Here is a 56130-nt window from a genome sequence, read left to right on the forward strand (position 1 = left end):
AGGGAGGCGATCACCAGCGTTGCCAGCCCGACGATCGCGAGCAGGAACAGCGCGCTGCCCTGGGCGGCGAGGAATTCGCTGGTGCGCAGCACGATGATCGCGCCGCTGTAGACGACACCCGCGTGCATCAGGGCCGAGACCGGCGTGGGCGCCTCCATGACCTGCAACAGCCAACCGTGGAACGGGAACTGCGCGCTCTTGAGGATCGCGGCGAGCACGATCAGGAAGGCCGCCACGTGCATCCCCATCGGCATGCCGTCCTGGGCATGGGCCCACTCGGCGATCGCGTCGAACTGCAGGCTGCCGACCTGGTGGCCGATCAGCAGGGTGGCGCCCACCAGGCAGGCGTCCGCGCTGCGGCTGAACAAGGATTTCTTGTGCGTTGCCATCACCGCGCGGGGGCGGTCGGGGTAGAACAGCAGCAGCTTGTGCAGCGAGAAGCCGGTCAGGATGATCGCCAGCGTGAACAGCGCAAGGTTGGCCGAGATGACGACCAGCAGGAAGAAGCCGGCGGTCAGGGCCAGCAGGCGGAAGAAGCGCGCCTGCTGCGGGTCGCCGTCGAGGTACTTCTCGCTGTAGCGGGCGATCAGGGTGACGACCAGCGCGACCAGTACGGCCAGCGCCATCGTGAGCTGGTCGACCTGGATCGAAAGTGCCAGTGCGCCGGTTTCGCCGGGCAGCGGCAGGGCGGCGAGCGTCAAGGAGGCACGGTCATCGGCCAGGAAGACGAGGGTCGCGGCGATGGCCAGCGCCAGCGCGCCGATCGAGGCCCAACGAACCCGCGTGCGGTAGCGACGGGCCGTCTCGACGCCCCCGGTGGTCCCTGGAAACGCGGCGACCAGCAGTAGCAGCGGCATCAGGGCGAGTAGGGCGCCGGCAAGCGGCCAGTTGGTCAATGCGTTCATGGTCTCCCTCCGGTCAGGCTGGTGGTTCGGGTCCGCTCGCGGAATCGGGGCGGTCCCGCCGGCAGGACGAAAGGTAGTGACGAGCCAAATCGATCACCAATACGAATTTCCGAAGCAACCTATTGGCTATAGTCTATGCCAAGATTTTCGCTGGGCCTTCGGGGCAATGAATGCTCGTTTTGAGGGTGAAAATTCGTTCCAATGACCGCCATGGCGGCGTTTCGTCATGGTATTTGTTCTAGTCAATGGGTTGCCGTCGATGCATCTATGGATAGACTTAGGTGAATGGAGTTGATCGAAAATTCCAATACAAGCGATCGATCTACCCGCGTCGGCAGCCGGGTGGGGCAACGGAAATCAACGAAGGGCACCGAAGGACGACCGGATCGACCTTGGGGCCCGGGTTGCATAGAATTCGATCTATGCGAGAGGTGAGAAACAGGAAGAGGAGTGATGATGGCTGACGAGAACCGGCAATCGGAGGCGCGTTATCTCCTGCGGCGGGCCACCCTGAGACAGATCGAGATCGTCGAGGCGGTCGCCCGGCTGGGGAGCTTTACCCGGGCGGCCGAGGAGCTGTTTCTGACCCAGCCCACGGTGTCGGCCCAGGTCAAGAGCCTCTCGGAAACGGTCGGCATGCCGCTGTTCGAGCAGATCGGTCGCAAGATCTATCTCACGGATGCCGGCAATCGGGTCGCCCGTGGCTGTCGCGACGTGATCGACACCTTGTCGAATCTCGAAATGTCGCTCAACGATCTCAAGGGCCTGAAGAAAGGTCGGCTGCGCCTGTCGGTCATCACCACGGCCAAGTACTTCGCGCCGTTGGCGATGGGGGATTTTGCCAAGCAGTTCCCGGACATCGAGATGGAACTCAAGGTGTCCAACCGCGACACGCTCCTCAAGCGCATCGAGGACAACCTTTCCGACCTCTACATCATCGGTCACGTGCCCGACAGCGGGCTGGATCTCGAACTGATTCCGTTCGCCCCCAACCCGCTGGTGGTGATCGCACACCGTGACCACCCGCTGGCACGCGAGCGCCGGATTCCGCTGGAGCGGATCGCCGAGGAACCGTTCATCATGCGCGAGCCGGGGTCGGGCATCCGCAACAAGATCGAGGAACACTTCGCCCAGCATGGCCTGAAGCTCAGGCAGCGACTGGTGTTGGAAGGGCCCGAGTCGATCAAGCACGCCGTCGTCGGGCAACTGGGTATCTCGGTCGTCTCCGAGCACGCACTCAATCTTGAAAGCGAGGCCGGTCCGCTGGTCAAGCTGGATGTGGAGGGCTTTCCGCTGCAACGCCAGTGGAACATCGTCTACCCGCGTGGCAAGGCCCTGTCGGTGATCGCCCGCGAGTTTCTGGCGTTTCTCAAGGAACACGGCGGTGACTATCTCAAGATTGGCTGATCGGCGCCGAAAAGGGAGTAGGCGGAGAGTGGCCGGCCGCCGGTCGGCCTGGCCGTCGTGGTACAGTCTTGCCGCCCCAGATAACCACTCGGCATGCACCGGGATCTCGCCCCAGACGTGAAACAAAGCTTCCGCCCCACCCTGATCAAACGGATTGCGCAGAATCCGGACTTCCCGGCGTTCGCGCGTACGGTGCAGGAAGCCTATCGCCTGACGGACGACGAGCTGGCTTCGGCCAACGATCTCTCCGCGTTGATCCTGCGTGACCCGGCGCTGACCCACCGCATCCTGCGTCTGGCCAATGCCGCGCATTACCGGCACCTGGGCGGGCAGATCAACACGGTCACCCGCGCGGTGACGGTGCTGGGCTTCGAGGAAGTGCGTCTTGCCGCGCTGGCCTTGTCGCTATTCGAGCAGATCGAGAGCAAGCGCCACAGTCGGTTGCTGCAGAGCCGTTTCATGCAGGCGATCTACCAGGCCTTCCTCGCGCAGGGGCTGGCGCGCGAGCTGGGCGGACTGTCCGCCGAGGAAATGTTCCTCTGCGCGCTGTTCCAGGATTTCGGCGCACTGCTGGTCTATCGACACGCCCCCGAGCACCTGGCCGAGATCGAGCGTGCCCGCCGCGAGGACGGGCTCGACGAGGACACCGCCATCCAGAAGGTGGTCGGCGTGTTGCCGGTGGCACTCGCGCGCGACGTCTGCCGCCAGTGGGGCCTGCCGGAATCGGCGCGGCGGTTTCTCACCACCGCACGGGCCTCGGGCAAGATCACTCGGCTGACACCGGAGGCGCGCGCGCTGCGACTGGCGCAACTGGCGCGCTCCTCGGCCGAGGTGATCGCGCGCGGCGAGTCGGTCGAGGCGATCCGCCGCGACACGCTGGACCTTGCCCACCGCTGCGAGGTGGAGACGTCGGTCTTCGAGGAGGCCAGTGCCGCGGCCCGCGACCACATGCTCGAGTACGAGGAGCTCCTGTCCTCGGCCGAACGCCCGGCGTTCCTGCAGCGCATGGAGGCCGACCACGACACCCCGATGCCGGTCGAGGAGAGCGTCTCGAGCACCCCGCAAGCCGAGGAGCGCTCGGAGCGCCTGATTGCCTGCATCGAGCAGACCACCCAGGCGTTGACCGAAGAAGAACCCCTCGGCCAGATTTTCGCGCGCATGCTCGAGGCCATGCACGAGGGCCTGGGCCTGGACCTGGCCGTGCTCTACATGCTGGAGCGAAAGGCCTGGAAGCTGGTGCCCCGCCTGGGCCAGGGCACCTCGTTCGTCGAGTTCAAGCCGCGCATGACCGTTCCGCTCGCGGAGACCAGCCGGCTGGCGCAGGTGTTCCAGTCGGGCGAGGATCGCAGCATCCACCGGCCGAAGATGCCCAGCGACGACATCTTCGACTGGCAGTTCCGTGGGTCGGGCGATCTCGCGATGGTCTACCCGTTGCACGTCAACCGCGCCCCGTTCGGCCTGTTCTACCTCGAAGGCCCGACTGCGGCGTTCACGGAAGGCAATCTCAATAGCCTGCGCACCCTGCGCAACCAGGCCGCCCTGGCCTTGAAGTCGCGCTCCAAGCGCTGATCGCCGTACCGGGCGATCAGCCGTCCCGTCGTCACCCCGTCTGCCGACTGGCAACCAGCCGGTACAGGGCGGGCAGTACCACCATGTTGAGCAGGGTCGAGGTGGCCAGCCCGCCGAGGATCACCACCGCCATCGGCGCCTGGATCTCGGTGCCGGCCTCGCCCAGCCCCATGGCCAGCGGGATCAGCGCCAGACCGGCGGTCAGGGCGGTCATCAGGATCGGCGCGAGTCGTTCCATCGAACCGGTCACCACGGCCTCATCCACGTCCATGCCATCCCGCGCCAGGGCTTGGAAGCGGCTGATCAGCAGGATGCCGTTGCGAATGGCGATGCCGAACAGGGTGATAAAGCCCACCAGGGCCGCCACCGTGATCACGCCGCCCATCGCCCAGACCGCAGCCACGCCACCGACCAGCGCCAGCGGGATATTGACCATCACCAGCAGCGCTAGGCGCAGCGAGCGGAAGGCCATCTGCAACAACAGCAGGATGCCGGCCAGCACGGCGAGCGAGACCCAACCGATCGTGCGGGTGGCATTGGCTTCCGCCTCGAACTGGCCGCCGTACTCGACCCGGTAGCCCTCCGGCAGCTCCATGTCGGCAGCGACGCGCGCCTGAATGGCCTCGACTGCGCCGCGTAGGTCGCGACCGGCGACATTGGCACTGACCACCAGCCGGCGCTCGGCATTCTCGCGCAGGATGGTGCCCGGTCCCTGCTCGAACGAGGGGTTGGCCAGTGCCCGCAACGGCACCATGTCGCCCGTGGGCGTCTCGATCAGGGTGTCGCCGACGGCGTGCCGATCCGCGCGTGCCGCGTCATTGAAGCGCACCACCAGATCGAAGCGCCGATTGCCCTCGAATACCTCGGAGACAACGCTGCCACGGTAGGCGGTTTCCACCAGCTGGGCGACCTCCTCGACCGTCATCCCGTACCGGGCGATGGCTTCGCGATCGGCGCGCAAGCGCAGTTGCGGTACTGACTGGAGTGGCTCCATGGCCACGTCCACCAGGCCGTCGACCTCCTTCATGGTGCCCTCGAGTTCGCCCCCGAGTCGGCGAAGCTCCGCGAGGGATGGGCCGTAGAGCTTCACCGCGATCGCCGCCCGGGTGCCTGAGAGCATGTGGTCGATGCGGTGGGAGAGCGGCTGGCCGATGTTGATATTGACCCCGCGCACGCCGTTCAACGCGTCGCGCAGCTCGGCCATGAATCCCTCCTTGCCTTGCGGGAGCTTGCCCAGCGTGACCTCGAATTCGGAGGCATTTGGCCCCTGGGTGTGTGCGTCCAGCGCGGCGCGACCGGTCTTGCGGGCGACTGTTTCGACCTCGTCGAACCCGAGCAGGACATCCTCGATCTGTCGCCCGATGTCGGACGAGGTTTCCAGCGAGGTACCCGGCGGGGCGGTCACCGCGATGGTGAGACTGCCCTCGTTGAATTCGGGCAGGAACGAGCGCCCGAACTGACTGATCACCAGCAGGGTGGCGACCACCGCGATGACCGAGAGCCCCAGCACGGCTGGAGCTAAGCGCAGGCTCGCGTTCAGGATGGGACGGTAAAGCCACTTGGCAAAACGAATTACCGGCGGGTCCTTCTCCTCGCCCAGTGCCTTGTCCTTCGCGAGTAGCCACAGGCTCATGACCGGCGTGAGGGTCAGGGCTACCAGCAAGGAGGCGGCGATAGCGAACAGGTAGGCCAGGCCCAGTGGCTCGAGCAGGCGGCCCTCGACCCCCTGAAGGAAGAACAGCGGCGCGAACACCAGCATGATAATGGCCGTTGAGAAGACCACCGACTGGCGTACCTCCGAGCAGGCGCGATACACCACGCGCGCGGCCGGGGCGGCGTGCTCGGCGTGACGGTTCTCTCGCAGGCGGCGGTAGATGTTCTCGACGAAGATGATCGCGTCGTCCACCAGCGCGCCGATGGCGATGGTCATGCCGCCGAGCGTCATGGTGTTGATGCCGATACCCATCCACTTGAGCCCGATCAGGGCCACCACCAGCGACAGCGGGATCGCGAGCACCGAGATCAGCGTGGTGCGGAAGCTGAACAGGAAGGCGAACAGCACCACCACGACGAAGATCGCCCCGTCGCGCAGGGCCACGGCCACGTTGTCGATCGCACGGGAGATGAAGTCCGCCTGGCGGAACAGGCCCGGTTCGATATGGATGCCGTCGGGCAGGTCGGCTTCAGCCTCCTGCAATACCGTCTCGATACGCCGGGTCAGTTCGAGGGTGTCGGCATTGGGTTGCTTGGATACCGCGACCACGACCCCCGGATCGCCGTTGATGCCGGCGTCCCCGATCGGGATACCCGGTCCTTCCCGGACCTCGGCGACGTGACGGATGCGGATCGGGGCATCGTCACGCACGGTGATCACCGCCTCGGCCAGATCCGAGGCGCGCTGGGTACGGCCGATGAAACGCAGCACGTAGTCCTGGCCACCCTCGCTGATCCAGCCGCCGCCGGCATTGCGGTTCGCCCGGGAGGCCGCCTCGTGCACCTGATCCAGCCCGACGTTCATTTCTTGCAGGCGATCGGGGGAAACCAGCACCTGGTACTCGCGGATATCGCCGCCCAGGGCGGTGATGTTGGCCACGCCGGGGATGGCGAGCAACTTGGGTTCGAGCTGCCAGTCGGCGACTTCGCGGGCCAGCATGAGGCTCGCCCCCTTTTCGGCGCGCACGCCGAAGAACTCGATCTCGCCCATGATCGAGGTGATCGGGCCGAGCTGCGGTACGCCCACGCTTTGGGGCAGGTCGTCGCGCGCCTGGTTGAGGCGCTCGGTGACGATCTGTCTCGATTCGAGGATGTCCGTGCCCCACTCGAATTCCACCCAGACGATGGAAAAGCCCGGCACGGACTGGGAGCGCAGGCGGCGGACGTCGGTCGCGCCGTTCATCGCCGTCTCGATGGGAAAGGTGACCTGTTGCTCCACCTCCTCAGTGGCAAGGCCCGGGGCCTCGGTCATCACGGTGACGGTTGGGGCGGTCAGGTCGGGGAACACGTCCACCGGGACCTCGCGCGCGGTGACGACACCGAGCACGAGCAACAGGGCGGAGGCGGCCACCACCAGCAGACGGTTCTGCAGTGACCAGTCAATCAGTCGGTCCAGCATGTTTGTTCTCCTTAGTGGGCGTGGCCGTGGCCGATGTCCTGTTCGCCACGCGAGGCAAGCAGAACGGTGTAAGCGCCTTCGGTGACCACGCGCTCGCCCGGTTGCAGTCCGGCCGTGATCGCCACGCGCTCGCCACTGCGGATGCCGGTCTTGACCTGGCGACGCTCGAAGCGCTCGCCGCCGTGCTGGACGATGACCACCTCGATGCCGTCGTCATCGAGAATGGCGGATTTCGGTACCACCACGGCCATCTGCCCGGCGCCGATCGAAAAGGCGGCCGACCAGGCCGTGCCCGGGATCAGCTCGCCGTCGGGATTGGGGACGTCGAAGACCACCGGCACGGTGCCGTTTTCCTCGGTCTGGGTGCCGACGTAGGCGAGTTCCGCACCGGCGAGCGTCTGCCACTGGCTGCCGGCCTGGCGTGCGAGAACGTTGTCGGGGCGTTCGATCCGCGCCATGTCGCCGGGGTAGGCCATGGCCTTGAGCCAGACGCGACCGTCGTCGAGCAGGGAGAACACAGTCTTGTTGGCCGCGACCATTTCGCCCGGCGCGTGTTGGCTGGCGGTGATTACCCCGCTGATCGGGGCGCGAAGTGTGATGGCACCACCCGCCTGGTCGCGCTCGCCATCGAGCTGCTCGAGGCGGGTAGAAGCCCGCACCAGCGCCTGCTGCGCGACGCGGTACTCGGACTGCGCCTGGTCGAGTCGTTTTTCCGACACCACGCCATCGTCAAAGAGGCCCTGTACGCGATCGCGCTCGGCGCGGGCCAGCGAGACGCGTTCGCGTGCCTCGGTCATGTCGAGGTCGAGCAGGCTGACGTCATCGGCGCCACTGAGCGGCAAGACGCGCGCCAGCACGTCACCGGCCTCGACGTGGTCACCGGGGCGCTTCCATTCGCCGCTTTCCGGCGGCACCAGCAGCCCGCCGGCCGGCGCGGCCGCGTTGGCACTCTGGCCCGGTCGTGGCTCGATGCGCGCGGGCACCGACAGGCGCTCGCTGATGAAGTCGCTGAAGGCCTGCTGGACGGCGAAGTCCATGCGCCACTGTTGTTCCTTGAGGAACGCGATATCGCCGGCCTCGTCGCCATGACTGTCTTCGTGAGCCTCGTCACCATGGTCGTGACCGTGATCGTCGTCACTGGCACGCGCCTCGCCCGGGGCCGTGACGGTGACGTGCCCGGCGCCGATTGTCAGTGCACCGTCGCCCGTGCCGAGGATCAGGTCGAGCTGGTAGTGCCCCGGTTTCTCGACACGGATTTCGGGCAGGAAGATGCCGTCGCGCGCGATCGTCTCGGCGACGTGTTCCTCGACGTGACCGTCCTCGCGCTCGAATCGATACCGGAGCGGGCCGGACATGACCGGCGAGAAGTCCTCGAGATGCGTGAGGTGCGTGATGTATTTGCCCGGCACGCCCGCGGTCGGCGCGGGAAACTCCATGAACAACTCGAGTTCACGCGACCAGGTGGTGACCGCGCGCATCGGCGGCTCGTCGTGGGTGGCGTCGGCGGCACTCGCCTCGACATGCTCGCCCTGCTCGTCGTGTTCGTGGCCGAGCTCGTCGAGACAGCCGGACAGCGGCACGCTCAAGGCAGCCGCCAGCGCGAGCCACAGGCGCCGGCGGGGTAGGGTAATCGGGTTCATCGGTCTTGCTCCGGGTAATCGGTCGTGAGCATCCGGCCGGTGGCCAGACGCAGATCGGATTCGAGTTCTCGCGCCTCGAGCAGCAGGTCGATATACCGCCGCGAGCCGCGAATGTTGGCCTGGGCGGCGTCGATCAGTTCGGTCAGGCTCAGCTCGCCCTGCTCGAACCCTCGGCGTGTCTGCGACAGCACGTCGTCAGCCGGGACCAGCACGGCTGTCCGGTGTTCGTCGATGTGCTCGAGCACTCCGGAGAGGCGCGCATGGGTGCGTTCCAGACGAATGCCGAGGTCACGCTTGGTCACGAGACTCTCGGCATCCTGTCGGATGGCCTGGCTTTGCTTGGCATCGACGCGGCCACGCCCCTGCGACCACAGGGGTAATTCGACCTGGAGGCCGATGTGGTTGGTGGTTTCGTCTCGGCCGTTGATGTAGGCACGTTCGCGAGCCACGCGGACGGCCAAGTCCGGCAGTCGTTCGGCCCGGGCCTGTTTCACCTCGGCTTGTGCGGCGGCCACTTCCTGAGCGGCCGACTGAAGCAGGGGATGACGATCGAGCTGCTGGCGGAGGGTGGCCAGTGTCGGCGGGATGGGCGGCCGTTCCAGCTCGGGTACGGACACGGAAGCCTGCGTATCGATGCCAAGCAACCCACGATAATTGGCCAGCGCCGCCTTGCGCTCCCGCTGCGCCTCGTCGAGTTCGGCCCGGGCCTCGGCATTGAGCAGGTTCAATCGCAGGCGTTCGCGCTCGGACAGGTCGCCGGCACGGGTGCGGCGGTCACCGATGTGCGCAAAGCGCTGGGTCCATTCCTGCTGTTCCCGGGCTTGCTCGATGCGAGCCTCGGCCCATTGCAGGCGATGAAAGGCCAGCGCGGCACGATGCTCCATGGTCAGTGCGCGCTGGCGCTGCTCGGCTTCTGCCGCCGCGATGCGCTTGTCGGCGGCGTCAGCGCGATGCCCGATGCGTCCGTCGATCGGCAGGGCTTGGCGAATTGCGTATTCCTTTACCGACCAGCCGCCCGAGCCGTCTTCGATGCCGAGCTCGTCGGAAAAGCCGAGCTCAAGGGTGGGGTTGGGCCAGCGGCTGGCTTCGTCGGCCAGGCCGGCACGGCGATTGCGCTCGGCGCGGGCAGCGTCGATCTCGGGTGCGACGCTCAGCGCGCGTTCGGCGCTGCGCTCGAGCGTCCAGTCGGCGGCCGGCACAGTCATCGGGGCGAGTAACAGCAGGCTGCCCACGAGCAGGGGGCGATGGGTACGGCGAACCCACCTCGGGTGAGGCGTCAACGGCATGACGAACTCCTCTGGATCAATGCCCGCTACGGGGCGGAAAACCACGCGCCGATTCACTCGACGGTTGGCGTGGTGCGATCAGGGTGCGGAGTTGTCAGGCGAGGGGAGGGGCGCGTTCCGGGGGGCGCAGCCTGAGTAGCGATGAGCCAGGCGCGTAGGTGGCCAGCGGTGGGCGGATGGCTTGGGTGCGCGGCAGGACGATCAGCAATGTCACCAGGACCAACAGGCCAAGACCACTGCCGAAGAACTTCAGCAGGGCGAACGACTCGATCTCCACCGCGTCGGCGTGGGTGGCCTGGTGGGCGGCGGCTTGGTCCATGTGCACCGGCGTGGCGAGATTGCCATGGTCACCGGAGGCGTGGATATGCCAGGCACCGAAGACAAGCCCTTGCAGCATGACGGCCACGCACAGCAGCCCGACGAGAAGCCGGGCTTGGGCAGTGCGTTGTCGCAGTCGATGGATCAAGGACTTTCCTGGCCGGTCATGGGGGGCGGCTACTTTGGCCGACTTGGGCCATAAATATCCGCGATGATTGTAGGGCAAGAGCCCACTGGTTGCAATGGCGCCGGAGACCATCTCTCCCGGGTGCACGCTCTCCACTTGGGCTGAGGCGGTTTGCATGCGTCCACTCGGTCGAGTGAAGTAGGACGGCCATAGATATGATATGGCACTATCCGCCCACGCAAATCCGTCAGTGGGGCGGGTGGGTTGCTGCAAGCATAGGAGGTCCCATGGCCTGGTTGATTTTCAAGTACCTGACGACAGCCGGGGTAGTGGTGCTGGTTTCCGAGGTGGCCAAGCGTAGTGACAAGCTCGGGGCACTGATCGCGGCCTTGCCCTTGGTCACGATCCTGGCGCTGATCTGGCTCCAGGTCGAGACCGGCTCGCAGGAGAAGGTGAGTAACCACGCCTGGTACACCTTCTGGTACGTCGTGCCGACCCTGCCGATGTTCCTGGCCTTTCCGTTTCTCCTCGGGCGGCTCGGCTTCTGGCCCACCATGTTGGCGAGCGCCGCGATCACGGTCGTGTCGTTCTGGCTGTTTACCTTCGTGGCTCGCTACTTCGGCGTGGAATTGATGCCGTGACGTTCGGCAGGGCATCCCGAGCTGGCGTGCGTGTCGGACCCACGTGGGGTGTTGGCAGGGTATCCTGTCTGTCCTTTGCGCGTTGGAGTCTGAAATGAGTGAGATGCCCCCTTGCCCCGAGTGCGGCTCGACCTTCACCTACCACGACGGCACGCTGTTCGTCTGCCCGGAGTGTGGCCACGAATGGTCGGGCGAGGCCGAGACGTCGACCGGTGCCGATGAGCCCGCCGCGCGGGATGCCAACGGCAACCCGCTGGCCGATGGCGACACGGTGACCGTGGTCAAGGATCTCAAGCTCAAGGGCGGTTCGGGGACGGTGAAGGTGGGCACCAAGGTCAAGAACATCCGCATCGTCGAGGGCGACCACGACATCGACTGCAAGGTCGAGGGGTTCGGTCCGATGAAGTTGAAGTCCGAGTTCGTCAAGAAGGCGTGATCGCCAGCCGGGTGGTTGGTCAGGCGCTCGCCCAAGGTTTCGTCTAGGCGAGTTTCGAGACAGGGGCAGTCAGGGAGGAACGGAATGACTCGACGCCAATCGTTACCCGTCCACGCCATCACGGTCGAGGAGGTCGTCGCCGCTGCCGACCGCCTGTCGCGGATGGTGCGCTCGAGCGGTTATCAACCCGATACCGTGATCGCCGTGGCCCGTGGCGGGTTCATGCCCGCGCGGTTTGTCTGCGATTTCCTGGGCGTCTCGCGTTTGGTGAGCGTCAAGGTGCAGCATTACGCGGCCGGCGCGCACGCCGGGATGCAGGCGCGGGTCACCGTGCCGCTCGGCGGTCCGATCAAGGGCGAGAATGTGCTGGTGGTCGATGATGTCAACGACAGTGGCAAGACCTTGCAGGCCTTGCGCCCGTACCTGGACGATCTCCACCCGGCCTCGGTTCGTACCGCGGTATTGCATGAAAAGCAGGTGACGGAATGCCCGGCGGACTTCGTGGCCGAGTCCATCGAGCAATGGCGCTGGATGCTCTACCCCTGGGCGGTGGTCGAGGATGTCGGCCAGTTCCTGCGCGACATGCAGCCCGTGCCGGCAACCCGCAAGGAGGCGGTGTCCCGGCTAAATGCCGAGCATGGCTTGCGACTGGACGATGCCGAGCTCGACCGTGTGCTGTTCTTTGGCGGCATCCGCCTCGACCAGGACTAGGCGGTGGGCGGCGAGGACTCAGCACGTCACTTCACGCACACGTCGGACCCGGTCGGGTGGCCCGATCAATTCGACCAGCCCCTCGTACGTGACCGGCAGTTGGTGGCAGACGGAACCGTCCGCCGTGCACAGGACCGGCGAATGCCGGCCGCCGTGGCAATGCGAGCACAGGGTGATGAAGGCCGGTCCCTGCGCCTCGAAATGCACGTAGATGCCTCCTCCCTGGAACGCGGTTTGCCGGCTTGCCTTTTCCTTCCACGTGTCGGGCCATTGCGGTGGCGGCACGAAGGCCGGCAGATAGCGCGCGGTGAGGCTAGGGGTGAGTGCATCGAGCGCGATGGGTCGGCCTGCGTCGGGCAAGCGCATGGCGAGCGGGGGAGGGCGTCCGGTGGTCGGCCCCGGTTGTCGATGCGCACCAGGTAGTACAGGTACTGCTCCGGCTGCTCGAGTGGCTCGCCGAACGCGGTCAGGTGGTCTGCATCGACACGCGAGACGTGGGAGCAGCCGCCGAGAAGGAAGGCCGAACCGAGCAGTGCGAGCACCAGAAGGGGTTTCACGTGGTGACGCCTCGTTGGATGGGGTAGCCGTTGCCGGGAGTTTAGCCTCCAGTTCAGCCGCCAGGGCCGCCGGTCGCCGCGAGCATCCCCTGGGTGATCAGGGCGCCGGTGGACAGCAGCATCCCCGCCCAGGGGATCCACCGAGCAACGTTCGGCACGTCCTCGGGCTGGCCGCGACGCTTGAGGACGATCAGCGAGGCGTTCACCATGACGAAGACGGCCAGCATGATCGCGCTGGTGAGGTTCGCCAGGGTCGCCAGTGGCAGGAAGAGTGCCAGTAGCAGGATGGTGATGGTCACCGCGAGGGTCGCGACGATCGGGGTATGGGTACGGGGATGCACGCGCCCCAGCGCCGACGGCGCCCCGGCCCGGTCGCGTCCCATGTCCATGAGCAGGCGCGTGGCCATGATGATCTGGCCCAGCGCGCCGTTGACGATGATGAACAGGCTGATCAGGCCCAGCGGCACGCCCGGGTGGCCCATGGCCTCGACCACGGCCACCAGCGGAGCGTGGGCGCCGGCCAGATCATCCGGGGCGAGTACGCTGGTTGCGGCGATGGCGACCAGCGCGTAGACCACGAGCGAGATCACCACGGCGCTGACGATCGCGCGTGGCATGGTGCGCGGGGCGTCGCGGACCTCCTCGGCGAGGTTGGCCATGTCCTCGAAGCCGATGAACGAGTAGAACGCGAGGAAGGCGCCCAGGAACAGACCGGTGACCATCCCGAACTCGAGCCCGCTTAGCGATTCGGCCAGCCGTACCGGCGCATCACCCATCGCCGGGGCGGCCACCCAGACCACGTACCCCAGCCCGGCCATGCCCAGTAGCGTGGTGGCGGCCATGAACCAGGCGCTCTCGCGCATACCCGCGATCGCGATACCACCCAGTGCGAGGGTGACGATGATCAATGTCCAGGCGCGGGGCAGATCGATGAACAGCGAGGCATAGCGCTCGAAGCCGGTCAGGATGGTGGCCCCCGAGACGGTGCCGGTGGCCACCAGCCCCCAGCCGATGGCGATGCACAGCCCCCGTCGGCCGAAGGCCTGCCGCGCGTAGTCGATCGGCCCGCCGGCCTCCGGGATGCGGGCGGTGAGTTCGCTGAATGACAGCGCCGTGAGCGAGGCGACCAGCGCGGCGAGGACGAAGGCAAACGGTGTGAGCAGGCCGGCCGCACCGGCGACCTCACCGATCACCACGTAGATGCCCGCGCCCAGGATGGTGCCCAGGCCATAGAGTGTCAGCAGCACCGGCCCGAGCTCGCGCCGAAGAACGGCCTGCCGTGGGGCCGGGAGGCCCTGAGGTGGGGGAGGGGTGTCGTGCCGGCCGTCGGGATCGCGCGTCATGTTCGGGAGTGTAGTCCCGTGGCCGGTCGGTGCCGAACCTCGGGGGATGGTGGGTTACTCTTGTTCTTGATCCGATTTACCAGATACACGCCCACGACGTGGAATCCATTGCATGCCGCTTTTTCTCTGGATGATGCCTGTCGCTGCGTTGCTGCTCCTTTCCGGGTGCAGCGACCGCTCGCCACAGGTCGTGCTGTCCTCGCCGTTCGACACGCAGCAGCTGGTCGTGGCGACGCGTAACGGCCCCACGACTCGCTACCTGGGACGTGACCAGTTGGCGACCGGCCCCGAGCACGACCTGGTCACCGCCTTTGCCGACGGCCGTGGCTGGACGGTGGAGTGGCGTGTCTATGAGTCGACCGCGGAGGTGGTCGAGGCACTGGAGACCGGTCGAGCGCATCTCGCCGCGGCCGGATTGACGCATCTGTCGGCGCGGAGCGAACGGTTCGAGCCGGGGTTGGTGCACGGCGAGGTGGTCCAGCAGGTGGTCTGCCATCGCGATGACCGGCCCTTGCCGGACACGATTGAAGGCCTGGCCGGGGTGGATCTGCAGGTGACGGGCGAGTCGAGTTATGTCGCGCGTCTTGAGGAGCTGGCGCGCACGGTGCCGGATCTGGCCTTCGTCGCCGATCCCTCGCGCAGCAGCGAGGTGCTGCTGACTCAGGTGGCAACCGGGGAGGTGGGTTGTACCGTCGCCGATTCGTCGATCGTGCGCATGGTGCGGCGATACTGGCCGCATCTCGAGGTGGCGATGAACCTCGGTCAGACCGAGTTGGTGGGCTGGTATGCCGCCGCCTTGCATCCGGATCTGGCCGAGTCCACGCGAGACTGGCGGGAGAGTGATCCCGGCGAACTGGCGATTGCCACGATGCGCGAGCGCTATTACGCGCACATCGGGGAATTCGATTTCGTCGACCTGCGGGCGCTCAATCGCCGGCTCGACGAGCGGCTGCCACGCTACCTGGACGAGTTCCGAGAAGCCGCGGAGGAAACCGGTCTGTCGGTGGAACTGCTCGCGGCGATGGCCTACCAGGAATCGCACTGGGATCCGCAGGCGACCTCGCCCACCGGGGTGCGCGGCATCATGATGCTCACCCGGCCGACCGCCGAATCGTTGGGCGTGGAGGACCGGCTCGATCCGCGCGAGGCCATTCTCGGAGGGGCGCGCTACCTTGCCGATCGTCGTGCCCGCTTGCCGGAAGATATTCCCGAGCCGGACCGCACCTACCTTGCCCTGGCCAGCTACAACCTGGGACGGGCACACGTGCTGGATGCACGCCGGCTGGCCCGTGAACTCGGCCGCAACCCGGACTCCTGGGCCGACATGCGCGAGGTACTGCCGTTGAAGGCCGACAAGCGCTATTACCCGCAGACCAAGTACGGCTATGCCCGGGGATACGAATCGGTGCATTACGTCCGCCGCATCCGCAATTACCGCGACGTGATCGATCAGGCCCTTCCCGATTGACTGCGAGTGCTTCGCCGACCGGGCAGGGCAATGTTCAGTCCTCTAGTGGTCGTTCCGGTTCCATCCTTTCTAGCGGGGGCAGTATTGGTCCTGGCGCCCACAAAAAAGCCCCGGCATTGCCGGGGCCTTTGACTCGGGGCGTGTAAACCGCTTAGTAGTCGGTTTCTTCCTCGATGGAGTCGCCGGCTTCCTCGGCGTCGCCACCCATCTCGTCGGTGGCCTCCTCGATCTCGTCGCCCGCTTCTTCCATGGTCTGGTCGATCTGCTCGCCGGCCTCTTCCGCCGGACCTTGCTCTTCGGCGCAGCCGGCAACGGTCAGACCCAGAGCCATCATCAGGGCAATCACTGCATTACGTGCGTTCATGTGTCGCTCTCCATGTCATGCCGGAACGTCCCGGCGAATGAGTGTCAGACTCGAAAAAGTGAAGGGCAGTTTCGCGCTGCCAGCCCTTGGAGGTCACTGTGACCGACAAGTTCAGAATCCATCGACATGGCGCACCTCGTCAAGCGAGAGCTGTCCAGGCCGGGCCCAGACGTCGGCGGCCTTCTTGCCGATCGCGACCATGAACGAGATCAGGTGATCATCGGGCAGGTTGATCAGCCGGCCGACGGCCTCGAAATCAAAGCCGTCCATTGGGCAGGAATCGAGCCCCATTTCCCGTGCCGCGAGCATCAGGCTCTGCCCGGCGATGCCGCAGCTGCGCATGACCTCGTCGCGTTCGACCTGCGGCTTGTCACGGTAATACGCATCGATCGCCCCGGCCATCATCTCGCGCACTTCGGACGGGGCATCGCGCCAGACGCGTTCGGCCTCGTCCTGCCAGACGTCACGACGGCCGGTGAGGATCACCAGCATCGAGGCGTCGGTCACCTGGGCCTGGTCCCATGCGACCTCGCGGATCGCCTGGCGGCGCGCAGGATCGCGCACCACCACGAACCGCCAGTGCTGCAGGTTGAAGGCGGTTGGCGACTGCATCGCCAGTTGGATCAGCCGGTCCTGATCGCCCTCGGATAATTGGTGTTCCGGGTCGAATTGCTTGATGGCGCGTCGGGTCGCAATCGCCTCGCTGACTCGCATGCAGTCTCCTCGTGTTACGGGTTTCGGTACGGGAGTATAGGCATCGAGTCGCTGGTTCGCCGGAGGGCTTGCGTGGGCACGATCGGTTCAGAATGACTTGCCGCGCAGGGCGCGCAGCAGGGCACGCGCCTGCTTGGCCGGCTTGTGGTGTGGGTTGAGCTCGCGCTCGGCACGCTGCTGCTCGGCGACCAGCCGGCGCTTCTCGATGCTCTCCGGAGTCTCCCGGTAGAGCAGCGCCGCCTCGCTGGCCGGTCCGCGTTTGGGATTGAGTGCCTCGACATCGACCACGAACCGCATGCCGGCCTTGCCGATGGTCAGCCGGTCGCCGGGACGTACCGACTTGCCGCGCTTGGTCACGGCCTGGCCGTTGAGCTCGATCTTGCCGCCGTCGATGGCCGTCGAGGCCAGCTGGCGGGTCTTGAAGAAACGCGCGGCCCATAGCCAGGTATCGAGCCGTTGGCTGTCCTGGGCATTCGAAGCGGAAGTGGAATGACGTTTCTTGTCGGTTTTTTTCACGTTAACTGCGGCAATAGCGGCGGCCGGTAGGCTACGATTCGGGTCTAATTCGGACGACGTACGCGTGTCGCCCGCGGTTTTTTCGATGTGGAGGCATCATGCAACTCGAACTCATCAGCTTCAAGCTCTGTCCCTTTGTCCAGCGCTCGGTGATCACCCTCAAGCACAAGGGCGTGCCGTTCGATACCACCTTCATCCAGCTCAACGACCCGCCGAGCTGGTTCGACGAGGTTTCGCCGCTGGGTAAGGTGCCGGTGCTCAAGGTCGATGGCGAAGTGCTGTTCGAGTCGGCCGTGATCAACGAATTCCTCGATGAATCCTTCGGCGAGCGCATGCTGTCGGACAATGCCCTGGAGCGCGCCCAGCAGCGGGCCTGGATCGAACTGGGTTCAGCGGGAATCATGGCGATGTTCGGCGCGATCACTGCCGCGGAGGAGTCCGCCAGTACCGCCAAGCGTGACGAACTGGCCAAGCTGTTCGGTCACCTGGAGAGGCAGCTGGCAAAGAAGCCACCCGCCCCGTTCTTTGTGGGAAAAGAGCTCTCGCTGGTGGACACCTCGTTCGCCCCGCTGTTCCAGCGCCTGTTCGCCCTGCCGGAATCACTGCTCGACTGGAATGCCATCCCGACGGTGATGCGCTGGGGCGAGCGACTGGTCGACGAGCCGGTGATCCGCGACTCGCTGCCTGAGGGCTTTGACGAGCTTTTCCCGATGATGCTGAAAAAGCAGAACGGCTGGTACGCGCAGCAGTACCTGGTGGCTTAGCCTCGTTCGAGGCGATGATTGATCCAGCTGCCGGCGCCGGAGCCGACCAGGATGCCGGCGCCCACCCACAGGGCGAACCACTTGCCCTCGCCGATCATCGCCAGTGCGGTGCCGGGGCACACCCCGGTGCCGGCCCAACCCAGACCGAACAATACCGCGCCGACGATCAGTCCACGCTTGAATGGCTTGTGCTGGATCGAGATCGGTTCGCCGGTGTTGAGCGCGCGCCAGCCAAAACGCCAGGCAAGCCAGGTGAGGGCGGCACCGAGGGCCACGGCCGTGGCGATCACCCACAGCAGGCGCAGGTCCTCGAACAGGAGTAGCTCACTGATGATCGCCGGGCTGGTCGCACCGGCCCGGCTGAGCAGGAAGCCAAAGGTGGTGCCGAAGGCGAGAAACAGCAGGTTGCGTCGGTTGATCATCGCTCAGACCCCCAGCATCCAAGCGGCGAGTTGGGCGGTGCCCACCGCAACGGCAAAGAAGACGGCCGAAGCCACCAGGCTCGCCGGTGCCCCCATCGCCACACCCGCGATGGTGTGGCCCGAGGTGCAGCCGCCGGCCAGACGCGCACCAAGGCCGATCAGCAGACCGCCGACCAGCCACCAGATCGCTGAGCCGAGCGTGGACTCGGGCACCAGGGCGGTATAGAAGCGGCCGAACTCCGCGGCGGTGCCTTGCCAGGCCGGCGCACCATCCGTGAGAGCAGCGATCAGGCCGCCGAGCACGATGCCCAGCAGGAACACGATCCGCCAGTCGCCCTGCGGATCGCGTGCCGTGCCGGGCCTGAGATAACCCGCCAGGTTGGCAAAGCCGGTCGAACAGGAGAGAGGCTGGTCGACTAGCCAGCGCTGAGTGAAGGCGAGCAGGGCGATCAGCGCCCCCACCAGCACGGGCGTCCAGAGCGGGGAAAACAGAGCGTCGATGAGCGTTGCGAACGTATCCATTGTCGACAAGAGCCAAGGTTCCTGAATTAGCAAAGTGGCACCTTAGCGGCCCAGCGGTATTGGCGCCAACAGATGTTTTTTACCGGCCCATAACGACAAACACCCCCGGCTGGCGGGGGTGAAAGGGTTGAGCTCATAGCGGCGTTGGGCGGTCAGTCGGACCGCTCGTTGCCTTCGCCCTTCTCGGGCAGGGTGATGTTGAGCTCGAACAACTCGAACTGCTCGTTGTGCTCGACCTCGAACTTCACCGCATCGTCTTCGACGTGGACGTACTTGCGGATGACCTCGAGGATCTCCTTCTGCATTTCGGGCAGGTAGTGCGGCGTGATGTGCTGACCCTGGGCGCGTTCGTGCGCGATCAGGATCTGCAGACGTTCCTTGGCCATCTTGGCCGACGGGTCCTGTGAACGGTTACGAAAGATATCCAGCAATCCCATGGCTTAACTCCGTCCGAACAGGCGACCGAAAAGCGACTTCTTTTCGGTCTCGATGAAACGCATTGGACGCTCTTCGCCCAGCAGGCGACCAACGGCATCGTGGTAGGCCTGACCGGCGTCGGTGTTCTCGTCGAGAATCACGGGCCGGCCCGCGTTGGAGGCCTGCAGCACCGCGTTGGATTCCGGGATCACGCCCAACAGAGGGACGGCCAGGATCTCGAGCATGTCCTCGACCGACAGCATCTCGCCGGTGCCGACGCGATCGGGGGCGTAGCGGGTGATCAGCAGGTGCTCCTTGATGGCGGTCTCGCCATCCTTCGCCCGGCGCGACTTGCTGGCGAGGATGCCCAGCATGCGGTCGGAGTCGCGCACCGAGGAGATCTCGGGGTTGGACACCACGATGGCCTCGTCGGCGTAGTACATCGCCAGTTGCGCGCCGCGCTCGATGCCGGCCGGGGAATCGCAGACGATGTAGTCGAAGCCTTCCTCGCGCAGGTCGTTGAGGACCTTGCCGACGCCTTCCTCGGTCAGCGCGTCCTTGTCCTTGGTCTGCGAGGCGGGCAGGACGTAGAGGTTGTCGACTTCCTTGTGGCGGATCAGGGCCTGGTTCAGGCCCGCCTCGCCCTGGATGACGTTGACGATGTCGTAGACCACGCGGCGCTCGACGCCCATGATCAGATCGAGGTTGCGCAGGCCGACGTCGAAGTCGATCACCACGGTCTTCTTGCCGGCCATGGCCAGGCCGCTCGAAATGGCGGCGCTGGTCGTCGTCTTGCCAACGCCGCCCTTGCCGGAGGTTACCACCAGGACTTTGGACACGGATTGTCTCCCTAATCGCGAAAGATTGTTGACGTCATGCCCCGCGGGGCGGGGTCGTCAGGTCGGGCGGACTGTGCCACAAAGGCGAGCCTTTCCCAACGACCGTGAAATTCTTCCATTCGCACCGTACGTGTGCGTTCAGTCGAACGGATGGACCATCAGCTGGCCATCGACCAGTTCCACCAACACGCGCTTGCCCCAGGCCGGATGGCGCGCCAGCTGCTCGCCATCGAGGAAGGTGCCGCAGATGGCGATGATCTCCGGCTCGAACGATTCACAGAAGATGCGCGCCTCGATCTGGTTGCCGGCGCCGGCTGCGGCGGTGCCCTTGAGCGCGCCGTGGATGTAGATCGATCCGTCCGCCACCACGCGTGCCCCGGCACCGACGGTGTTCATCACCACCATGTCCTGACCCTGGGCGTAGAGCTCGGTGCCGGAACGGACCGGGTGGCGCAGGATCATCGGGGCGATCGGGCCGGCCGGGGCGGGTGATGCCGGCTCGGCAGGTGGTGCCGGTTCCTCTGCCTTGACGGGTTCCGGTTCGGCGGCGGGTTCCGGTTCCGGCTTGCTCTGAGGCTGAGCCTGCGCTGGTGCGTCGGCAACCGCCTGGTCGTCGAAGACCGGCAGGTCGGCGCCGCGCGCCTGGGTCTTTTGTTGATCGTTGCCGTGGACCACGCCGACCGGTTCGAGGCGATAGTTGCGCAGCAGGCTTACCAGGGCCGGGAAATCGATCCATTTGCCGCTGTCCGCGATCGCCGCCAGATCGATCACGCAAGGCTGTCGCTCGTCACCGACCCCGGGGTTGCCGAAACGCTCGCTCAGGCTGCGGGTGAGCTTGAGCAGATGCGTCTCGTAGAGGTGAACATGGGTGAGCGCCAGCGAGCGCTGGTCGATGTCGAGGGCCGGGGCGCCTGTCCTGGCGGCCTTGCGGGTGGTTGCGGTCATTGATGAGCTCGGTTTTCGTCCTGACGATGGTAAAGCCATGCTCGCCCTCGCATGGGCCTGGCTCCCTTCCGGCCTATCGGCCGGCGAAGGGATGGCCTGGGTGTCACAAACGGCACAGGGCGAGGCGGAATTCGATGTCTTCGTGGACCTGGCGTGGATGGCCGTTCTCGCGGTCCAGTGTCATAAAACGCACGGTAAAGCGGTGCTTGCCGGCGCTGATCTCGGGATAGCAGACGGTGTCGTCGTCGATCATCACACGCAGCAGTTGATAGGGCGTCGCGCTCTCGATGCTCTGCTGCAGGAAGCCCTCGTCGGCGACCACCGACATCGTATCGACGCTGTTTCGTATCAGGCTGATGACCAGTTCGTTGGCTTGGCGGATGTCGGTAAACGGCTCCAGCCACGTGTCGATATCCTCGCGGCGCTCGGCGTCCGGCAGGCTCAGCCAGTAGTGCAGCCCGGGTATATCGAATTCGCACAGGGCGCCGGGAATCGAGGCACGCTGACGCACGGCGTTCAACAGCTCGTGCGTCTTCAGGTGAGCGCCGGGCTGGGCGTGGTAGGCGTGCAGCGCCTTGATCAGGTCGTTTTGCTGATCGAGCAGGGCATTGAGCTTGTCGCGATCGACGCCGGGCGAGTCCGGCACGTTCATCAGGCGGGCCTGCTGGCGTTCGAGTTCCTTGATCAGTTCGCGCTTGATGTCGATACGCGAAAGGACGTCGGCGGCTTCGAGCAGCAGCAACACCGTGCAAAGCGCGTCGTCCCGCGAGGTGCTCTGCAGGTGATGGTCGATGCGGGTGAACAAGTGGTCGAGCCTGAGGCAGGCCCGGATCCGTTCGTTCAGTGGTTGCTCGTAGATTTTCAGAGGTGCGTTCCGATCCATTGGATGCCGATGCGGGTCGAGGGTGTGTCGGCGCGTCTCGCGCCTGCCATTCTCAGCCTGCTCGCGGGATAACTCAACTCCCGCGATCATTTGCAGGCGGGTGACGGTCAATCCGGCTCGTACCCCAGGATTGGCGCGAGCCACTTCTCGGTCTCGGCGCGGCTCCAGCCCTTGCGATGGGCGTAGTCGTCGACCTGATCCGGGCCGATGCGGCCCACACCGAAGTAGCGCGCTTCCGGATGGGCGAGATACCAGCCCGATACGGCAGCGCCCGGGTGCATGGCGTACGAGTCGGTCAATTCCATTCCGATTCGTTCAGGCGCCAAGAGTTCCCACAACAATCCCTTTTCGGTGTGATCCGGGCAGGCGGGGTAGCCGGGGGCGGGGCGGATGCCCTGATATTTCTCGGCGATCAGCTCGTCGTTGGAGAGCTCCTCGTCGGCCGCGTAGCCCCAGTATTCCTTGCGCACGCGCTCGTGCAACGTCTCGGCGAAGGCCTCGGCCAGCCGGTCGGCCAGCGATTGAAGCAGGATGGCGTGGTAGTCGTCGTTCGCATCCTCGAAGCGCTTGACGTGCGGTTCGATCCCGTGGCCCGTGGTGACGGCGAACCCGCCGATCCAGTCCTTGACCTTGCTGCCCGTCGGTGCGACGAAATCGGCCAGGCACTGGTTGGGTTTGCCGCCCGAGCGCGGCATCTGCTGACGGATGTGATGCAGGGTGGTCTTCACGCCCTGGCGCGACTCGTCGGTGAACACGCGGATATCATCGTCCACCGAGGCGGCCGGCCAGAAACCGTAGACGGCATGGGCCGTGAGCCACTTTTCCTCGACGATCTGCTTGAGCATGGCCCGGGCATCGTCGTAGAGCTTCCTGGCCTCGGTGCCCACCTTCTCGTCGTCGAGGATGGCCGGGAACTTGCCGAACAACTGCCAGCTCTGGAAGAACGGCGTCCAGTCGATGCGTTCGACGATCTTCTCGAGCGGGTAGTCCTCGAGGACATGCACGCCCGGTTGCTGCGGCGCGACCGGGGTGTAGTCGTCGAAGTCCACCTTCTGGCGGTTGTCACGCGCCTGCTGGATGGAAACGCGCTTGGCTTCCTTCTGGTTGGCCTGGCGGCGTTCCACCACCTTGGCGTACTCGCCCTCGACCTCGTCGACGAACGCCTGCTTGTTCTTGCCCAACAGCTTCGATGCCACGCCCACGGCACGCGAGGCGTCGAGCACGTGGATCACCGGCTGGTCGTAGACCGGGTTGATCTTGAGTGCCGTGTGCAGCTTGGAGGTGGTCGCCCCGCCGATCATCAGCGGGATGTCGAAGCCCTGGCGCTGCATCTCGCTGGCGACGTTGGTCATCTCCTCGAGCGACGGGGTGATCAGGCCGGACAGGCCGATCAGGTCGGCGTTTTCCTCGCGGGCGGTGTCGAGGATCTTCTGTGCCGGCACCATCACGCCCAGATCGACGATCTCGAAGCCGTTGCATTGGAGCACCACGCCGACGATGTTCTTGCCGATGTCATGCACGTCGCCCTTGACGGTGGCCATGACCACCTTGCCGGCCGACTGCGCCTGGCAGCTTTCCTCTTCCATGTAGGGCAGCAGGTGGGCGACGGCCTTTTTCATCACGCGGGCGGACTTGACCACCTGCGGCAGGAACATCTTGCCGGCGCCGAACAGGTCGCCGACGACGTTCATGCCGTCCATCAGCGGGCCTTCGATCACGTGCAGCGGCAGTTCGGCGCGCTGGCGTGCCTCCTCGGTGTCCTCGATCACGAACTCGTCGATGCCCTTGACCAGGGAATGCTCCAGGCGCTTTTCCACCGGCCATTCGCGCCATTCGAGGCTGGGCCCACTGGATTTCTCGCCGCCGGATTCACGGTACTTGTCCGCGAGCTCGAGCATGCGGTCGGTGGCATCACTGCGACGGTTGAGCACGATGTCCTCGACCGCCTCGCGCAGTTCCTCGGGGATCTCGTCGACCACGGTGAGCTGGCCGGCGTTGACGATGCCCATGTCCATGCCCGCCCGGGTGGCGTGGTAGAGGAACACGCTGTGGATCGCCTCGCGCACCCCTTCGTTGCCGCGGAAGGAGAACGACACGTTCGACACCCCGCCGGAGATCAGCGCATGCGGCAGGTTTTCCTTGATCCAGCGGGTGCCCTCAATGAAGTCGACCGCGTAGTTGTTGTGCTCCTCGATGCCGGTGGCGATGGCGAAGATGTTCGGATCGAAGATGATGTCCTCGGGCGGGAAACCGATGCCGGTCAGCAGGTCGTAGGCCCGCTGGGCGATCACCTTGCGCCGCTCGAGGCTGTCGGCCTGGCCGTCCTCGTCAAAGCCCATCACCACCGCGGCCGCCCCGTATCGCTGGACGGTACGCGCCTGCTCGAGGAACGACTCTTCGCCTTCCTTGAGGGAGATCGAGTTGACCACCGCCTTGCCCTGGACACATTTCAGGCCCGCCTCGATCACCTCGAACTTCGAGGAGTCGATCATGATCGGCACGCGCGAGATGTCGGGTTCGGCAGCCACGAGCTTCAGAAAGCGCTGCATCGCCTCGACGCCGTCGATCAGGCCCTCGTCCATGTTGATGTCGATCATCTGCGCGCCGTTCTCGACCTGCTGGCGCGCGACGTCCAGCGCCGTGTCGTAGTCGCCTTCCTTGATCAGGCGACGGAAACGCGCCGAGCCGGTGACGTTGGTGCGCTCGCCAATGTTCACGAACAGCGAGTCGGGCGTGATGTTGAACGGCTCGAGCCCGGACAGGCGGCAGGCGATCTCCGGCTTGACGGGCTTGCGCGGCGCGACGCCCTCGACCCGGCGAGCCATCTCGGCGGTGTGCGCCGGCGTGGTGCCGCAGCAGCCGCCGATAATGTTCAGCAGGCCCGCCTCGGCCCATTCGCCGATCGAGGCGGCCATCGGGTCGGCCTCCAGGTCGTACTCGCCCAGTTCGTTGGGCAGACCGGCGTTGGGGTGCGCGGAGACGAAGTATTCGCTTAGGCGCGAGAGCTCGGCGACGTACTGGCGCAACAGGTCGGGGCCGAGCGCGCAGTTCAGCCCGATCGACAACGGTCGGGCATGACGCAGGCTGTTGTAGAACGCCTCGGTGGTCTGGCCCGAGAGCGTGCGGCCGGAGGCGTCGGTGATCGTCCCCGAGATCATCACTGGCCAGCGCTGCCCCCGATCGACGAACAGTTCCTCGAGGGCGAATACCGCCGCCTTGGCGTTGAGCGTGTCGAAGATGGTCTCGATCAGGAAGATGTCGACGCCGCCCTCGAGCAATCCTTCCGCCGATTCGCGGTAGGCCTCGACCAGTTCGTCGAAGCTGGTGTTGCGGTAACCGGGATCGTTGACGTCCGGCGAGATCGAGGCGGTGCGGTTGGTGGGGCCGAGGATGCCGGCGACGAAACGCGGCTTGTCAGGCGTCTCGGCGGTCTTGGCATCGGCGGTCTTGCGGGCGATCTGCGCGGCGACCACGTTGATCTCGCGCGACAGCTCTTCCATCTGGTAGTCGGCCATCGCGATGCGGGTGGCCGAGAAGGTGTTGGCCTCGATGATGTCTGCGCCGGCATCCAGGTACTGGCGATGGATGTCCTCGATCACGTCCGGGCGCGTCAGGACCAGCAGGTCGTTGTTGCCCTTGAGGTCCACCGGCCAGTCGGCAAAGCGCTCGCCGCGGAAATCGTCCTCGTTGAGCTGCGCGTTCTGGATCATGGTGCCCATGGCGCCGTCGAGCACCAGGATGCGCTCGCGCATCAGGTCACGAAGCTGGTCGAAAACGGGGTGGTCTCGGTCGATTGAAGTCATGGGCGACGCGCGGTCCTGAATCGGCCGGGCCGTCGTCCTGCACAGGCGGGGCAGGCCGCACGGCCGGCGCGGTGAATTATTAAGGAAGGTCTGCACGAATAGCCAACGCCTCTGCAGGGCCTGCCGGCTTGCCCGCCCTCGGTGTTGCCGATCCTCGCCGGGCAATGAGCCTGCCTTCGAATCGGCGCCTTGATGGCGAACAAGCCGGTAAGCCAGAAGCATTGGCTATTCGTGCGGACCTTCCTTTTGAGCGGGAGTATAACGTAGAGCCCCCGCAAGGAGGGGGGGCGCGGGGTCAGTGCTTGCGCGAGTCGCGCTGGGATTGGCGCAGACGCAGAAAACGCTGGGCGCGGCGACGGCGCTTGTGGATCGAGATATTGATGCGCCAGAGCACGCGGATGATGGTAAAGCCGAGCAGCGCGCTGACGAACGACAGGGTGAGCAGCCCAACGCCCAGCGGCAGCCAGATCGCGGGCAACTGGCTCATGGCATAGCCGACGCTCATCTCGCCGGTCGGCGGGGCCAGTGCCGCGCCGGTGAGCATGGCGCCAATCTGGTAGGCAAGCCAGAGCAGTGGCGGGATGGTGACCGGGTTGGTGGTCCAGACGAGCGCGACCGCCAGGGCGATGTTGACCCGCATGGCGATGGCCCCCACGGCCGCGATCAGCATCTGGCCCGGCAGCGGAATGAAGGCGAGAAACAGACCGAGGGCGACACCGCCGGAAACCGAGCGGCGGTTGAGGTGCCAGAGGTTCGGATCGCCGAGGAACTGCGCCACCGGGCGCAGGAACGGCTGGTTAACGATCCGCTGGCGATTGGGTGTCAGTCGACGAAAGAACTTGCGTGGCATTCTGGCCTCGTCAGACGTCGGCTTGGCGGCTCGCCGGCGTTGCCCGTGAATGGCGGCGACCGTTGTGCCGCGTCACTCAAAGACTCTTGAGCAGGTCCCGCACCTTGCGGCTCAGTGTCATGTAGTCGCGTTTCTCCTCGTCGGTCAACTCACCGAGCACCCGGTGGCGGAAGCGAGCGAGGGCCTGGTCGGCGGCCTCGATGCGTGCATGGGCGTCGGGTTTGAGCCAGATGGTCTTGGCGCGACGGTCCGATTCGGAGATCCGCCGCTCGATCCAGTTGCCTTTTTCCAGGCCATCGAGCAGTTTGACCAGCGTTGGCCCTTCGATGGCCAGCTCGCCGGCGAGTTCCTTCTGCGTGCGGCCTTCGCCCTCGTCACGCAGGATGCGCAAGACGGCCCAGGCCGAGGCGGTCAGATCGAATTCGCTTAAGGTGTCGTTGACCTGCACGCGCCACAGCCTGGAGACGTCGAATACCAGACGAGTGATTTCGTCTTCGCGTTGCTGGACCGGATCGAAAGATTGGGTCATGGGCTGGTGCCGGCTGTCATGGGAATTAAACATCCGTATGGTCGCATTACTCGGGCGTTTTGGCCATCCCGCTGATTCGGGTTGGGGTGGGGGAGCGTCGCCGGCCCTGGCCGGCCGCGGGGCATCTCGGACTGGGCGGATAGATTGCCGCTGCAGGGCGTTTGCGGTACCATTCCGCCCTTGAAACGGGGCCCGTCGGTCCGCCTTTTACTTCGTCTGGAAATGGTTCGTTAATGACCAAGTTCGTCTTCGTTACCGGTGGGGTCGTCTCGTCACTGGGCAAGGGAATCGCCGCCGCCTCGCTGGGCGCGCTGCTCGAGTCGCGCGGGCTGCGTGTGACGCTGATGAAGCTTGATCCCTACATCAACGTCGACCCGGGCACGATGAGCCCCTTCCAGCACGGCGAGGTGTTCGTCACCGACGACGGCGCGGAGACGGATCTCGATCTGGGTCACTACGAGCGCTTCGTGCGCTCCCCGGTCGGTCGACGCAACAATTTCACCACCGGGCGGGTCTACGAGACCGTCATCCGTCGTGAACGGCGTGGCGACTATTTGGGTGGCACCGTCCAGGTCATCCCGCACGTCACCGACGAGATCAAGCGTCGGGTGGTCGAGGGCTCCAAGGGCTACGACGTCGCATTGATCGAAATCGGCGGCACCGTCGGCGATATCGAGTCCCTGCCGTTTCTCGAGGCGATCCGTCAGCTGGGCGTGGAGATGGGCCGCGATCGTGCCATCTTCATGCACCTGACGCTGGTGCCGTTCATCAAGGCCGCGGGCGAGGTCAAGACCAAGCCGACGCAGCACTCGGTCAAGGAGCTACGCTCGATCGGCATCCAGCCAGACATCCTCGTCTGTCGTGCCGAGGTGCCGCTGCCGGAAGAGGAGCGACGCAAGATCGCCCTGTTCACCAACGTCGAGCACGACGCGGTGATCTCGTCGATCGATGCCGACACGATCTATCGCATCCCGCGCCTGCTGCACGCACAGAAACTCGACGAGACCGTCCTGCGCAAGCTGCACCTGAGCGCCGGCCCGGCCGATCTTACCGAGTGGGACCGGGTGGTCGAGGCACAGACCAAGCCCGACCGCATCGTCGATATCGCCATGGTAGGCAAGTACGTCGACCTCGTGGATGCCTACAAGAGCGTCAACGAGGCGCTGCTGCACGCCGGTATCCAGACCCGCACGCGGGTGAACATCCATTACTTCGACTCCGAGTCCTTCGAGCACGACGGCGTGTCCCGTCTCGAGGGCATGGACGCGATCCTGGTCCCCGGCGGCTTCGGTTCGCGCGGGGTCGAGGGCAAGATCGCGGCGGTTCGCTTTGCTCGCGAGTCCGGCAAGCCCTACCTGGGCATCTGCCTTGGGATGCAGGTGGCCGTGATCGAATACGCCCGCCACGTCGCCGGCCTCGAGGGTGCTCACTCGACCGAATTCGATCGCGACACGGAGAATCCGGTGATCGCGCTGATCACCGAATGGCGCGACGAGGAGGGCAACCTCATCGAGCGGGGCGAGGACGTCGACATGGGCGGCACCATGCGCCTGGGCGCGCAACGCTGCCGCATCGAGCCGGGCACGCTGGCACACCGCATCTACGGGCAGGGCGAGATCAGCGAGCGGCATCGCCATCGCTACGAATTCAACAACGGTTACCAGAAGGCGCTCTCCGAGGCCGGGCTGGTATTCGCCGGCTGGTCGGCGGAGAACGAGCTGGTCGAGACGGTCGAGTTGCCGGATCACCCGTTCTTCTTCGCCTGCCAGTTCCACCCGGAATTCCGTTCCACGCCGCGCGACGGCCATCCGCTGTTCGTCGCCTTTGTCAACGCGGCCCATGCCCAACGAGTGGGCAAGGCCGAGGCCCTGGACGACGCATGACGATGAAGCTCTTGGATTTCGAGGTCGGACTGGACCAGCCGCTGTTCCTGATCGCCGGCCCCTGCGTGATCGAGTCGGCCGACCTGGCGCAGGAAACGGCCGGTCGCTTGAAGGAAATGGCAGAAACCGCCGGTATCCGGCTGATCTACAAGAGTTCCTTCGACAAGGCGAACCGTTCCTCCACGGAAAGCTTCCGTGGGCCGGGGCTGGAGAAGGGGCTGGCGATCCTCGAGGACGTCAAGCGCGAATTCGGTCTGCCGGTGCTGACCGACGTCCACGAGGACACGCCGCTGGAGGAGGTCGCGTCGGTGGTCGACGTGCTGCAGACGCCGGCCTTCCTCTGCCGTCAGACGAATTTCATCCAGAACGTCGCCCGCCAGGGCAAGCCGGTGAACATCAAGAAGGGCCAGTTCCTCGCGCCCTGGGACATGGCCAACGTGGTCGAGAAGGCCCGTGCGGTCGGCAACGACCAGGTGATGGTGTGCGAGCGCGGCGTGTCCTTCGGCTACAACACGCTGGTTTCCGACATGCGCGGCCTGGCGATCATGCGCCAGACCGGGGCGCCGGTGGTCTTCGACGCCACCCACTCGGTCCAGCAGCCGGGCGGGCAGGGCAAGGCGTCAGGCGGTCAGCGCGAATTCGTGCCGGTGCTGGCGCGCGCCGCGGTGGCGGCCGGTGTGTCGGGCCTGTTCATGGAAACGCACCCGGACCCGGCCAAGGCGCTTTCCGACGGGCCGAATGCCTGGCCGCTCGATGAGATGGCCGACCTGCTGCTGACGCTGACCACGCTCGATCGTACGGTCAAGGCCTCGGGCTTCCCGGAGAACGCGCGGCTGGGTCTGACGGACTGAGTCGAACGAGTGCCGTCCCCAAACGGCAGGGCGGCCGACAAACGAATACAGGGCCGGGCGCGAAAGGCGCCGGTCCGCATCCGATCCAAATCGAACATATAGTCAGGAGAACACTGCATGGCAGCCATTGAGCGAGTGCACGCACGCGAAGTCATCGATTCACGCGGCAACCCGACCGTCGAGGCCGAGGTTCATCTGGCCGGCGGTATCGTGGGCCGGGCGATCGTACCCTCCGGCGCCTCCACCGGCGCCCGCGAGGCGATCGAGCTGCGTGACGGCGATAAGAGCCGGTTCCTCGGCAAGGGCGTGACCCGTGCGGTCGCCAACGTCAACGGCGAGATCAATGACGCCGTCAAGGGCATGAACGTGCACTCGCTGGCCGACATCGACAACAAGATGATCGAGCTCGATGGCACCGAGAACAAGTCGCGTCTGGGCGCGAACGCCATCCTCGCCGTCTCGCTGGCCGCCGCGCAGGCGGGTGCGCTCGAGCGCAGCGAGCCGCTGTTCTCCTACCTCGGTGGCGAGGCGGCCGTGACCCTGCCGGTGCCGATGATGAACATCATCAACGGCGGCGAGCACGCCGACAACTCCATCGACATGCAGGAGTTCATGATCATCCCGGCCGGCGCGCCGAGCTTCTCCGAGGCCCTGCGCTACGGCGTCGAGGTATTCCATGCCCTCAAGCAGGTGCTGGCCACGCGCGGCCTGTCGACCGCCGTTGGCGATGAGGGCGGCTTCGCCCCGGACCTGCCGTCCAACGAGGCGGCGATCGAGGCGATCATGGAAGCGATCGAGAAGGCCGGCTACACCCCGGGCAAGGACGTGTTCCTCGGCCTGGACGCGGCGAGCTCCGAATACATCAAGGACGGCAAGTACGTCCTGAGCGGTGAGAACCGCACCCTGGATTCCGCCGGCATGGTCGACCTGCTGGCCGAATGGGTCGAGAAGTATCCGATCCTCTCGATCGAGGACGGCATGGCCGAAGACGACTGGGACGGCTGGGCGCTCTTGACCGAGCGACTGGGCGACAAGTGCCAGCTGGTCGGCGACGACCTGTTCGTCACCAACGAGAAGATCCTGCGCGAAGGCATCGAGCGCAAGATCGCCAACTCCATGCTGGTGAAGGTCAACCAGATCGGCACCCTGACCGAGACCCTGGCAGCCATGCGTCTGGCGCAGGAGAACGGCTACACCAACGTCGTCTCTCACCGTTCCGGCGAGACCGAGGACACCACCATTGCGGATCTGGCCGTGGCGACCAACGCCGGCCAGATCAAGACCGGCTCGCTGTCGCGCTCCGACCGGATCGCCAAGTACAACCAGCTGCTGCGTATCGAGGAGCGCCTTGGCGACAAGGCTCGCTTCCCGGGTCGCGCGGCCTTCGGTCAGTAAGGCCTCGGCTTAGGCCTTCGGGACGCACTGACCAGATGCCTTTCATTCCATCGGTGCCGTGCAGCGAACCCTCTCGGGACGTGGTGAATGCGGTGCCATCGACGGAATTGAGCGTCTTGTGCGCCTTCTGACCGTCATTCTGTTGTTGATGGTCGCCGGTCTGCAATGGCGGGTCTGGTTCAGCGAGGCCTCCGTGGGCGAGGTGAATGCCAAGCAGGAGCGCCTGGAGTCCTTGCAGGCCGAACAGACCCGTCTAGAGCGGCGTAACGAGACCCTGGCGGCCGAGGTGGGCAGCCTGCGGGAGGGCGTGGATGCCGTCGAGGCACAGGCGCGGCTGACGTTGGGGCTGGTTCGCGAGGACGAGCGTTTCTACCAGGTGGTCGAAGGGGTTCGCCCCGATACCATCACCCCGCCCGCGGTGGACCCGATCCGCGTGACGTCTCCCTCGATCGGCGAGTGATGCATCGATGAATCGATCACGGTCGTTGCGTTTCCCCGTGTCCGTCGAGGTTTGTGCACTGTCAGGTCGAGTAGGGCGATGAACGTCGCCACCACCACCTTGCCGCCCGCCGCGGCGACTCCGGCCGAGGCGGGACGCTGGTGGCTGGTCGTGCCCGCGGCCGGCTTCGGCCGTCGCATGGGGAGCGAGACACCCAAGCAGTACCTGAGCCTGGGCGAGCGTTCCGTGCTGGAGGTGACCCTGTCGCGGTTTGCAGATCTGCCGGGACTGGCCGGGGTGGTGCTGGTCACCGGCGAGCAGGTCCCCGAGGGCACGCTGCAGGCGTTGCATGTGGCCGGCGTGCCGATTCATCGCGTCGATGGCGGTGCCACGCGTGCGTTGAGCGTGCGCAACGGGCTGGCCCTGTTTCGTGATCGCTGGGCGAGTCTCTCGCCCGGCCAGCGGCACGAACCGGCCGATGGGCTGGGGGAGTGGGTGATGGTGCATGACGCCGCGCGGCCTTGCGTGGCGCCGGGGGACCTGCGCCGCCTGCTGTCTGCCGCTCGCTACCCGGACGGTGCACTGTTGACCGCGCCTGTGCGCGACACCATCAAGCGTGTCGATGCGGAGGGTCGGGTGGTGGAGACCGTTGACCGCCGCGTACTGCGCCATGCCTTGACCCCGCAGCTGTTCCCGGTGGGCGTGCTGCTCGAGGCGATCGAGCAGGGGTTGGGCGCAGGGGCGGAGATCACCGACGAGGCCTCGGCGCTCGAACGCCTGGGCCTGTCGCCGCTGGCCGTGGACGCCGGCACGGACAACCTCAAGATTACCCACCCGGAGGATCTCGGCATTGCCCGGGCGATCCTCCGGCGGCAGGGGGTGCTCGATGATTGATCCCTTCTCGCTGCGTATCGGTCACGGCTTCGACGTGCATGCCTTCGAGCCGGGCGATCACCTCTGGATCGGCGGTTGCCGCATTCCCTTTGAACGAGGCTTTCGGGCGCATTCCGACGGTGACGTCCTGCTGCATGCGATCTGCGATGCCTTGTTGGGCGGGGCCGGGCTCGGCGATATCGGCTGGCATTTTCCGGACATGGACCCTGCCTGGGCGGGGGCCGACAGCCGGGACTTGCTGCGCCGGGTGGTCGAGCTGCTCGAGCAGGGCGGTTGGCAGCTGGTTAATGTCGATGCGACCGTGATTGCGCAGGCACCGAAGCTTGCGCCGTGGATCAACCCCATGCGTGAGTCGATCGCGGCGGCCGGCGGCTGGTCGACCGAGCAGGTAAACGTCAAGGCGACGACCTCGGAGAAACTCGGCTTTACCGGACGGGGTGAGGGTATCGCCGCCGAGGCGGTCGCCATGCTGTCGCGCACGCCCCGGGCGGATTGATTTATGGGGGGCGGCCAAGTAGTCTTGTCGCCCGTTTCCCGGGGCGGTGCGCGCAACTCGCGTCGCCGCGCGCCGGGGCAACCGATTTCGATAACTGACTCTCGAACATTTCAAGTGGAACCATCGGATGCGTAAACCGATCGTCGTAGGAAACTGGAAGCTCAATGGCGCGCTGGCCGACAACGAGTCGCTGGTGCTGGGCCTGCTTGACGGCATGCCGCAGCTCGAAGGCATCGACGTTGCCGTCTGCCCGCCGTTCGTCTTTGTGCCGCAGGTCGCCCGCCTGGCCGACTCCACCGCGTTGGATGTCGGCGCGCAGAACTGTTCCGAACACGACAATGGCGCGTTTACCGGCGAAGTCGCCGCGCCGATGCTGGCCGACGTGGGGGCGCGTTACGTGATCATCGGTCACTCCGAACGTCGCGCCATGTACGGCGAGACCGACGAGATTGTCAGCGCGAAGGTCAAGGCCGCGCTGGCAGCAGGGCTCACACCGATCCTCTGCGTCGGCGAGACGCTTGAAGAGCGCGAAGCAGACGAAACCGAGGCGGTGGTGCGTCGTCAGCTGGCCGCCGTGATCAGTGGCAACGGCATCCAGGCCTTTGATCGGATCGTGATTGCCTACGAGCCCGTCTGGGCGATCGGCACCGGCCGGACGGCCTCGCCGGAGCAGGCACAGGCCGTTCACGCGTTCATCCGTGGTCAGTTGGCCGACCACGACGCGGGCATCGCCCAGTCGGTGCGCATTCAGTACGGTGGCTCGATGAAACCCGGCAACGCGGCCGATCTACTCGCACAGCCGGACATCGACGGCGGCCTGATCGGCGGGGCGTCGCTCAAGGCCGAGGACTTTCTGGGAATCTGCCGCGCCGCGGCGGACACGGTAGGTAAGTAATGACCACATTCGTAATCATCATCCACGTGCTGCTGGGTCTGGCCCTGATCGGGCTTGTGTTGATCCAGCATGGCAAGGGCGCGGATGCCGGCGCTGCGTTCGGTTCGGGCGCGTCTGGCACCGTTCATGGGGCGCGTGGGCCGGCAAACACCCTGCAGAAAGTGACTGGGTGGATGGTGGTGGCCTTTTTTGGCACCAGTTTGTTGCTTGCCTACGTGATTAACACTTCCCAGGAGCCCTCGAGCGTGGTAGATTCTGCACCCGTTTCCGAGAGTGGAAACGCGCCAGAGCAAGGCGGACGCACCCCGTCCGACAAGCCGGCAGGCACGCCGACCGACGTCCCATCCTCGAACTCGGCGGCACCCTCTGGGCAGGAAGACGGCAGCACCCAATCGCCGTCGGATGTGCCCGGACAGTAACGGCAGTCAAACGCCGTTACGACCGGATCAAGCGATGATCCGGTGACAACCAAAGCGGACGTGGTGGAACTGGTAGACACGCTATCTTGAGGGGGTAGTGGCGAAAGCCGTGTGGGTTCGAGTCCCACCGTCCGCACCAAACACACTTTTCCGGTTCGATTCGTTATTCTTGTACGTTCCCGTGGTGATTTCTCCCGGTGCGCGCAAGGCGGTCGAACGCGCAGAAAAAATCGGCCGGGATCGACCCGGCCGGGTTTCGAGCAAGAGGGTGTCAGATGCTTGAAGGCTACATTCCCATCCTGATCTTCTTCGGTGTGGCCACCCTGTTCTCCCTGGGTCTTCTGGTCATTGGTCAGGTGTTGGCACCCAACCGGCCGGATGCGGCCAAGCTGGATGCGTACGAGTGCGGTTTCGCGCCCTTCGAGGACGCGCGCATGAAGTTCGACATCCGCTACTACCTGGTCGCCATCCTGTTCATCATCTTCGATCTGGAGATCGCCTTCCTGTTTCCCTGGGCCGTTGCGCTCGAGGACATCGGCGGCTTCGGGCTCGCGGCCATGGCCATTTTTCTGGGCGTGCTCGTGATCGGCTTCATTTACGAGTGGAAGAAGGGGGCGCTGGAATGGGAGTAGAAGGCGTTCTTGAGAAGGGCTTCGTCACCACGTCGGCCGACAAGCTGATCAACTGGGCCCGCACCGGCTCGCTCTGGCCGATGACCTTCGGCCTGGCCTGCTGTGCCGTCGAAATGATGCATGCCGGCGCGGCCCGTTACGACCTCGATCGCTTCGGCGTGGTGTTCCGCCCGAGTCCGCGTCAGTCCGACGTGATGATCGTGGCCGGCACCCTGGTCAACAAGATGGCCCCCGCACTGCGCAAGGTCTACGACCAGATGGCCGAGCCGCGCTGGGTGATTTCCATGGGCTCCTGCGCCAATGGTGGGGGCTACTACCACTACTCCTATTCCGTGGTGCGTGGCTGTGATCGGATCGTGCCGGTCGACATCTACGTGCCCGGGTGCCCGCCGACGGCCGAGGCACTCTTGTACGGAATCATCCAGTTGCAGAACAAGATCCGTCGCACCAACACCATTGCGCGTGCCTGACGGGTACCGGCAAGCACAGGGGTAGCCTCATTCATGAACCTGCAAACGGCCCTCAAGGAAACCATCGGCGAGTACATCGTCGATCAGACCTTCGACCGTGGTGAGCTCACCATCCAGGTCGAGGCCAAGCACTGGCGCGAAGTCGCCGAGCGGCTCGAGTCGAGCGAGGCGACGCGTTTCGAGCAGTGCGTCGATCTGTGCGGCGTCGACTACCTCGAGTACGGTCGCGATGAATGGGCCGGTGAAGAGACGGTTTCCTACACCGGTTACAGCCGCGGTGTCGAGCCGAATACCAGCGGCTGGCTCAAGTTCGGCGACGAGCCGGACCTGGGTGACCTGGGCCGACCGCGCTTTGCCGTGGTCGCCCACCTGCTTTCGTACACCCACAACTGGCGCCTGCGTGTGCGGGTCTATTGCCCGGACGACGAGGCCCCGGCGGTGCCGTCGGTGGTGTCGGTGTGGGCCGGTCTGAACTGGTTCGAGCGCGAGGCGTTCGACCTGTTCGGCATCCTGTTCGACGGCCACCCGGACCTGCGGCGAATCCTGACGGACTACGGCTTCGTCGGCCATCCGTTCCGCAAGGACTTCCCGCTGATCGGGCATGTCGAGGTGCGTTACGACGACGAGAAGCAGCGGGTGGTCTACGAGCCGGTTTCGATCGAGCCTCGTGTGCTGGTGCCGAAGGTGCACCGTGACGACAGCCGCTACATTGACCTCGACGAGGGCTGATAGATGCCGGAAATCGCCAACTACACCCTGAATTTCGGTCCCCAGCACCCGTCGGCCCACGGCGTGCTGCGCCTGGTGCTCGAGATGGACGGCGAGACCGTCGTTCGTGCCGACCCGCATATCGGCCTGCTGCACCGCGCGACCGAGAAGCTCGCCGAGAGCAAGCCCTACAACCAGTCGATCGGCTACATGGACCGGCTCGACTACGTCTCGATGATGTGTAACGAGCACGCCTACGTGCGCGCCATCGAGCAGTTGCTGGATCTGGAGATCCCCGAGCGCGCCCAGTACATCCGGGTGATGTTCGACGAGATCACCCGCATCCTGAATCACCTGCTGTGGCTGGGCGCCCACGCGCTCGACATCGGTGCGATGGCGGTGTTCCTGTACGCCTTCCGCGAGCGCGAGGACCTGATGGACTGCTACGAGGCGGTCTCGGGTGCCCGCCTGCACGCCACCTACTACCGCCCGGGCGGTGTCGCGCGCGACTTGCCGGACTCGATGCCCAAGTACCAGGCATCCAAGTGGCACAGCGAGCGTGAAGTCAATCGCATGAACGAGGCGCGCCAGGGATCGCTGCTCGACTTCCTCGAGGACTTCACCGAACGTTTCCCGAAGTACGTCGACGAGTACGAGACCCTGCTGACCGACAACCGTATCTGGAAGCAGCGGACGGTCGACATTGGCGTCGTCAGCAAGGAGCGGGCGCTGCAGATGGGCTTTACCGGCCCAATGCTGCGCGGTTCGGGCGTCGAATGGGACCTGCGCAAGCACCAGCCGTATGCTGTCTACGACCAGCTCGACTTCGACATCCCGGTGGGAAAGAACGGTGATTGCTACGACCGTTACCTGGTGCGCGTCGAGGAGATGCGCCAGTCCAACCGCATCATCCGCCAGTGCATCGACTGGTTGCGCAAGAACCCGGGGCCGGTGATGGCCGACGACCACAAGGTCGTCCCGCCGCGGCGCGAGGAGGTGAAGGCGGACATGGAATCGCTGATTCACCACTTCAAGCTGTTCACGGAGGGGTATACCCTCCCGCGCGGCGAGGCCTATGCCGCCGTGGAGCACCCGAAGGGCGAATTCGGCATCTACCTGGTTTCCGACGGGGCCAACAAGCCGTACCGCCTCAAGATTCGTGCGCCGGGCTTTGCCCACCTGTCGGGTCTCGACGAGATGTCACGCGGCCACATGCTGGCCGACGTCGTGGCAATCATCGGCACCCAGGACATCGTATTCGGAGAGGTCGACCGCTGATGACCGAGAGCAAACTCCACCTGTTGACCGATCACAGCCGCGAGGAAATCGACGGCTGGCTCGCGCGCTACCCCGAGGACCAGAAGCAGTCTGCCTCGCTGGCCGCGCTGCGGATTGCGCAGCACCAGAACGACGGTCACGTCACCGTCGATCTGATGGACGCGATCGCCGAGTACCTCGGGATGGAGCCGATCTCGGTCTACGAGGTCGCCTCGTTCTATTCCATGATCGAGACCAAGCCCTGCGGGCGCCATCACGTCTCGGTCTGCACCAACATTGCTTGCTCGCTGATGGGTTCCGACGAGATTGTCGACCACTGCGAGAAAAAGCTCGGCATCAAGACCGGCGAGTCCACGCCCGACGGCCGGATCCTGCTGAAGAAGGAAGAGGAATGCCTGGCGGCCTGCGGCGGCGGTCCGATGATGCAGGTCGATCACGTTTACTACGAGAATCTGACACCCGAGAAGGTGGACGAGATTCTCGACAAGCTGGATTGACGCCATGAGTTTCAATTACGTCAGTTCCACCCCGGTCTGCTTCGCCACGCTCGAACACGAGCAGCCGTGGTCGTTGGAGGCCTACCTCGCCTCCGGCGGCTACCAGGCCTGGAAGAAGATCCTCGAGGAAAAGACCGACCCCGCGCTGATCATCGAGGAGGTCAAGACCTCGAATCTGCGTGGCCGCGGCGGCGCCGGCTTCCCGACCGGGCTCAAGTGGTCGTTCATGCCGCGTAATGCCCCGGGGCAGAAGTACATCGTTTGCAACTCGGATGAGTCCGAGCCGGGCACCTTCAAGGATCGCCAGATCTTGATGAATAACCCGCATGCGCTGGTCGAGGGCATGGCGATCGCCGGCTACTCCATCGGCGCGACCAAGGGCTACAACTACATGCGCGGCGAGTTCTCGGACCTGGTGTTCGAGCGCTTCGAACAGGCCGTGCGCGAGGCCTACGAGTACGGCGTGCTGGGCGAGAACATCCAGGGGTCTGGCATCGACTTCGACCTCTACGGTTCGCTCGGTGCCGGGGCGTACATCTGTGGCGAGGAGACCGCGCTGCTCGAATCGCTCGAGGGCAAGAAGGGCCAGCCACGCTTCAAGCCGCCGTTCCCGGCCAACTTCGGCCTGTACGGTCGGCCGACCACGGTCAACAACACCGAGACGCTGTCGTCCGTGCCGGCGATTATGCGCAATGGCGGCCAGTGGTTCGCCGATCTGGGCGTGCCCAACAGTGGCGGGGTGAAGATCTGGTCGGTCTCCGGTCACGTCAACAAGCCGGGCGTGTTCGAGATCCCCATGGGCACGCCGTTCGCCGACCTGCTGGAAATGGCCGGCGGCATGCGCGGGGGCAAGAAATGCAAGGCCGTGATTCCGGGCGGCACCTCGTCGCCGGTCATCCCGGGCGAGATCATGCTCGAGACCAACATGGATTACGACTCGATCGCCAAGTCGGGCACGTTCCTGGGCTCGGGCGGGTTGATTGTCATGGACGAGGACACCTGCATGGTCAAGGCGCTGCGTCGCGTGGCGCAGTTCTATTACAAGGAATCCTGTGGCCAGTGCACGCCGTGCCGTGAAGGCACCGGCTGGCTGTTCCGCATGCTCAACCGGATCATCGACGGCAAGGGCACGCTCGAGGATCTCGACCGTCTCGACGACGTGGCGAGCAAGATCGAGGGGCGCACCATCTGCGCCTTCGGCGATGCCGCCGCCACGCCGGTACGGAGCTTTATCAAGCACTTCCGTCCGGAATTCGAGTACTACATCAAGCACGGCCACAGCATGGTCGACCGCGCATCCCAGGCGGCCTAAGGCCGGCCGTGCAATCAGGTTTCCAGGTATGAGTGACGAGCAGATTACCTTTGAAGTCGACGGCATGACCCTCCAGGGCAACCCGGGGGACATGCTGATCGAGGTGACGGACAAGGCGGGGATCAACATCCCGCGCTTCTGTTATCACCGCAAGCTGTCGATCGCGGCCAACTGCCGCATGTGCCTGGTGGAGGTCGAACGCGCGCCCAAGCCGTTGCCGGCCTGTTCGACGCCGATTTCCGAGGGCATGAAGGTCTCCACGCGCAGCCCCAAGGCGATCAGCGCCCAGCGCTCGACCATGGAGTTCCTGTTGATCAACCACCCGCTCGACTGCCCGATCTGCGATCAGGGCGGCGAGTGCGAGCTCCAGGATGTGGCCATGGGCTACGGCGAGGGCGTCGGTCAGTACTCCGAGGCCAAGCGCGTGGTCAAGGACAAGGACATCGGTCCGCTGATCGCGACCGACATGACCCGCTGCATTCACTGCACCCGCTGTGTGCGGTTCGGCGAGGAGATCGCGGGCCTGAAGGAGCTGGGCGCGACCGGTCGTACCGATCAGATGGAGATCGGTACCTACATCTCCAAGAGCGTGACCTCCGAGCTCTCGGGTAACGTCATCGACCTGTGCCCGGTCGGCGCGCTGACGGCCAAGCCGTCGCGCTACACGCATCGTCCCTGGGAACTGGTGCAGCACAAGCACCTGTCCACGCATGATGCCTTCGGCTCGAACCTCTACATCCACACCCGCGAAGGGCGGGTGATGCGCACCGTTCCGCGTGACAACGACGCGGTCAACGAGACCTGGATCGCCGACCGCGATCGCTACGCCTACACTGGCCTGTTCACCGACGATCGTCTGACCCGGCCGATGGTCAAGCGCGATGGCGAGTGGGTTGCCACGAGCTGGGAAGAAGCACTCGAGGCTGCCGCCCAGGGCATTCAGGAGATCGTCAACCAACAGGGGCCGGCATCACTCGGCGCGCTGATCTCGGCCAACGCGAGCCTCGAGGAGCAGTACCTGACCGCGCGCATCGTCCGTGGCATGGGCTCGAACAACATCGATCACCGTCTGCGCCAGACCGACTTCTCCGGTGACGCCGACGACCCGGTCATGCCGTGGCTGGGCATGGACATCCCGGCGATCGCGGATCTGAACGCGGCCGTGACCGTCGGTATGGCGGTACGCGAAGAGGTCCCGCTGTTCGCCCACCGCCTGCGCCAGACCGCATTGAACAACCAGGCGCGGATCACCCTGATCCATCCCTACGAGCAGGATCTGACCTTCCCGGCGCGCCAGGCCCCGAGCCGGGTGGCGGAAGGTGGCGAGCTGGGTAGCCTGCTGGCACTGCTCAAGGCCGCCGGTGGCGAGATCCCGTCCAATCTGTCCGACCAACCGGTCGCCCAGATCGATGACGCCGCGGCGATCGTCGCCGAACTCAAGGACGCCGAGAAGGGCGCGATCTTCCTGGGTGCCGTGGCACAGAACGCCCCCGAATTCGCCGCGCTGCGCGCCGTGGCCGCCGAGCTGGCGCGGCTGACCGGCGTCCAGCTGGGTATCGTCTCACAGGGTGGCAACGCCGCCGGTGCCTGGCTCGCCGGTGCGGTGCCTCACCGTGCCGCCGGTGGTGCCGATGCCGTCGGGCACGGCCGCAACGCCGCCGACATGCTGGTCGAACCCTGCGAGGCGATGATCCTGCAGGGCATCGAGCCGGAATTCGATTCGGCCGCCGGTCAGGCCGCCATCGATCGGCTGGAACAGGCCGGTTGCGTGGTCGCCATCACCAGTTACGTCACCCCGGCGATGAAGCGTTACGCCGACGTGCTGTTGCCGATGGGCACCGCGGTCGAAACGGCCGGCACCTGGGTCAACGGTGAGGGCCGCTGGCAGTCGGTGAACGGCGCGGTTCGCGCGCTGGGCGAGTCGCGTCCGGCCTGGAAGATCCTGCGGGTGCTGGGCAATCTGCTTGACCTCAATGGCTTTGACTACATGGCGGTCACAGAGGTGCGTCGCGAGATCCAGACGCATTGCCAGGAAGTGGCGCTCGAGAACAAGACCGCGTCGCTCGCCGAGGCGCACTACGAGTTGCCGACCAAGGCCGGGCAGGGCGGCTACCAGCGGATTGCGCCGGTGGCGATGTACGGCATCGATCCGGTGATCCGTCGGGCCGCGCCGCTGCAGGCCACCGAAAAGACCGAGCTGCAGCACCATGTGCTGGTCAATCCGGCCGATGCCGAGCGTGAGGGCTGGGCAGACGACATGACTGCGGCGATCGAGCAGGACGGCGTGCGCGTCGAGTTGCCGATCCGTGTCGATCCGCGCGTCACACCGGGCAGCGTCGTCGTGTTCAGCGGCGTGTGTGCCGGTGAACTGGCGCCGCGCGCCGGCAAGGTCGAAATTCAGGTGGAGGTCGCCGCATGATCACCGAATGGCTCTCGCCGGTTATCGGCTGGATGTCGCCGTCGTGGCAGTACTTCGTCGTTCACCTGCTGCTCACGCTGGTGATCGTCCTGCCGATCGTGGTCGCGGTCGCTTACCTCACGCTCGCCGAGCGCAAGGTGATCGGTTACATGCACGTGCGCATCGGCCCCAACCGGGTCGGGCCGCGCGGGATGTTCCAGCCGTTCGCCGACGTATTCAAATTGATGTTCAAGGAGGTGATCACGCCGACGGTCGCCAACAAGTTCATCTTCTATCTCGCGCCGGTCCTGATCCTGGTCGCCGCGCTGGTGGCCTGGGCGGTCATCCCGTTTGACGACGGCTGGGTACTGGCCGACATCAACGCCGGTCTGCTGTACGTGCTCGCGATCGGTGCGGCGGGCGTCTATGGCGTGATCCTCGCCGGCTGGGCCTCGAACTCCAAGTACGCGCTGCTCGGCGGCATGCGCTCGGCGGCGCACAAGGTTGCCTACGAGCTGGCGATGGGCTTTGCGCTGGTCGGTGTGTTGATGGTGGCCGGCAGTCTGAACCTCTCCGAGATCGTGCGCGGCCAGGAGGGCAGCATCCTGCACTGGTACTGGCTGCCGCTGCTGCCGATGTTCGTGGTCTACTTCGTCTCCGGCGTGGCCGAGACCAACCGCGCACCGTTCGATATCTCCGAGGGTGAATCGGAAATCGTCGCGGGCTTCCACGTCGAGTATTCGGGCATTGCCTTCGCACTGTTCATGCTCGCCGAATACGCCAGCATGATCCTGATCTCGGCGCTGACCGCGGTCATGTTCCTGGGTGGCTGGCTGTCGCCGTTCCAGGGCACGTTCCTCGAGCCGGTGTTCGCCTTCGTGCCGGGCATCGTCTGGTTCCTGCTCAAGATCTCGTTCCTGCTGTTCGTCTTCATCTGGTTCCGCGCGACGTTCCCGCGTTTCCGTTACGACCAGATCATGCGTCTCGGCTGGAAGGTCTTCATTCCGGTGACGATCCTCTGGATCGCGGTGGAAGGCGCGTTCTTCTACTTCGAAGTCGGTCCTTGGTTCTAAGAGGTTCCTGCGATGAACGCGATCAAGCATTTTTTCAAGACCTGGTTCCTGTGGGAACTGTTCCTCGGCATGTCGGTGACCGGTAAGTACTTCTTCGGCCACAAGTACACCGTGCAGTACCCGGAGGAGAAGACACCTCAGTCGCCTCGTTTCCGTGGGCTGCACGCACTGCGTCGCTACGCCAACGGCGAAGAGCGCTGCATTGCCTGCAAGCTCTGCGAGGCGGTCTGCCCGGCGCTGGCGATCACCATCGAATCCGAACAGCGCGAGGATGGCACGCGCCGGACCACGCGCTACGACATCGACCTGTTCAAGTGCATCTACTGCGGCTTTTGCGAAGAGGCCTGCCCGGTGGATTCCATTGTCGAGACAAGGGTTTACGAGTACCACTTCGAGAATCGTGGCGAGAACATCATGACCAAGGACAAGCTCCTCGAGATTGGTGATCGCCTCGAACCGCAGATCGCGGCGGACCGCCTGGCGGACGCCGCCTACCGGTAACGGCTCTCGATCAGGGGTGATCGGTACGGGGTGACGTGCCGGCGGGCGGAGGTCGTGGTAACGTCCCGTCCCGTCGTGGCACGACGCCCGGCACCTGGAACAACGAACGAAACAACGGTCAACCGGCTCAGGGGCGGACGCCCGCTCCCAGCAGAAGGATAGTCATGTCGCTCTATCAGATCCTTTTCTACGTATTTGCATCGGTCGCGGTGCTTGCCGCCATCCGGGTGGTGACGGTCAAGAACCCGGTGCATGCCGCCCTTTACCTGGTGCTGACATTCTTCTCGACCGCGCTGATCTGGATCCTGATGGAAGCGGAATTCCTCGGCATCGTGCTGCTGCTGGTCTACGTCGGGGCGGTGATGGTGCTGTTCCTGTTTGTGGTGATGATGCTCGATGTGAATATCGCGCCGCTGCGCGAGGGCTTCATCCGTAATCTGCCGGTGGGCGTGTTCGTCGCGCTGGTGATGATCATCGAGCTGGCACTGATCCTCGGCCCGGCGAGCTTCGGCCTGGATATTTACCCGTCACCGGAGCCGGCCCCGGCCGATGCGGGCAATACACTCGCCATCGGCCAGGTGCTGTACACCAAGTTCGTCTATCCGTTCGAGATCGCGGCGTTCATCCTGCTGGTCGCCATTGTCGCGGCGATCGCGCTCGCCCATCGTCGTCGCCCGGGCGTGCACTACCAGGACATCGACGCACAGGTGCGGGTGCGTGCCGAGGATCGCGTTCGCATTGCCGAGCTGGATGCGGACAAGACGCGCCGTGGCGATGTCGCGGGCGACTCCAAAGCCAACCAGGATAAGGAAACGTCATGATCAGCCTGTCCGAGTTCCTGATCTTCGGCGGTCTGCTGTTCTCGATCAGCGTCGCCGGCATCTTTCTCAACCGCAAGAACGTGCTCGTGCTGCTGATGGCCATCGAGCTGATGCTTCTGGCGGTAAACGTGAACTTCGTGGCGTTCTCGCACTTCTCCGGCGATATCGACGGCCAGGCGTTCGTGTTCTTCGTCCTGACCGTCGCCGCGGCCGAGGCGGCGATCGGTCTGGCGATCCTGGTGACGCTGTTCCGCAATCGACGCACGATCAACGTCGAAGACCTGACCGAGATGAAGGGCTGATTCAATGGAAAAGGTTTATCTTGCCGTCGTACTTGCCCCGCTGATCGCCTCGATCATCGCGGGCCTGTTCGGACGACAGATCGGTCGGTCCGGCGCCCACTGGGTCACCATCATCGGCGTGGCGATCGCGCTGGCCGCGTCCCTGTACGCCTTCTACATGCACGTATTCGGTGGGCTGTCGACCTTCGACGGCACCGTCTACACCTGGATCGCCTCGGACCTTTTCGAGTTCAACATCGGGTTCCTGGTCGACAACCTCACCGTGATGATGATGGTGGTGGTGACCGCCGTCTCGCTGATGGTTCACATCTACACCATCGGCTACATGCACGATGATCCCGGCTACCAGCGCTTTTTCAGCTACATCTCGCTGTTCACCTTCTCGATGCTGATGCTGGTGATGTCGAACAACCTGCTGCAGTTGTTCTTCGGCTGGGAAGCGGTCGGCCTGGTCTCGTACCTGCTGATCGGCTTCTGGTACAAGCGCGAGTCGGCGATCTTCGCCAACCTCAAGGCCTTCCTCGTCAACCGGGTGGGCGACTTCGGCTTTTTGCTCGGCATCGCCGCGATCCTCGCCTACACCGACTCGTTGCACTACGCGACCGTGTTCGAGCGCCTGCCCGAGCTGGCCGACATCACCGTTGAGTACTGGCCGGGCGTCGAGTGGTCGCTGATCAGCGTGATCGCGATCCTGCTGTTCATTGGCGCGATGGGCAAATCGGCGCAGGTGCCGCTACACGTGTGGCTGCCGGACTCGATGGAAGGCCCCACGCCGATCTCGGCGCTGATCCACGCGGCGACCATGGTCACCGCCGGTATCTTCATGGTGGCGCGCTTCTCGCCGCTGTTCGAACTATCCGATGCGGCGCTGTCGTTCATCCTGGTGATCGGCGCGGTGACCGCGATCTTCATGGGCCTGCTGGGTATCGTCCAGCACGACATCAAGCGCGTGATCGCCTACTCGACGCTCTCGCAGCTGGGCTTCATGACCGCCGCGCTGGGCGTGTCGGCCTACAGCCCGGCGCTGTTCCACCTGATGACCCATGCCTTCTTCAAGGCGCTGCTGTTCCTCGCGGCCGGCTCGGTGATCATCGCGCTGCACCACGAGCAGGACATGCGCAAGATGGGCGGGCTGGCGAAGAAGCTGCCGATCACCTTTGCGACCTTCTTTATCGGGGCACTGGCGCTGATCGGCTTCCCGGGCACCTCCGGGTTCTACTCCAAGGAGTCGGTCATCTACGCCGTGGCGGCCTCCGAGCTGCCCGGTGCAGAGTTTGCCTACTGGGCGCTGTTCATCGGCGTGTTCGTGACCGCGTTCTACACCTTCCGCATGCTGTTCCTGGTTTTCTTCGGCGAGTCGCGGATGGACGCCCATACTGCCTCGCACGCCAAGGAATCGCCCAAGGTGGTCACGGTGCCGCTGGTGCTGCTGGCCGTGCCGTCACTGATCATCGGTTTTCTGGTGGTCGAGCCGATGCTGTTCGGTGCCTACTTCGATGACTCGATCCGCGTGCTGGCCACCCACGGGGCGATGGCGACGCTGGAAGACCAGTTCAAGGGCGCGTGGGGCATGTTCCTCTACGGCTGGACCACGCCGGTGGTCTGGATGGCGCTCGCCGGCGTGGCGGGTGCGGCGATCATGTACCTGGGTATGCCGAATGTATTGCCGCCGCTGTTCGCCCGCGTGTTCGCCTGGCCCAAGCGGATTCTCGAGGAAGGCTACGGTTTCGACAGCTTCAACAACACCGTCATCGCCGGCGGCTCGCGGCTGCTGGGCCGTGGGTTGTGGCAGGGCGCCGACCTGCGGGCGATCGACGGCTGGCTGGTCAATGGCACGGCTGCATTCGTGGGTTACATGGCCCGCACCTGGCGCCTGATCCAGACCGGCTACCTCTACCATTACGCGTTCGTCATGATCCTCGGCCTGATCGGGCTGATGACCTGGATCGTGTTCATTGGCGCGTAACGCCCAAACCGATAACAAGCGAAGGAAAACGGTTCGATGCTGACCTCCTGGCCCATACTGAGCCTGCTCGTCTGGTTGCCGATCGCGGCAGGCCTTGCCGTCATGCTGTTCGGCGAACGGCGTGCCGCCTCGGCGCGCTGGTTCGCGCTGATCGTCTCCGTCGTGGTCTTCGTGATCAGCCTCGGCCTGATCGTCGGATTCAACACGCAGACCGCCGCGATGCAGTTCGTCGAGCATCTGCCGTGGATCCCGGCCTTCGGCATCAACTATGCGTTGGGCGTCGACGGCATCTCCATGCCGCTGATCGTGCTGACCACCTTCACCACCATCCTCGTGGTGGTGGCCGCCTGGGAAGTGATCAAGGAAAAGGCCCACCAGTACCTGGCCGCCTTCCTGATCATGGAAGGGATGATGAACGGCACCTTCGCCGCAATGGATGCCATCGTCTTCTACTTCTTCTTCGAAGGCATGCTGATCCCGATGTTCATCATCATCGGTATCTGGGGTGGCCCGCAGCGGGTCTACGCGACGATCAAGTTCTTCTTGTATACCTTCCTCGGCTCGGTGTTCATGCTGGTCGCGCTGATCTACATGTACTTCCAGGCCGGTAGCTTCGCCATTCCCGTGCTGCACGAGTTGCCGCTGACACTGACCGAGCAGATCCTGATCTTCCTGGCCTTCCTGATCGCCTTCGCGGTGAAGATCCCGATGTGGCCGGTACATACCTGGTTGCCGGATGCGCACGTCGAGGCGCCCACCGGCGGCTCGGTCATCCTGGCGGCGATTATGCTCAAGATCGGTGGCTACGGCTTTCTGCGCTTCTCGCTGCCGATGACGCCGGACGCGGCGGCGACGCTCGACTGGCTGATGATCGCGCTGTCGCTGATCGCGATCGTCTACATCGGCCTGGTGGCGATGGTCCAGTCGGACATGAAAAAGCTGGTCGCCTACTCGTCGATCTCGCACATGGGCTTCGTCACCCTGGGTCTGTTCGTGATCTACATGATTGTCGCCAACCCGGATAACGCGTCGGCTAGTGGCGTGACTCTGGCGCTCGAGGGCGCGATGGTCCAGATGATCTCCCACGGCCTGATTTCCGCGGCGATGTTCCTCTCTATCGGCGTGCTCTATGACCGGCTCCACACGCGGGACATCTCGGCCTACGGTGGGGTGGTCAACACCATGCCGTGGTTCGGTGCGCTGGTGGTGCTGTTCGCCATGGCCAACGTCGGTCTGCCGGGCACCTCGGGCTTCGTCGGCGAGTTCATGGTCATTCTCGCGGCGTTCAAGGCGAACTTCTGGATCGCCCTGGCGGCCGCCCTCACGCTGATCATCGGCGCGGCCTACACCCTGTGGATGGTCAAGCGCGTGATCTTCGGCGAGGTCAAGAACGAGGGCGTCAAGACGCTTGAAGACCTTAACTTCCGCGAGGCCTGGGTGCTGGGCGTGCTCGCGTTCCTTATCGTGCTGATCGGCGTCTGGCCGAACCCGCTGGTCGAGGTCATGCACGCCTCGATCGAGAACCTGGCGCAACAGGCGCTGACCACCAAGTTGTAAGACGTTCCCTATGACTCTCGCCTCACTGAACCTGCAACCGGTCCTTCCCGAAATCGTCCTCGCGGCGATGGCGTGCCTGATCCTGCTCGTCGACCCGTTCCTGCCGAAGCGCGGGCCGACGGTCAGCTTCGTGCTCTCGATCCTGACGCTGATCGCGCTGTTCGTGATCACGCTGGTGCAGATGGATGACAGCGTGCGGATGAGCTTCGGCGACATGGTGGTCAACGATCCCATGGCCGACCTGATGAAACTGGTGGTCTACGTGCTGGTCGCGGCGGTGTTCGTCATCTCGCGTACCTACCTGCGCCAGCGCGGCATCGACAAGGGCGAGTACTACATGCTCGGCCTGTTCGGCGTGCTGGGGATGATGATCACGATTTCCTCGAATCACTTGTTGCTGCTCTATCTCGGCCTCGAGTTGATGTCTTTGGCCCTGTACGCCATGACTGCATTCAAGCGTGACGACGGCCGCGCCTCCGAGGCGGCAATGAAGTACTTCGTGCTCGGCGCGCTCGCCTCGGGCATCCTGCTCTACGGCATGTCGTTGCTCTACGGCGTGACGGGCAACCTGATGCTCACTGCGATCGCCGAGACGGTCGCCGCCGGCGAGGACTCGATGGCCTTGAAGGCCGCCGTGGTGCTGATCGTGGTCGGTGCGGTGTTCAAGATGGGTATCGCGCCGTTCCACATGTGGTTGCCCGACGTCTACGAGGGCGCACCGACGGCCGTGACGCTGTACCTGGCTGCCGCCCCGAAGGTCGCTGCGCTGGCCTTGGTGATGCGCCTGCTGGTCGATGGCATGGGGCCGTTGTTCTACGATTGGCAGCCGATGCTGATCGTGGTGGCGATGCTGTCCATGGCGATCGGCAACGTGGTCGCCATCGCGCAGACCAGCTTCAAGCGGATGCTGACGTATTCCACCATCGGTCACGTCGGTTTCATCCTGCTGGGCGTGCTGGCCGGCACCAACGAGGGCTACGCCGCGGCGTTGTTCTACACCATCGCCTACGCCGTGATGACCATCGGGGGCTTCGGCATCATCCTGCTGCTGGCCCGCCAGGGCTTCGAGGCCGAGAGCATGGACGACCTGAAGGGCCTGAACGATCGCAGCCCGGTGATGGCATTCGTCTTCCTGCTGCTGATGTTCTCCATGGCCGGCATCCCGTTCACCTTCGGTTTCTGGGCGAAACTTGCCGTGCTGCAATCGATCGTCGGTGTCGGGTTGTGGTGGCTTGCCACCTTCGCCGTGGTCACGGCGGTTATCGGGGCGTTCTACTACCTGCGCGCGGTCAAGATGGTCTACTTCGACAAGCCGGAGGACACCAGCCCGATTCAGGCCGACGTCAACGTGCGTGGCGTGCTGATCCTCAGCGGTGCCTCGATGCTGATCTTCGGCCTGTATCCGACCGGCCTGACCGCACTGACGGCCGGGGCTTTCGGGCTCTAAGCCCACACTTGCCACACGCCACCGAAACGAGGCCTACATGATCGCCGACTGGATTATCGCGAGCTACCTGATCGGCCTGTTCGTCCTGGCGAACATGCCGTTCATCAATCAACGACTGTTCCTGGTGATCCCTGTGGTCGAGCGGGGCCGTCAGAAGTCGTTCTGGTGGCGGATCGTCGAATGGTTGGTGTATTTCGTTATCGGGATGGGCGTCGGTATCTACCTCGAATACTCGGTCGGCGGTGTTGAACCCAAGGGCTGGGAATTCTGGGCCATAGCTGCGTCGATTTTTGCTGTCTTCTCGGTGATCGGCTTCATCTGGCAGTACCAGTTGCGGAAATACCTACAGGCCTGACACAACTCGCAACCCGCAGGGGTGTCTCGCCACGAAAAAACCGCCAGTCGAGCATGGCTCACTGGCGGTTTTTTGTGCCCGTTATCTAAGTGATGACGCGTTGCCACGATTGGCGTGGAGCGAGGCCGCGGCGTGTTCGTCCCGCTGGTCATTGGGTGAGGAGGGCGGGTTGTCTTTCGCCCGGTCAGTGGCGCCCTGTGGAGTGATCGCGGGGCTCGTGGTCGGCCGTTGCCTCTGACTCGTTGTCGTTGGATGCGGTCTCGGCAGGCGCGGCCGGCGGATAGATCAGGCTTGCCGGCTGCTGCCGGAGCAGTTGCCAGTAGGCCCGCACGAGGTTCATAGGCTTGGCGATGCGGGTGCCGCGCGCCCGCAGGGCGACGTTGAGGGCCAGGGCGAAGCTCACGGTGAGGTTGACCGCGCCGATCAGCAGCACGAAGCCCAGCAACAGGGCGAACGTGAGTGGTCCGGCGAATTCGTGCGACATCGCGTAGCCCAGGTCCGCCGAGGAAAAGGCTACGTGGCGGATGTCGAGTGGCAGGCCGAGCAGGTAGCCCACGTAGCCGGTGGAGCCGAGCATGATGCCGAAGGCGAAGTTACTGATCAGGGCGCCGTAATGGCCATCGATGTAGGTAGCTAGACGATGGCGGGCGCCTTGCGGCAGCACCCGTTGAAGCAGCGGATGCTCGCGCAGCCTCGCCTCGAGTCCCAGGTACGCGGCACGGTTGTCGAAGAACCCCGCGATCAGGCCCGACAGGAACAACCAGACCCCGGCGATGGCGGCGTAGAACAGGGCCAAACCGCTCACGGGATTGATTCCCGCCAGGATGTAATCCGCCCGTTCGCTGGTGATCAGCGAGCTGCCGGTCTGTTGTTGCCACAACCAGGCGATCAGGAAGGCAAGCGAGAGGGCGGCGATGACGTTGCCGGCGATGGCGACGAACTGGGTGCGTCCCACGCGCAGCAGGAGATTCGCGAGCTTGCGGGGGTTGGCGCGACCGTGCTCGCCCAACTCGACCTGCTCGGCGATGCTCGCGGCTGTCATGGCCGGCTGCTTTGTGGCCACCGTCCCGTGCAGGATGTGGATCAGGACGAAACCCAGCCCGTAATTGAGACTGACCAGCACGGTTTCGGGCAGGCGCGCAAAGCCGCTCTCAAGGATGTGGATCTTGAGCAGGGCCATGACGGCGATGATCAGGCCTCCAGCCAGCCCCGAGGCCAACATGCGGAAATAGGCGGGGCGGTCGCCGGCGATGTAGTGCTCGCCCTTGTCACTGGCGTTCTCGGTGACGCTGCGTGCCAGTTGGCGCACGCTGCGGCGAATCAGCGGGCGGATGCCGTGACGTTCGGAGCTGGCCTCGACCAGTTCGGTGAACAGCGCGGTCGCTCGCTCGTTGCATTGCTCGCATGCCTTGGGGTCAAGGATGTCGAGCAATCGTTCGATCCGGGCGATGGTCTGGCCGAGGCGCTCGAGTAGGTGGGTCAACGAGATGCTGGTCCCGCGCGTGACTGCGCGCCGGTGCAGGCGCTCGACCTCCTCGCTGCATTGTTCGAGCAACACGCGGATGTGGGCGTCGTCGTGGAAGTCCTCGAGCTTGCCGTCCATCCAGCCGACGTAGTCACGTACGTAGGCGCCGACCTCTCGCTGCAGCGCGATGAAACTCGAATCGCGGGTGGCCATGCTCGGGTCGAGTCGGAGGATGTCGGGCTCGAATTCCTCGGCGGCGATCCAGATGGCCAGCATCTCGACGGCGTAGAGTGTCTCGCGGGTCAGCCGGTCCCTGCCTTTCTGACCCGCCTCGTCCGGCGACCACGGCCAGAGTGTTCGCATCAGCCGCTCCCAGCAGGGCGGCGGCACCTGCGCCACCCACTCGGGGTCCTCGGCCTCGTGGAACGCCAGGTAGAACACGTCACGCACGCTCATCGGATCGGCCGGCGCGGGATTCAGGCGCTCGTAGACCCGCTGACCCAGCTCCCGCAGGAAGCCGCGTCGCGAGAACAGTCCCAGTCCGGCGAGGATCTGAAAGAAGCGCGCCTGGTCGAGCCAGTCCCCCAGGCGCTCATGAAGGGCCTCCTGCATCGTGGAGTCTGCCTCGAGCGCTACCTGCAGTTGCTCGATGCGTTCGATGGCCGCCGAGGCATCCTCGTCCGGGCCGGGACGCAACCAGTCGATGATGGCGACCAACGTGCCGACCGGATCGTCCGCATGGCGTTCGGTGAGCGTCCGGAGCAGCTGCTGGGGCATGGCTTGATCCTGTGAGATGGGCGGCCGGTTGGCAGGTGGTTCAGAGGCGTGGCACCAACTCCTCGGCGCGGGCCAGGTACTTGCCGCGCTGGAACAGCAGGCGCCAGCGCCTACCACCCACCTGGTCGAACAGAATGGTCGCACGCACCCCGGCAAGCAGCAGGCCGCGGACCGACGAGGAGATCGCCATGTCCTCGAGGTGATGCTTCTCGCCGTTGATGACGAATTTCTGTGGCAGGTTGCTCAGGGTGCTGCGATAGAGGTTGTTCAGATCGGCCATCAGGCCGCTGTCGGCACCGTGCTGATCGAAGGCGGGCTTGAGTTCCTCCAGGCGGGAAAACAATTTCCCCGCCATCTCGTCATCGCGACGGAATGCCTTGGTCACGGCAAACAGCGTGACCAGGTAGCGGGTCAACTCGAGATCACGCTGTGCGCGCGAGTTGCCGGCCAGCATTTCGGTCAGTCGCGTCATGCCAAAACGTACCCCCGAGAGCCCGCCGTAGATGCTGGCCGTGTCGGGGGCGTCGAAGGCGAACAGCGAGCCGATGCTCGCCTCCAGCGCTTGGCTGTCCGCCACGCGGCCTTCGTAGGCCAGCGTCTGGATCAACTGGACGGCCTGGGTCATGCCGGCCATGGCGATCAATTGGTCGTCGGTATCTTGTGGCATGCGTCCCGAATCGGTTGGATTGATGATCAGTCCCGGGGCAGGGCGCGGGTAATCACCGCGCCACCCAGGCAGATGGGGCCATCATAGAACACCACCGACTGGCCGGGGGTAATCGCGCGTTGCGGCTCATCGAAGGTGGCGATCAGGCGATCGCCCGTCTGCTCGATGCTGACTGCCTGGTCGGGTTGCCGGTAGCGGATCTTGGCGGTCAGTGGCCGGTCGGTCGGTGGCGGCTCGATCCAGTGGACCTGCTCGGCCTCGAGCCGGTCGGCGAACAGGGCTGGGTGGTTCTTTCCCTGAACGACCAGCAGCGTGTTGGTCTCGAGATCCTTGCCCACCACGTACCAGGGCGCATCGCCATGGGTCCTCGTGCCGCCTATCCCTAGCCCCTGGCGCTGACCGATGGTGTGGTACATCAGGCCCTGATGGGTGCCCAGCGACTCGCCCTCGAGGGTCTCGATCGGGCCCGGCTGGGCGGGCAGGTAGGTCTTGAGGAAATCGGCGAATCGACGCTCGCCGATGAAACAGATGCCGGTCGAATCCTTCTTGTCCGCCGTGATCAGATCGTGGGCAGCGGCGATCTCGCGAACACGCGGCTTTTCCAGCTCACCGACCGGGAAGTAGGCCGAGCCGACCTGGTCGCGGGAGAGCGCGTGCAGGAAGTAGCTCTGGTCCTTGTTCGCATCGACGCCGCGTGCCAGGTGCACGCCGGTCTCGTCGTCGAGCCGTCGCACGTAGTGACCGGTGGCGATCGCATCCGCTCCCAGCGCCCGGGCGTGGTCGAGAAAGGCGCGGAACTTGATCTCGCGGTTACAGAGGATGTCCGGGTTGGGCGTGCGCCCGGCCTGGTATTCGGCCAGGAAGTGCTCGAAGACCCGGTCCCAGTACTCGCCGGCGAAATTGACGAAATGGAACTCGATACCGAGCTTGTCGGCCACCGCCATGGCATCGAGCATGTCGTCCTTGGCGGCGCAGAAATCCTCGTCGTCGTCACCCTCCCAGTTCTTCATGAACAGGCCCTCGACGCGATAGCCGGCCTGCTTGAGGAGCAGGGCGGCCACCGAGGAATCCACGCCGCCGGACATGCCCACCATGATGCGCGGGGCATCCGCCGGGGCCGGGGGGATCAGGTTGTCGAAACGGGTATCAGTCATCGGATCGAGTGCAGCAGGTCGAGGGGATAGCGGCGCCCCTGTTCGAAGTCGCGGATGGCGGCGGTGACGAACGGGGAGCGATGCGGAATGGTGGTGCGCTCGAGCGCCGCGCGGCTCATGAAGTGCGCGGCGAGGATGCCATCGTCCAGCGGCTCGTCGTCCGGGGCCTCGTTGATCTCGCCGATGATCGCCACCCGCAACACGCGCCGGCCCTGGTGCGGGTTGTCATGGTACAGCCCCAGCAGTTCGGTTGGCTCGAAGGCAAAGCGGCTCTCCTCGCGCACCTCGCGGATCACCGCCTCGAGCAGGGTTTCGCCCGGCTCGACGTGCCCGGCCGGCTGATTGAGGTAGCGCTGGCCGCGGATCCGTTCCTCGACGATCAGGTACTCGTCGGCTCGGCGGGCGATGCCCGCGACGGTCAGCGAGACTAGGGGGCGATCGGTGGAGTATTCCATGGGCTCATTATACCGGGGAAGGCAAGGGGTACCTGCGGCGAGAGTCAATCGGGCTTATCGGATGTCAGTGCCTTAACGTCACGACGTCATGATGCTGTTACACTGTCGATCCCGCTCGACAATAGCCACCGGGAGCCCACCATGACCACCGAGACGAAACGATCCACCATTTACTTCGATGCGCAATTGCATCAAGCCCTGCGGATGAAGGCCGCGCAGTCGCATCGCTCGATTTCCGAGATCGTCAACGACGCGGTAAAGGCGGCCCTGGCGGAGGATCAGGAGGACCTCGCCTCGTTCGAAGAGCGAGTCGCCGAGCCCACGATCAGCTATGAAGCGCTGCTCGAGGATTTGAAGGCGCATGGCAAGCTATAAGCTCTGTTTTCGCCAATCGGTCACGCGTGATCTCCGCCCCATACCTCGTCCCGACGTCGAGCGGATTCTCCGTCGGGTGAAAGCGCTCGCGGACGATCCGCGGCCACCGGGGTGCGAGAAGCTGTCGGGTCAGGAGCGATACCGCGTCCGCCAGGGCAATTATCGAATTCTGTACGAGATCGTCGATGAGGAACTGGTGGTCACGGTGGTCAAGATCGGCCATCGTCGACACGTCTACCGACGTTGATCGCCGGCGTCATTCCTGACGGTTAGCCTTCCATTCATAAAGTAGATCGAGCGCGGCGCGTGGGGAGAGCTCGTCCGGATCGAGTGCATCGATGGCCTCGAGCAACGGGTCGGGCTCGGGTTCGGCGAGCTCGGCCGGTGCTTCCGCCGCGAACAGGTCGAGTTGCGGCACCTCGCCCCCGGCGTGCGACTGCCATTCGAGTTTTTCCAGCAAACCGCGGGCGCGACGAATGGTGGGGCGCGGCAAGCCGGCCAGGCGGGCCACGTCGATGCCGTAGCTCTGGTTGGCCGGACCGTCCTTCACGCCATGCAGGAACACCAGCTCGCCGTTGTGCGTGATGGCCTCAAGGTGCACGTTGATCAGCGTCTCGAACTGCTCGGACAGGGTGGTCAGCTCGAAATAGTGGGTGGCGAACAGCGTCATCGCGCAGTTCTTCTGCAACAGGTGCTCGGCGACCGCCCAGGCCAGGGCCAGGCCGTCGAAGGTCGAGGTGCCGCGGCCGATCTCGTCGATCAGCACCAACGAGCGCTCGGTGGCGTGATGCAGGATCTCGGCGGTCTCGGTCATCTCCACCATGAAGGTCGAGCGACCGGAGGCCAGATCGTCGGAGGCGCCGATGCGGGTAAAGATGCGATCGATCGGACCGATCTCGGCCCCCTCGGCCGGCACGTGTGCCCCGGCGTGGGCCAGCAGCACGATCAACGCGGTCTGGCGCATGTAGGTCGACTTGCCGCCCATGTTCGGGCCGGTGATCAGCAGCATGCGCCGGTCGGGCGCCAGCTCGGCGTCGTTGGGCACGAACACCGCCTCGCTGTTGGCCTCGACCACCGGGTGGCGGCCCTGGCGGATATCCACGCCCAGTGCCTTGCGAAAGCTCGGTGCGTTCCAGCCGTGGCGTTCGGCGACGTCGGCCAGCGCGGCCAGCGTGTCGAGATCCGCCAGGGCATTGGCACGCCGGCGCAGCTCGCCCTGGTGGCCGGCCAGGGTGACTAGCAGCCCCTCGAAGCATTCACGCTCGCGGGCCAGCGATCGATCGCGTGCCGTGAGCACCTCCTGCTCGAAGGTCTTGAGGGTGTCGTTGGTGTAGCGCTCGACGGACTTGAGCGTCTGGCGACGGGTGAAGGTCTCCGGCATGCGTGCCGATTGGCTGCGCGGCACCTCGAAGTAGTAGCCGTGGACGCGGTTGTAGGCGAGCTTGAGGTTGTCGATGCCCGACTGGCGCCGCGCATCCTCTTCCATGGCGGTGAGCGTGGTGTCGGCGCGTTCGGACAATCCGCGCAGGCGGTCGAGTTCCTCGTCGAAGCCGCTCGCAA

At 65.0% G+C, this 56130-nt stretch carries 56 protein-coding genes and 1 tRNA gene (2 of these 57 cut by a window edge); 33 read left to right on the forward strand and 24 right to left on the reverse strand.

Annotation, left to right across the window (positions count from 1 at the left end):
* A protein-coding gene (locus D5687_RS05020; RefSeq protein WP_125198676.1) for an NADH-quinone oxidoreductase subunit L crosses the window boundary here: on the reverse strand, window positions 1-905 show its 5' portion. The gene continues 760 nt to the left of window position 1, outside the view; only the first 905 of its 1665 coding nucleotides appear in the window; it begins with the start codon at window positions 903-905; its stop codon lies beyond the left edge, outside the window.
* A gap of 456 nt (window positions 906-1361) precedes the next feature.
* Between D5687_RS05020 and D5687_RS05025 the strand changes: the two genes are divergently transcribed.
* Window positions 1362-2312 (forward strand): LysR family transcriptional regulator, encoded by a 951-nt coding sequence (locus D5687_RS05025; protein WP_125198677.1) that lies wholly within the window; start codon window positions 1362-1364, stop codon window positions 2310-2312.
* Window positions 2313-2429: 117 nt separating this feature from the next.
* Window positions 2430-3881 carry an HDOD domain-containing protein gene (locus D5687_RS05030; protein WP_158611757.1) on the forward strand — a complete coding sequence of 484 codons (1452 nt, stop codon included), beginning with the start codon at window positions 2430-2432 and terminating at the stop codon, window positions 3879-3881.
* Between the two features lie 31 nt (window positions 3882-3912).
* Here D5687_RS05030 and D5687_RS05035 read toward each other — a convergent pair whose 3' ends face one another.
* The 4 genes from D5687_RS05035 to D5687_RS05050 form a co-directional block, all read right to left on the reverse strand.
* Complete coding sequence (locus tag D5687_RS05035) at window positions 3913-6993, reverse strand: efflux RND transporter permease subunit (protein WP_125198679.1); 3081 nt, start codon at window positions 6991-6993, stop codon at window positions 3913-3915.
* A gap of 11 nt (window positions 6994-7004) precedes the next feature.
* On the reverse strand, window positions 7005-8633 hold the full coding sequence (locus D5687_RS05040; protein WP_125198680.1) for an efflux RND transporter periplasmic adaptor subunit: 1629 nt from the start codon (window positions 8631-8633) through the stop codon (window positions 7005-7007).
* Entirely contained in the window at window positions 8630-9919 is a 1290-nt protein-coding gene (locus D5687_RS05045) for a TolC family protein (RefSeq protein ID WP_125198681.1), read from the reverse strand. Before D5687_RS05045 ends, D5687_RS05040 begins: the two co-directional genes overlap by 4 nt.
* Before the next feature lie 94 nt (window positions 9920-10013).
* On the reverse strand, window positions 10014-10385 hold the full coding sequence (locus tag D5687_RS05050) for a hypothetical protein (protein ID WP_125198682.1): 372 nt from the start codon (window positions 10383-10385) through the stop codon (window positions 10014-10016).
* Window positions 10386-10651: 266 nt separating this feature from the next.
* On the opposite strand from D5687_RS05050, the gene D5687_RS05055 reads away from it, so the two are divergent.
* The 3 genes from D5687_RS05055 (at window position 10652) to D5687_RS05065 (ending at window position 12152) form a co-directional block, all read left to right on the forward strand.
* Window positions 10652-11005 (forward strand): DUF3147 family protein, encoded by a 354-nt coding sequence (locus tag D5687_RS05055; protein WP_125198683.1) that lies wholly within the window; start codon window positions 10652-10654, stop codon window positions 11003-11005.
* 94 nt (window positions 11006-11099) lie between these two features.
* A complete protein-coding gene (locus D5687_RS05060; protein WP_125198684.1) occupies window positions 11100-11441 on the forward strand; it encodes a zinc ribbon domain-containing protein YjdM in 342 nt (113 codons plus the stop codon).
* An 84-nt stretch (window positions 11442-11525) separates the two neighbouring features.
* A complete protein-coding gene (locus tag D5687_RS05065) occupies window positions 11526-12152 on the forward strand; it encodes a phosphoribosyltransferase (protein WP_125198685.1) in 627 nt (208 codons plus the stop codon).
* Between the two features lie 18 nt (window positions 12153-12170).
* Here the strand turns inward: D5687_RS05065 and D5687_RS05070 are convergent, their stop codons facing one another.
* Together D5687_RS05070 and D5687_RS05075 are read right to left on the reverse strand one after the other, a co-directional pair.
* Window positions 12171-12518, reverse strand: coding sequence for a hypothetical protein (locus D5687_RS05070; protein WP_125198686.1), 348 nt, complete (start codon window positions 12516-12518; stop codon window positions 12171-12173).
* A gap of 244 nt (window positions 12519-12762) precedes the next feature.
* A complete protein-coding gene (locus D5687_RS05075) occupies window positions 12763-14052 on the reverse strand; it encodes an APC family permease (RefSeq protein ID WP_125198687.1) in 1290 nt (429 codons plus the stop codon).
* 112 nt (window positions 14053-14164) lie between these two features.
* Here D5687_RS05075 and mltF point away from each other — a divergent pair, with 112 nt between their 5' ends.
* Window positions 14165-15520 (forward strand): membrane-bound lytic murein transglycosylase MltF, encoded by a 1356-nt coding sequence (mltF, locus tag D5687_RS05080; protein WP_192894154.1) that lies wholly within the window; start codon window positions 14165-14167, stop codon window positions 15518-15520.
* Window positions 15521-15671: 151 nt separating this feature from the next.
* On the opposite strand, the gene D5687_RS05085 is transcribed toward mltF, so the two are convergent.
* The 3 genes from D5687_RS05085 to D5687_RS05095 form a co-directional block, all read right to left on the reverse strand.
* Entirely contained in the window at window positions 15672-15884 is a 213-nt protein-coding gene (locus D5687_RS05085; RefSeq protein WP_125198688.1) for a hypothetical protein, read from the reverse strand.
* A 111-nt stretch (window positions 15885-15995) separates the two neighbouring features.
* On the reverse strand, window positions 15996-16598 hold the full coding sequence (locus D5687_RS05090) for a nitroreductase family protein (protein WP_125198689.1): 603 nt from the start codon (window positions 16596-16598) through the stop codon (window positions 15996-15998).
* Window positions 16599-16685: 87 nt separating this feature from the next.
* Window positions 16686-17114 (reverse strand): RNA-binding S4 domain-containing protein, encoded by a 429-nt coding sequence (locus D5687_RS05095; protein WP_125198690.1) that lies wholly within the window; start codon window positions 17112-17114, stop codon window positions 16686-16688.
* 98 nt (window positions 17115-17212) lie between these two features.
* Between D5687_RS05095 and D5687_RS05100 the strand changes: the two genes are divergently transcribed.
* Entirely contained in the window at window positions 17213-17878 is a 666-nt protein-coding gene (locus tag D5687_RS05100; protein ID WP_125198691.1) for a glutathione S-transferase family protein, read from the forward strand.
* Here the strand turns inward: D5687_RS05100 and D5687_RS05105 are convergent.
* The 9 genes from D5687_RS05105 to D5687_RS05145 form a co-directional block, all read right to left on the reverse strand.
* Window positions 17875-18300 (reverse strand): DUF6691 family protein, encoded by a 426-nt coding sequence (locus D5687_RS05105; RefSeq protein WP_125198692.1) that lies wholly within the window; start codon window positions 18298-18300, stop codon window positions 17875-17877. The two genes, D5687_RS05100 and D5687_RS05105, sit on opposite strands and share 4 nt — an antisense overlap.
* A gap of 3 nt (window positions 18301-18303) precedes the next feature.
* On the reverse strand, window positions 18304-18822 hold the full coding sequence (locus tag D5687_RS05110) for a YeeE/YedE family protein (RefSeq protein WP_125198693.1): 519 nt from the start codon (window positions 18820-18822) through the stop codon (window positions 18304-18306).
* A 152-nt stretch (window positions 18823-18974) separates the two neighbouring features.
* Window positions 18975-19259: a cell division topological specificity factor MinE gene (gene minE / locus D5687_RS05115; RefSeq protein WP_125198694.1), complete on the reverse strand. Its 285-nt coding sequence runs from the start codon at window positions 19257-19259 to the stop codon at window positions 18975-18977.
* Window positions 19260-19262: 3 nt separating this feature from the next.
* Window positions 19263-20078, reverse strand: a complete 816-nt coding sequence (gene minD / locus D5687_RS05120) for a septum site-determining protein MinD (RefSeq protein ID WP_125198695.1) — start codon at window positions 20076-20078, stop codon at window positions 19263-19265.
* A gap of 138 nt (window positions 20079-20216) precedes the next feature.
* Window positions 20217-21023 (reverse strand): septum site-determining protein MinC, encoded by an 807-nt coding sequence (minC, locus tag D5687_RS05125; RefSeq protein ID WP_158611758.1) that lies wholly within the window; start codon window positions 21021-21023, stop codon window positions 20217-20219.
* 103 nt (window positions 21024-21126) lie between these two features.
* Window positions 21127-21906, reverse strand: coding sequence for a cell division protein ZapD (gene zapD, locus D5687_RS05130; protein ID WP_158611759.1), 780 nt, complete (start codon window positions 21904-21906; stop codon window positions 21127-21129).
* Between the two features lie 107 nt (window positions 21907-22013).
* Window positions 22014-25709, reverse strand: coding sequence for a methionine synthase (gene metH / locus D5687_RS05135; RefSeq protein WP_125198698.1), 3696 nt, complete (start codon window positions 25707-25709; stop codon window positions 22014-22016).
* 295 nt (window positions 25710-26004) lie between these two features.
* Window positions 26005-26559, reverse strand: a complete 555-nt coding sequence (locus tag D5687_RS05140; protein ID WP_125198699.1) for a DUF2062 domain-containing protein — start codon at window positions 26557-26559, stop codon at window positions 26005-26007.
* A gap of 76 nt (window positions 26560-26635) precedes the next feature.
* Window positions 26636-27088 carry a MarR family winged helix-turn-helix transcriptional regulator gene (locus D5687_RS05145; RefSeq protein WP_158611760.1) on the reverse strand — a complete coding sequence of 151 codons (453 nt, stop codon included), beginning with the start codon at window positions 27086-27088 and terminating at the stop codon, window positions 26636-26638.
* 233 nt (window positions 27089-27321) lie between these two features.
* Between D5687_RS05145 and D5687_RS05150 the strand changes: the two genes are divergently transcribed.
* The 24 genes from D5687_RS05150 to D5687_RS05265 all read left to right on the forward strand — a co-directional run bounded on the left by D5687_RS05150 (window position 27322) and on the right by D5687_RS05265 (window position 49677).
* Window positions 27322-28971, forward strand: coding sequence for a CTP synthase (locus D5687_RS05150; RefSeq protein WP_125198701.1), 1650 nt, complete (start codon window positions 27322-27324; stop codon window positions 28969-28971).
* A gap of 2 nt (window positions 28972-28973) precedes the next feature.
* Complete coding sequence (gene kdsA / locus D5687_RS05155; protein WP_125198743.1) at window positions 28974-29822, forward strand: 3-deoxy-8-phosphooctulonate synthase; 849 nt, start codon at window positions 28974-28976, stop codon at window positions 29820-29822.
* Between the two features lie 117 nt (window positions 29823-29939).
* Complete coding sequence (gene eno / locus D5687_RS05160; protein WP_125198702.1) at window positions 29940-31217, forward strand: phosphopyruvate hydratase; 1278 nt, start codon at window positions 29940-29942, stop codon at window positions 31215-31217.
* Between the two features lie 118 nt (window positions 31218-31335).
* Window positions 31336-31677, forward strand: coding sequence for a septum formation initiator family protein (locus tag D5687_RS05165; protein WP_125198703.1), 342 nt, complete (start codon window positions 31336-31338; stop codon window positions 31675-31677).
* Window positions 31678-31755: 78 nt separating this feature from the next.
* A complete protein-coding gene (gene ispD / locus D5687_RS05170; RefSeq protein ID WP_125198704.1) occupies window positions 31756-32550 on the forward strand; it encodes a 2-C-methyl-D-erythritol 4-phosphate cytidylyltransferase in 795 nt (264 codons plus the stop codon).
* Complete coding sequence (gene ispF / locus D5687_RS05175) at window positions 32543-33046, forward strand: 2-C-methyl-D-erythritol 2,4-cyclodiphosphate synthase (protein WP_192894155.1); 504 nt, start codon at window positions 32543-32545, stop codon at window positions 33044-33046. The genes ispD and ispF overlap by 8 nt, the downstream gene beginning before the upstream one ends.
* 127 nt (window positions 33047-33173) lie before the next feature.
* Window positions 33174-33941 (forward strand): triose-phosphate isomerase, encoded by a 768-nt coding sequence (gene tpiA / locus D5687_RS05180; protein ID WP_125198705.1) that lies wholly within the window; start codon window positions 33174-33176, stop codon window positions 33939-33941.
* The gene (secG, locus tag D5687_RS05185) at window positions 33941-34360 is read left to right on the forward strand and encodes a preprotein translocase subunit SecG (RefSeq protein WP_125198706.1); all 420 of its coding nucleotides are present in this window, start codon (window positions 33941-33943) and stop codon (window positions 34358-34360) included. The genes tpiA and secG overlap by 1 nt, the downstream gene beginning before the upstream one ends.
* Window positions 34361-34414: 54 nt before the next feature.
* Window positions 34415-34499 (forward strand) — tRNA-Leu (locus tag D5687_RS05190).
* A 136-nt stretch (window positions 34500-34635) separates the two neighbouring features.
* Complete coding sequence (locus D5687_RS05195; RefSeq protein ID WP_125198707.1) at window positions 34636-34992, forward strand: NADH-quinone oxidoreductase subunit A; 357 nt, start codon at window positions 34636-34638, stop codon at window positions 34990-34992.
* Window positions 34983-35462 carry an NADH-quinone oxidoreductase subunit B family protein gene (locus tag D5687_RS05200; protein ID WP_058575719.1) on the forward strand — a complete coding sequence of 160 codons (480 nt, stop codon included), beginning with the start codon at window positions 34983-34985 and terminating at the stop codon, window positions 35460-35462. Before D5687_RS05195 ends, D5687_RS05200 begins: the two co-directional genes overlap by 10 nt.
* 33 nt (window positions 35463-35495) lie before the next feature.
* Window positions 35496-36191 carry an NADH-quinone oxidoreductase subunit C gene (locus D5687_RS05205; protein ID WP_125198708.1) on the forward strand — a complete coding sequence of 232 codons (696 nt, stop codon included), beginning with the start codon at window positions 35496-35498 and terminating at the stop codon, window positions 36189-36191.
* 3 nt (window positions 36192-36194) lie between these two features.
* Window positions 36195-37448: an NADH-quinone oxidoreductase subunit D gene (locus tag D5687_RS05210; RefSeq protein WP_125198709.1), complete on the forward strand. Its 1254-nt coding sequence runs from the start codon at window positions 36195-36197 to the stop codon at window positions 37446-37448.
* Entirely contained in the window at window positions 37448-37945 is a 498-nt protein-coding gene (gene nuoE / locus D5687_RS05215; RefSeq protein WP_125198710.1) for an NAD(P)H-dependent oxidoreductase subunit E, read from the forward strand. Before D5687_RS05210 ends, nuoE begins: the two co-directional genes overlap by 1 nt.
* 4 nt (window positions 37946-37949) lie before the next feature.
* A complete protein-coding gene (nuoF, locus tag D5687_RS05220) occupies window positions 37950-39257 on the forward strand; it encodes an NADH-quinone oxidoreductase subunit NuoF (RefSeq protein WP_125198711.1) in 1308 nt (435 codons plus the stop codon).
* A gap of 28 nt (window positions 39258-39285) precedes the next feature.
* The gene (gene nuoG, locus D5687_RS05225; RefSeq protein ID WP_125198712.1) at window positions 39286-41676 is read left to right on the forward strand and encodes an NADH-quinone oxidoreductase subunit NuoG; all 2391 of its coding nucleotides are present in this window, start codon (window positions 39286-39288) and stop codon (window positions 41674-41676) included.
* Window positions 41677-41708: 32 nt separating this feature from the next.
* A complete protein-coding gene (gene nuoH, locus D5687_RS05230) occupies window positions 41709-42728 on the forward strand; it encodes an NADH-quinone oxidoreductase subunit NuoH (protein WP_125198745.1) in 1020 nt (339 codons plus the stop codon).
* A gap of 12 nt (window positions 42729-42740) precedes the next feature.
* Window positions 42741-43229 carry an NADH-quinone oxidoreductase subunit NuoI gene (nuoI, locus tag D5687_RS05235; RefSeq protein ID WP_125198713.1) on the forward strand — a complete coding sequence of 163 codons (489 nt, stop codon included), beginning with the start codon at window positions 42741-42743 and terminating at the stop codon, window positions 43227-43229.
* A 164-nt stretch (window positions 43230-43393) separates the two neighbouring features.
* Window positions 43394-44050 carry an NADH-quinone oxidoreductase subunit J gene (locus D5687_RS05240; RefSeq protein WP_125198714.1) on the forward strand — a complete coding sequence of 219 codons (657 nt, stop codon included), beginning with the start codon at window positions 43394-43396 and terminating at the stop codon, window positions 44048-44050.
* Window positions 44047-44352, forward strand: coding sequence for an NADH-quinone oxidoreductase subunit NuoK (nuoK, locus tag D5687_RS05245; RefSeq protein ID WP_058575727.1), 306 nt, complete (start codon window positions 44047-44049; stop codon window positions 44350-44352). The genes D5687_RS05240 and nuoK overlap by 4 nt, the downstream gene beginning before the upstream one ends.
* A 4-nt stretch (window positions 44353-44356) precedes the next feature.
* Window positions 44357-46318, forward strand: a complete 1962-nt coding sequence (gene nuoL, locus D5687_RS05250) for an NADH-quinone oxidoreductase subunit L (RefSeq protein ID WP_125198715.1) — start codon at window positions 44357-44359, stop codon at window positions 46316-46318.
* Window positions 46319-46354: 36 nt separating this feature from the next.
* The gene (locus tag D5687_RS05255) at window positions 46355-47875 is read left to right on the forward strand and encodes an NADH-quinone oxidoreductase subunit M (RefSeq protein WP_125198716.1); all 1521 of its coding nucleotides are present in this window, start codon (window positions 46355-46357) and stop codon (window positions 47873-47875) included.
* A 10-nt stretch (window positions 47876-47885) separates the two neighbouring features.
* Window positions 47886-49322, forward strand: a complete 1437-nt coding sequence (gene nuoN, locus D5687_RS05260) for an NADH-quinone oxidoreductase subunit NuoN (RefSeq protein WP_125198717.1) — start codon at window positions 47886-47888, stop codon at window positions 49320-49322.
* Window positions 49323-49359: 37 nt separating this feature from the next.
* Entirely contained in the window at window positions 49360-49677 is a 318-nt protein-coding gene (locus D5687_RS05265) for a DUF2818 family protein (RefSeq protein WP_125198718.1), read from the forward strand.
* Between the two features lie 184 nt (window positions 49678-49861).
* On the opposite strand, the gene D5687_RS05270 is transcribed toward D5687_RS05265, so the two are convergent.
* Genes D5687_RS05270 through D5687_RS05285 form a run of 4 tightly spaced genes read right to left on the reverse strand, consistent with a single transcriptional unit; the run spans window position 49862 to window position 54195 of the window.
* The gene (locus D5687_RS05270; RefSeq protein WP_125198719.1) at window positions 49862-51919 is read right to left on the reverse strand and encodes a site-specific recombinase; all 2058 of its coding nucleotides are present in this window, start codon (window positions 51917-51919) and stop codon (window positions 49862-49864) included.
* 40 nt (window positions 51920-51959) lie between these two features.
* On the reverse strand, window positions 51960-52586 hold the full coding sequence (locus D5687_RS05275; protein WP_125198720.1) for a lysogenization protein HflD: 627 nt from the start codon (window positions 52584-52586) through the stop codon (window positions 51960-51962).
* A 26-nt stretch (window positions 52587-52612) separates the two neighbouring features.
* Entirely contained in the window at window positions 52613-53740 is a 1128-nt protein-coding gene (gene mnmA / locus D5687_RS05280; protein ID WP_204742142.1) for a tRNA 2-thiouridine(34) synthase MnmA, read from the reverse strand.
* A complete protein-coding gene (locus D5687_RS05285; protein ID WP_125198721.1) occupies window positions 53737-54195 on the reverse strand; it encodes an NUDIX domain-containing protein in 459 nt (152 codons plus the stop codon). The genes mnmA and D5687_RS05285 overlap by 4 nt, the downstream gene beginning before the upstream one ends.
* Before the next feature lie 141 nt (window positions 54196-54336).
* Between D5687_RS05285 and D5687_RS05290 the strand changes: the two genes are divergently transcribed.
* The gene (locus tag D5687_RS05290; RefSeq protein ID WP_125198722.1) at window positions 54337-54570 is read left to right on the forward strand and encodes a CopG family transcriptional regulator; all 234 of its coding nucleotides are present in this window, start codon (window positions 54337-54339) and stop codon (window positions 54568-54570) included.
* On the forward strand, window positions 54557-54817 hold the full coding sequence (locus D5687_RS05295) for a type II toxin-antitoxin system RelE/ParE family toxin (protein ID WP_125198723.1): 261 nt from the start codon (window positions 54557-54559) through the stop codon (window positions 54815-54817). The genes D5687_RS05290 and D5687_RS05295 overlap by 14 nt, the downstream gene beginning before the upstream one ends.
* Window positions 54818-54826: 9 nt before the next feature.
* Here the strand turns inward: D5687_RS05295 and mutS are convergent, their stop codons facing one another.
* Window positions 54827-56130 carry the 3' portion of a DNA mismatch repair protein MutS gene (gene mutS, locus D5687_RS05300; RefSeq protein ID WP_125198724.1) on the reverse strand. The gene runs 1279 nt beyond the window's last position, so the window shows 1304 of its 2583 coding nt (coding positions 1280-2583); its start codon lies beyond the right edge, outside the window; the stop codon is at window positions 54827-54829.

It is taken from the genome of Guyparkeria sp. SCN-R1, assembly GCF_003932495.1.
GTDB lineage: Bacteria > Pseudomonadota > Gammaproteobacteria > Halothiobacillales > Halothiobacillaceae > Guyparkeria.

What these genes read in the sequence shown, in the direction of transcription:
- nuoL (WP_125198715.1), top strand. Translation starts at nt 44,357, where the DNA reads ATGGAAAAGGTTTATCTTGCCGTCGTACTTGCCCCGCTGATCGCCTCG.
- D5687_RS05275 (WP_125198720.1), bottom strand. Translation starts at nt 52,586, where the DNA reads ATGCCACAAGATACCGACGACCAATTGATCGCCATGGCCGGCATGACC.
- nuoE (WP_125198710.1), top strand. Translation starts at nt 37,448, where the DNA reads ATGACCGAGAGCAAACTCCACCTGTTGACCGATCACAGCCGCGAGGAA.
- D5687_RS05025 (WP_125198677.1), top strand. Translation starts at nt 1,362, where the DNA reads ATGGCTGACGAGAACCGGCAATCGGAGGCGCGTTATCTCCTGCGGCGG.
- D5687_RS05110 (WP_125198693.1), bottom strand. Translation starts at nt 18,822, where the DNA reads ATGGATACGTTCGCAACGCTCATCGACGCTCTGTTTTCCCCGCTCTGG.
- D5687_RS05045 (WP_125198681.1), bottom strand. Translation starts at nt 9,919, where the DNA reads ATGCCGTTGACGCCTCACCCGAGGTGGGTTCGCCGTACCCATCGCCCC.
- ispD (WP_125198704.1), top strand. Translation starts at nt 31,756, where the DNA reads ATGAACGTCGCCACCACCACCTTGCCGCCCGCCGCGGCGACTCCGGCC.
- D5687_RS05195 (WP_125198707.1), top strand. Translation starts at nt 34,636, where the DNA reads ATGCTTGAAGGCTACATTCCCATCCTGATCTTCTTCGGTGTGGCCACC.
- D5687_RS05090 (WP_125198689.1), bottom strand. Translation starts at nt 16,598, where the DNA reads ATGCGAGTCAGCGAGGCGATTGCGACCCGACGCGCCATCAAGCAATTC.
- D5687_RS05145 (WP_158611760.1), bottom strand. Translation starts at nt 27,088, where the DNA reads ATGACCCAATCTTTCGATCCGGTCCAGCAACGCGAAGACGAAATCACT.
- nuoK (WP_058575727.1), top strand. Translation starts at nt 44,047, where the DNA reads ATGATCAGCCTGTCCGAGTTCCTGATCTTCGGCGGTCTGCTGTTCTCG.
- D5687_RS05210 (WP_125198709.1), top strand. Translation starts at nt 36,195, where the DNA reads ATGCCGGAAATCGCCAACTACACCCTGAATTTCGGTCCCCAGCACCCG.
- mltF (WP_192894154.1), top strand. Translation starts at nt 14,165, where the DNA reads ATGCCGCTTTTTCTCTGGATGATGCCTGTCGCTGCGTTGCTGCTCCTT.
- nuoI (WP_125198713.1), top strand. Translation starts at nt 42,741, where the DNA reads ATGAACGCGATCAAGCATTTTTTCAAGACCTGGTTCCTGTGGGAACTG.
- D5687_RS05035 (WP_125198679.1), bottom strand. Translation starts at nt 6,993, where the DNA reads ATGCTGGACCGACTGATTGACTGGTCACTGCAGAACCGTCTGCTGGTG.
- D5687_RS05270 (WP_125198719.1), bottom strand. Translation starts at nt 51,919, where the DNA reads ATGCCCCAGCAGCTGCTCCGGACGCTCACCGAACGCCATGCGGACGAT.
- nuoG (WP_125198712.1), top strand. Translation starts at nt 39,286, where the DNA reads ATGAGTGACGAGCAGATTACCTTTGAAGTCGACGGCATGACCCTCCAG.
- D5687_RS05295 (WP_125198723.1), top strand. Translation starts at nt 54,557, where the DNA reads ATGGCAAGCTATAAGCTCTGTTTTCGCCAATCGGTCACGCGTGATCTC.
- D5687_RS05100 (WP_125198691.1), top strand. Translation starts at nt 17,213, where the DNA reads ATGCAACTCGAACTCATCAGCTTCAAGCTCTGTCCCTTTGTCCAGCGC.
- kdsA (WP_125198743.1), top strand. Translation starts at nt 28,974, where the DNA reads ATGAAGCTCTTGGATTTCGAGGTCGGACTGGACCAGCCGCTGTTCCTG.
- secG (WP_125198706.1), top strand. Translation starts at nt 33,941, where the DNA reads ATGACCACATTCGTAATCATCATCCACGTGCTGCTGGGTCTGGCCCTG.
- minC (WP_158611758.1), bottom strand. Translation starts at nt 21,023, where the DNA reads ATGACCGCAACCACCCGCAAGGCCGCCAGGACAGGCGCCCCGGCCCTC.
- D5687_RS05085 (WP_125198688.1), bottom strand. Translation starts at nt 15,884, where the DNA reads ATGAACGCACGTAATGCAGTGATTGCCCTGATGATGGCTCTGGGTCTG.
- D5687_RS05205 (WP_125198708.1), top strand. Translation starts at nt 35,496, where the DNA reads ATGAACCTGCAAACGGCCCTCAAGGAAACCATCGGCGAGTACATCGTC.
- D5687_RS05060 (WP_125198684.1), top strand. Translation starts at nt 11,100, where the DNA reads ATGAGTGAGATGCCCCCTTGCCCCGAGTGCGGCTCGACCTTCACCTAC.
- D5687_RS05140 (WP_125198699.1), bottom strand. Translation starts at nt 26,559, where the DNA reads ATGCCACGCAAGTTCTTTCGTCGACTGACACCCAATCGCCAGCGGATC.
- D5687_RS05105 (WP_125198692.1), bottom strand. Translation starts at nt 18,300, where the DNA reads ATGATCAACCGACGCAACCTGCTGTTTCTCGCCTTCGGCACCACCTTT.
- D5687_RS05075 (WP_125198687.1), bottom strand. Translation starts at nt 14,052, where the DNA reads ATGACGCGCGATCCCGACGGCCGGCACGACACCCCTCCCCCACCTCAG.
- D5687_RS05150 (WP_125198701.1), top strand. Translation starts at nt 27,322, where the DNA reads ATGACCAAGTTCGTCTTCGTTACCGGTGGGGTCGTCTCGTCACTGGGC.
- minE (WP_125198694.1), bottom strand. Translation starts at nt 19,259, where the DNA reads ATGGGATTGCTGGATATCTTTCGTAACCGTTCACAGGACCCGTCGGCC.
- D5687_RS05290 (WP_125198722.1), top strand. Translation starts at nt 54,337, where the DNA reads ATGACCACCGAGACGAAACGATCCACCATTTACTTCGATGCGCAATTG.
- D5687_RS05065 (WP_125198685.1), top strand. Translation starts at nt 11,526, where the DNA reads ATGACTCGACGCCAATCGTTACCCGTCCACGCCATCACGGTCGAGGAG.
- D5687_RS05240 (WP_125198714.1), top strand. Translation starts at nt 43,394, where the DNA reads ATGTCGCTCTATCAGATCCTTTTCTACGTATTTGCATCGGTCGCGGTG.
- eno (WP_125198702.1), top strand. Translation starts at nt 29,940, where the DNA reads ATGGCAGCCATTGAGCGAGTGCACGCACGCGAAGTCATCGATTCACGC.
- D5687_RS05055 (WP_125198683.1), top strand. Translation starts at nt 10,652, where the DNA reads ATGGCCTGGTTGATTTTCAAGTACCTGACGACAGCCGGGGTAGTGGTG.
- nuoF (WP_125198711.1), top strand. Translation starts at nt 37,950, where the DNA reads ATGAGTTTCAATTACGTCAGTTCCACCCCGGTCTGCTTCGCCACGCTC.
- D5687_RS05200 (WP_058575719.1), top strand. Translation starts at nt 34,983, where the DNA reads ATGGGAGTAGAAGGCGTTCTTGAGAAGGGCTTCGTCACCACGTCGGCC.
- D5687_RS05040 (WP_125198680.1), bottom strand. Translation starts at nt 8,633, where the DNA reads ATGAACCCGATTACCCTACCCCGCCGGCGCCTGTGGCTCGCGCTGGCG.
- metH (WP_125198698.1), bottom strand. Translation starts at nt 25,709, where the DNA reads ATGACTTCAATCGACCGAGACCACCCCGTTTTCGACCAGCTTCGTGAC.
- tpiA (WP_125198705.1), top strand. Translation starts at nt 33,174, where the DNA reads ATGCGTAAACCGATCGTCGTAGGAAACTGGAAGCTCAATGGCGCGCTG.
- zapD (WP_158611759.1), bottom strand. Translation starts at nt 21,906, where the DNA reads ATGGATCGGAACGCACCTCTGAAAATCTACGAGCAACCACTGAACGAA.
- ispF (WP_192894155.1), top strand. Translation starts at nt 32,543, where the DNA reads ATGATTGATCCCTTCTCGCTGCGTATCGGTCACGGCTTCGACGTGCAT.
- D5687_RS05070 (WP_125198686.1), bottom strand. Translation starts at nt 12,518, where the DNA reads ATGCGCTTGCCCGACGCAGGCCGACCCATCGCGCTCGATGCACTCACC.
- D5687_RS05285 (WP_125198721.1), bottom strand. Translation starts at nt 54,195, where the DNA reads ATGGAATACTCCACCGATCGCCCCCTAGTCTCGCTGACCGTCGCGGGC.
- nuoN (WP_125198717.1), top strand. Translation starts at nt 47,886, where the DNA reads ATGACTCTCGCCTCACTGAACCTGCAACCGGTCCTTCCCGAAATCGTC.
- D5687_RS05255 (WP_125198716.1), top strand. Translation starts at nt 46,355, where the DNA reads ATGCTGACCTCCTGGCCCATACTGAGCCTGCTCGTCTGGTTGCCGATC.
- nuoH (WP_125198745.1), top strand. Translation starts at nt 41,709, where the DNA reads ATGTCGCCGTCGTGGCAGTACTTCGTCGTTCACCTGCTGCTCACGCTG.
- D5687_RS05265 (WP_125198718.1), top strand. Translation starts at nt 49,360, where the DNA reads ATGATCGCCGACTGGATTATCGCGAGCTACCTGATCGGCCTGTTCGTC.
- mnmA (WP_204742142.1), bottom strand. Translation starts at nt 53,740, where the DNA reads ATGACTGATACCCGTTTCGACAACCTGATCCCCCCGGCCCCGGCGGAT.